This is a genomic window from Bradyrhizobium sp. WBOS08, assembly GCF_024585125.1.
Classification (GTDB): domain Bacteria; phylum Pseudomonadota; class Alphaproteobacteria; order Rhizobiales; family Xanthobacteraceae; genus Bradyrhizobium; species Bradyrhizobium japonicum_B.
On record NZ_CP028988.1, the window covers coordinates 1,247,809 to 1,301,841 of the forward strand.

Here is a 54,033-nt window from a genome sequence, read left to right on the forward strand (position 1 = left end):
AAGACCGTCATCCCGGGATTGATCGATACCCACACTCACTTCAAGGCCGCCGGGCTCGCCGACTATGTCGTCATCATGGGCCGAGCCAAGACGGTCGACGAAGCGCTCGCAGCCATCAAGGCATTCGCGGCGAAGAAAAAGCCGGGCGAGTGGATCGTCGGTGGTGCCTGGCATCCGCCGTCACAACTGGCCGAGAAGCGCTATCTGACGAGGCAGGAGATCGACAGCGTCGCTCCCAACAATCCCGTCTATCTTCGCACCGTCGGGCATTTCTCGATGGCGAACACCATGGCTTTCCAGCGGGTTGGCGTCGACAAGACCACCGAGGACCCGAGTGGGGGCAAGTTTGAGCGCGACGCGGCCGGTGAATTGACCGGCCTGCTCGTGGAGACGGCGATCGACCGGGTCGAGAAGGCCGTCCCGCCCTGGACGGAAGACGACGAAATGCGGCAATTCACCATTGCCCAAGGCTTCCTCAACAGCTTCGGCATCACGAGCGTGATCGAAGGCGCGACAGAACCACGCGACATCCGTACGCTGCAGAAGCTTGTCGCAGCCGGGAAGGCCACGCTGCGCACCGGCGTGATGTTTCGGCCTGAGCCACCGGCCGAGCTGACCGCATGGGAAGCCATCATGTCAGGCAATGGCGCCTCTTCGGGTTTTGGCGACGATTGGCTGAAGTTCGCCGGCATCAAGATCTTCTACGACGGAGGCATGACGCTGAAGACGGCGCTCATGCGCGAGGTGTATCCCGATTCACACGACAACTATCACGGCGTGGCCCAGCAGACGCCCGAGCGGCTGAAGCAACTCGTCTCCATCTGCAACCGATATGATTGGCGGGTCGGCGTCCACGTTGTGGGTGACCTCGGTATCGACCAGGTCCTCGATGCGTTCGAGGCCGTGGACAAGGAAAAATCCATCCGCGACCGCCGCTTCGTTCTCATACACGCCAGCCTGATCCGGCCAGAACAGATGGAGCGTGCGCAAAAGCTGGGGGCCCGTGTCGATTTCCAGAATGCCTTCATGTGGGACAAGGCAGCAACCGTCGAACGGTTTCTCGGGAAAGCGACCGCTGACCGCGCCGTGCCGACCAGGACATTGATCGAAAAGATGGGGCTCGACAGTCTCGGCGCCGGCACGGATTTTCCGGTCAACCCGATCAACCCCTTCCTCAACATGTACGTCATGGTGACCCGGAAGGATCCCAGCGGAAACGTCTATGGCTCGGCAGAGGCGATTACGCGCGAGCAGGCCCTGCGGCTCTACACCAGCGCCGCGTCGCGCTATACGTTCGAGGAAACGCGCAAAGGCACCCTTGAGCCCGGAAAGCTTGCGGACATGGTGGTGCTCTCCGCCGACTACACGGCCGTGCCTGAGGAGCAGATCAAGGACATCAAGGCGGACATGACGCTCGTGGGCGGCAAGGTTGTGTTTCAACGTTGACATCATTCGACGCCGACCAGAACGAAGTGCCGTAGGGTGGGCAAAGGCGCACAGCGCCGTGCCCACCTTCTCTTGATGATCAGCGAAAGCTCGTGGGCACGCTTCGCTTTGCCCAGCCTGCGAGACCGGCGCGAAATCTAAGCATCCCGCTCCATCATCCCCTGCAGCCGCACCAGCTCTGTCTCCAGATCGCGCTCCACATCCACTGCCCGAACGTCGAGCACGCGATAATCCCGCGCCTCGAGCCACGTCCGTCGGCCCGCGCGGTCCGCCGCGATCGCCTCGCCCTCGCCCGGGTTGACCAGCTCGATCGCGATCCGGTGCGGGAACGAGACGAAGTCCGGGATGTGCCGCCCGACCGGGGTCTGGCGCTTGAACCCACCTGCGAAGCGGCGGTCGCGAGTCAGGGCCTGCCAGAGCAGGCGCTCGGCGTCGGTCGGATTGCGGCGGAGCAGGCGGGCGAGGCCGCGCACCGTCGAGCCGCTGTCGGGGACGCCGCCGCCCTGCCCGTGCTCGGCGAGAAGCGCGCGCAGGCGCGTCGCCTGCTCGCCGTCGAGCACGCCGCCCTTGGCCGGGCCTTTGCGCCCCTCGGCGATCGCCATCACCACGCCGTGCAGGGTATGCATGTCCTGCTTGGTCGGCTCCATCCGGGTGAAGATGTTGCGCAGGTTGACCAGCATGGTGTCGCGCTTCTCGGCCGGTCGCAAAAATTCCACCTTGTCGAGCTCGCGCACGAGGTTGTCGAAGAAGGCCTGCATCTGGTGCTGCGAGGCGCGCTCGGAGCGCTCTGGCATGGCGTGCGGCAGCTCGCCCGAGGTGATCCGCTTGAACCATTCATAGCCGACCAGCAGCACGGCCTGGGCGAGGTTGAGCGAGGCGAAGCCCGGATTGACCGGGAAGGTGATGATGCGGTTGGAGAGCCCGACCTCCTCGTTGGTCAGCCCCCAGCGCTCCCGGCCGAACAGGATACCGGCCTTGCCCCCCGTGGCGATGTGCCCGGATATTTCGGCGGCTGCCGCTTCCGGCCCGACCACGGGCTTGGCCTGGTCGTGCGGGCGCGCGGTGGTGGCGAACAGGAGGTCGAGGTCGGCGACCGCCTCTTCCACCGTGCCGAACAATTCGACCTTCTCCAGAATGTGGTCGGCGCCGGCGGCGGCGCGCTGGGCGGCAATGTTGGGCCAGCCGTCCCTGGGGTTGACGATGCGCAAGCGGCTCAGGGCGAAATTGCCCATGGCGCGCGCGGCCATGCCGATGTTCTCGCCGAGCTGCGGCTCGACCAGGATCACGATGGGACCGTCGAGGGAAAGTCCCGCCTTGCTCTTGTCAGTCCCCGACATCTCGCTTCGCTTTCACTCTCAAGGCCTTGGCAAGGCGCTCTCAGGAATTGATTCATGCCGGCCTTTCAGGCTCGCGTTGGGCCGGCCGGGGTGTCCGCCCGTCGTTTGCCTGTCCTGACGAAATTCTCAAGGGAAATAACGGGTTGGATTCGACTTTTGAATCTCGCCTGAAACCTTGTCCCTGCCGGTCCGGCGCGGCCCGACCTTGCTCCCCATCCGTGGGGGCTGGATCGGCTAAAAGTGCATAATCCCGCGGCTTTCGCCCGGTGCTATCAGGTGCTAAGAGGCGGCGGATATTCACGTTGGCGCCGATGGTGCCGTTCCCAAGAGGGCTTCCCCGATCATGGCAAAAATCAAGGTATCCAATCCCGTCGTCGAGCTCGATGGCGACGAGATGACCCGGATCATCTGGCAGTACATCAAGGACAAGCTGATCAACCCGTTCCTGGATGTCGAGCTGCTCTATTTCGACCTGGGCATGGAATACCGCGACCACACCAACGATCAGGTCACCATCGACGCGGCCGAGGCCATCAAAAAGGTCGGTGTCGGCGTCAAGTGCGCCACCATCACCCCCGATGAAGCCCGGGTGAAGGAGTTCAACCTCAAGCAGATGTGGAAGTCGCCCAACGGCACCATCCGCAACATCCTCGGCGGCGTGATCTTCCGCGAGCCGATCATCTGCAAGAACGTGCCGCGCCTGGTTCCCGGCTGGACCAAGCCGATCATCATCGGCCGCCACGCCTATGGCGACCAGTACCGCGCCACCGACATCAAGTTCCCGGGCAAGGGCACCCTCTCGATGAAGTTCGTCGGCGAGGACGGCACCGTGATCGAGAAGGAAGTGTTCAAGGCCCCCGGCGCCGGCGTCGCCATGGAGATGTACAATCTCGACGATTCCATCGTCGATTTCGCCCGCGCCTCCTTCAACTACGGCCTGCTGCGCGGCTACCCGGTCTACCTGTCGACCAAGAACACGATTCTGAAGGTCTATGACGGCCGCTTCAAGGACATCTTCCAGGATATCTTCGACCGGGAGTTCAAGAAGGAGTTCGACGCCAAGGGCCTGACCTACGAGCACCGCCTGATCGACGACATGGTGGCCTCGGCGCTGAAATGGTCCGGCGGCTATGTCTGGGCCTGCAAGAACTACGACGGCGACGTGCAGTCCGACACGGTCGCGCAGGGCTACGGCTCGCTCGGCTTGATGACCTCGGTGCTGCTCACCCCCGATGGCAAGACGGTGGAAGCGGAAGCCGCCCACGGCACGGTGACCCGCCACTATCGCGAGCACCAGAAGGGCAAGGAGACCTCGACCAACTCCATCGCCTCGATCTTCGCCTGGACGCGAGGCCTCGCCCACCGCGCCAAGCTCGACAACAATGCCGAGCTGGCGAAGTTCGCCAACACGCTGGAGAAGGTCTGCGTCGACACCGTCGAGGCCGGCTACATGACCAAGGACCTCGCGCTGCTGGTCGGCGCCGACCAGCGCTGGCTCTCGACCACCGGCTTCCTCGACAAGGTCGCCGAGAACCTCGGCAAAGAATTGGCTTAAGCCGCCGGCAATTCCGCCCCTAAGGGCCGGACATCATCGCGGGCCGCGCCAAAGCGCGGCCCGTTTGCTTTTCAGGCCGCTCAGTCAGCGGCCCGTGCCTTCCTCCTCCGCCTGCGCCAGCTCCGCCAGCGCGAGGTCGCCGGTGTCGGCGAGCCTCGCCTTGGCGGTGGTGTGGACGTGGTCGGCGAGCGTCGGCATACGCGCGATCAGGGCGTGGAAATCCTGGGCGTCGAGCACGAGGAGACGCGTCTTGCGGGTCGCCGTCACCGTGCCGCTGCGCTTGGTCTTGTGCAATAGCGCGATCTCGCCGAAGAAAGTGCCGTCGCTCAGGCGCACATGCTGGCTCGGCAGCGCGATCTCGACCTCGCCGGCGGCGATGAAATACATCGACGAGGCCGCATCGCCCCGCCGCACCAGGACCTCGCCCTGCTCAATGGTGCGTGCGCGGAGCAGCCGCATGATGTCGGCGATCTCCGCCGCCGACAGATGCGAGAACAGCGGCACCCGCGCCAGCATGCCCCAGGTGACGACGAAGTCGCGCCGCTTCACCTCTTCGGCGAATGCGGTGGAGATGATCGCGACCGGCAGCGCGATCATGGCAAAGCCGCTGACGATGGCGAACGTGGAGATCAGCTTGCCGAGTGGCGTCACCGGCACGACGTCGCCATAGCCGACGGTGCCGAGCGTCACGATCGCCCACCACATCGCCTGCGGGATGGTGCCGAGTTTGTCCGGCTGCACGTCGCGTTCGATGGCGTAGAGTAGCGAGGCGAAGGTCAGGACTGCGCCGATCAGGATGACGATGCAGCCGATCAGCGCCCGCCGCTCGGCATGCACGGCGGCGAGCAGCGAGCGCATCGCCGGGGAATAGCGGATCAGCTTGAAGAAGGGCAGCACGCCGAGCGCCGCCAGCGTCGGGTGCTCGCCGGTGGCCAGCACGATGGCCGCAGGCAGGAACGCCATGAGGTCGATGAGGCCGAGCGCCGAGAAGGCATAGCCGAGCCGGTCGGACAGCGCCGAGGCCTTGCGCTGGGTGTGGCCGGCCACCGTCCACAGCCGCGCGGCATATTCCAGCGCGAACACGATCACCGAGAGGATGGTGATGCCCGCGAACAGCGCGCCGAACTGCGCGTCGAGCTCTGGCACCGAGGCCAGGATCATCGCAGCCACATTGAGCACGATGAGGCCGATGATGAGCTGGATGAAGCGCGACCCGGCCGAATAAGCCAGCGGGTCGTGCTCCAGCAATTCGTAGAGGCGATCCCTCACGTTGGGATCGCGAAGCCCACGTCCTCGCGGAACGGAGGACATCGCGACTTAAGCGCCTGCCATCGCTTTTTCGATCGCAGCCAATGCCTCGGTCGCCTTGGCGCCGTCGGGGCCGCCGGCCTGCGCCATGTCGGGCCGGCCGCCGCCGCCCTTGCCGCCGAGCGCCTCGGAGGCAATGCGGACGAGGTTCACGGCGTTGAAGCGCGCAGTGAGGTCTTGCGTGACGCCAACCACGATTCCGGCCTTGCCGTCCTCGGTGACGCCGACGATGGCGACGACGCCGGAGCCGATCTGCTTCTTGCCGTCGTCGGCGAGGCTCTTGAGATCCTTCATCTCGATGCCCTCGACCGCGCGCGCCATCAGCTTGACGTCGCCGACCTCGCGCACGGCCGAAGCCGCGCCATTGCTGCCGGCGGAGGCGCCGCCGCCCATCGCCAGCTTCTTGCGCGCGTCGGAGAGCTCGCGCTCGAGCTTCTTGCGCTCCTCCATCAGCGCAGCGATGCGCGCCGGAACGTCGTCGAGCGAGGTCCGCAGCTCGTTCGCCGCGGTCTTCGCCAGCGCCATGGTGTCGTTGGCATGCCTGCGCGCGTAATTGCCGGTCAGCGCCTCGATGCGGCGCACGCCGGACGCCACCGCGCTCTCGCTCGTCACCGTGATCAGGCCGATGTCGCCGGTGCGCCTGACATGCGTGCCGCCGCACAGCTCGACCGACCATCCGAGCGCGTTGGCGCCGCGCTCGCGCGCCGTCCTGCCCATCGAGACGACGCGGACCTCGTCGCCATATTTCTCGCCGAACAGCGCGCGGGCCCCCGCTTCGCGGGCCTCGTCGACGCCCATCACGCGCGTGGTGACCTCGTCGTTCTCCAGCACCACCTCGTTGGCGATGTCCTCGACACGGGCGAGCTCCTCCGCCGTGATCGGCTTCGGATGCACGAAGTCGAAGCGCAGGCGGTCGGGCGCGACCATCGAGCCGCGCTGGGCGATGTGATCGCCGAGCACCTGGCGCAGCGCCTCGTGGATGAGATGCGTCGCCGAATGATGCGCGCGGATCGAGGAGCGCCTGCTATGATCGACCTCGAGCTGCAGCGCGGTGCCGAGCTTCACTTCGCCACTCTCCACCGTGCCGATGTGGACGAAGAAATCGCCGAGCTTCTTCTGCGTGTCGGTGACGCGGAACTTGATGCCGCCCTCGCCCGTCAGCACGCCGGTGTCGCCGACCTGGCCGCCTGACTCCGCGTAGAACGGCGTCTGGTTCAGCACGATCGCCCCTAGGTCGCCGGCCTTCAGGCTGGTGACCTCAGTGCCGTCCTTGACCAGCGCCGACACCACGCCCTCGGCGCGCTCGGTCTCGTAGCCCAGGAATTCGGTGGCGCCGAGCTTCTCGCGCAGCGGGAACCAGATCGCCTCTGATGCCGCTTCGCCCGAGCCCTTCCAGGACTCGCGCGCCTTGGCCTTCTGACGCTCCATCGCATCGGTGAACGCGGCCTGGTCGACGCCGATGCCGCGCGACTTCAGCGCGTCCTGCGTCAGGTCGAGCGGGAAGCCGTAGGTGTCGTACAGCGTGAAGGCGACGTCGCCGTCGAACATGTCGCCCTTTTTCAGGGACGCGCTCTTCTCGTCCAGAATCGCCAAACCGCGCGACAGCGTCTTGCGGAAGCGGGTTTCTTCCAGCCGCAGCGTCTCCTCGATCAGATTCTCCGCGCGCATCAGATCGGGATAGGCCTGGCCCATCTCACGCACCAGCGCCCAGACCAGGCGATGCATCAGCGGCTCCTTGGCGCCCAGCAGCTGCGCATGGCGCATCGCACGGCGCATGATCCGGCGCAGCACATAGCCGCGGCCCTCGTTCGAGGGCAGCACGCCGTCCGAGACCAGGAAGGCGGAGGAGCGCAAGTGGTCGGCGATGACGCGGAACGAGGCGACATTCTGCTCGTTCGGCCCGCTGCCGAGCGCGGACGCGGTCGCGTCGATCAGGTGGCGGAACAGGTCGGTCTCGAACACGCTCTCGACGCCCTGGAGGATGCAGGCCATGCGCTCCAGGCCCATGCCGGTGTCGATCGAGGGACGCGGCAAGCCCACGCGCTCCTCCTTCGTCACCTGCTCATATTGCATGAACACGAGATTCCAGAATTCGAGGAAGCGGTCGCCGTCCTCTTCCGGCGAGCCCGGAGGCCCGCCCCAGATGTGCTCGCCGCGGTCGATGAAGATCTCCGAGCATGGGCCGCACGGGCCGGTGTCGCCCATCGCCCAGAAATTGTCCGAGGTCGGGATGCGGATGATGCGGTCGTCGGAGAATCCGGCGATCTTCTTCCACAGGCCCGCTGCCTCGTCATCGGTGTGGTAGACGGTGACGAGCAGCTTGTCCTTGTTGAGCCCGAACTCCCCGGTGATCAGCTTCCAGGCGAGCTCGATCGCCCGCTCCTTGAAGTAGTCGCCGAAGGAGAAGTTGCCGAGCATCTCGAAGAAGGTGAGATGGCGCGCGGTGTAGCCGACATTGTCGAGGTCGTTGTGCTTGCCGCCGGCGCGCACGCATTTCTGCGAGGTGGTGGCGCGCTGGTACGGCCGCTTCTCGACGCCGGTGAAAACGTTCTTGAACTGCACCATGCCGGCATTGGTGAACATCAACGTCGGGTCGTTGCGCGGCACGAGGGGCGAGGACGCCACGATCTCGTGGCCGTTCTCGGCAAAGAAGTTCAGAAAGGTCGACCTGATCTCGTTGACGCCGCTCATGTTCATCCAATCGGGTGTGCTAGAGCATGATCCGGAAAAGTGCGAAGCGGTTTTCCGAAAAGATCATGCTCAAACAAAGAGCCAAAACGCGATGCTTTCATCGCGCTTTAGGACCCGCTTCTCGCCATCCAAACCGTAACGTTAAGGCTGATATCTGCGGGCCAAAGCGCTTTTAGACAAGGCCAGCTTTCCTGTCCAGAAACTGTGCAGGCAGATCAGAGGGTTGCCGCAGCCGCTCAATTCCGTTGCAATCCCGTTGATTGGGCGCGCGGACGCGTTGACAGGCTTGGCTGGCCTGTGGTCTGTACCCATCTGTATCGTACGGCCACGTCGGGAGAGACCGGCTTTAGGCAGCCGGCGCCGAAGGAGCAACCGCCCCGGAAACTCTCAGGCAAAAGGACCGCGTGGCTTTGACAGCATCTGGAAAGAGGCGCCGACGGGTCTAGACCCGGACTGCGTCCGCCGACGGGATAATACTCTCAGGCACAGCGACAGATGGGGCTTCGACTGGTGTCCTCAGGGGAATCGTCCCCGGGGAACCGCCGAGGGCCCCCATGATGCTAGCGCACGACCAAGACTCCCTGAAACGGACGCCCCTTCATGGGCTTCATGTCTCCCTGGGCGGCAAGATGGTGCCGTTCGCGGGCTATGACATGCCCGTGCAATATGCCGCGGGCGTGCTGAAAGAGCACCTCCATACCCGCAGCGCAGCCGGCCTGTTCGACGTCTCCCATATGGGCCAGATCGCGATCCGGCCGAAGTCGGGGAGGATCGAGGACGCCGCCCGCGCGCTGGAGCGGCTGGTGCCGCAGGACATCGTGGCGATCGCGCCGGGACGCCAGCGTTATGCCCAGTTCACCAATGCCGATGGCGGCATCCTCGACGATCTCATGGTCGCCAATTTCGGCGATCACCTGTTCCTGGTCGTCAACGCCGCCTGCAAGGCGGAGGACGAGGCGCATCTGCGCGCGCATCTCTCGGGCGACTGCGTCGTCGATCCCCTCGCCGACCGCGCGCTGCTCGCGCTGCAGGGCCCGAAGGCCGAAGCGGTGCTGGCGAAACTGTGTGCAGCTGCGCCGTCCATGAAGTTCATGGATTCCGGACCGCATGAGATCGCCGGCATCAAGTGCTTCGTCTCGCGCTCCGGCTACACCGGCGAGGACGGGTTCGAGATCTCGGTTCCATCAGGCGATGCCGAACGCCTTGCCAGGACGCTGCTGGACAATCCGGACGTGCTGCCGATCGGCCTCGGGGCCCGCGACAGCCTGCGGCTGGAGGCCGGCCTCTGCCTCTACGGCCACGACATCGACACCGCGACCACGCCGGTCGAGGCCGCCCTGGAATGGTCGGTGCAAAAGAGCCGTCGCAGCGGCGGCGCGCGCGCCGGCGGCTTTCCCGGCGCAGACAAGATCCTCGCGCATTTCGACAACGGCGCGCCCCGTCGCCGCGTCGGCCTGCGGGCCGAGGGCCGCGCGCCGGTGCGCGAGGGCGCGCTGCTGTTTGCCGACGCCAATGCCGGCGAGCCGATCGGACAAGTCACTTCGGGCGGCTTCGGCCCAAGCCTGAATGCGCCGGTCGCGATGGGCTACGTGCCGACCAAACTGAGCGCGCTCGGCACCAAGCTGTTCGCCGAGGTGCGCGGCCAGCGACTGCCGCTCGCCGTCGCCGCCATGCCCTTCGTCAAGAACACCTACAAGCGTTAGCGCATGATGAAATTGAGCTCAGGTAGTGGCCCCGACGTCACCTCTCCCCGCAGGGGAGAGGTCGGATTGCGTCTGGCGATGCGGAGCATCGTCCAGCGCAATCCGGGTGAGGGGCCGCGGCACTCAGTGGCACCAGACCCCCTCACCCGGATCGCATCTGGCGATGCGATCCGACCTCTCCCTCCGGGAGAGGTGAACCGAGCCCGCGGCTTTCAGCCGAACCCCACCGCTTCAGGAAATCAACAATGACCACGACGCTGTACACCTCCGACCACGAATGGCTGGCGATCGACGGCGATGTCGCCACCGTCGGCATCACCGACTATGCCCAGCAGCAACTTGGCGACGTTGTGTTCGTCGAATTGCCGAAGGTCGGCCGGAGCTTGAAGAAGGCCGAGGCCGCCGCCGTCGTCGAGTCCGTCAAGGCCGCCTCCGACGTCTACGCGCCTGTTACGGGTGAAGTGCTCGAGACCAATGCCGAGCTCGCCGCCGAGCCGACGCTGGTGAACTCGGACGCGCAGGGCAAGGCCTGGTTCTTCAAGATCAGGATCGCCGACAAGAGCGAGCTCGGCGGCCTCATGGATGAAGCCGCCTACAAGGCCCACACGGCGTGAGATTATGAGCCGAGCCATCTCAACATACTCACTGTCATGCCCCGCGAAGGCGGGGCATCCAGTAAACGCAGGCGGTTCGGCTGGAGCCGAGAAGCCGCGGCGTACTGGATCGCCCGCTTTCGCGGGCGATGACAACAACTCATAGCGAGGACCCATGATGACCGCGCACCGCAAGAGCAACGGCGACACAGCCGCCAGTTTCGTTCGCCGCCATATCGGCCCCTCGGCGCGCGACGTCACCGCCATGTTGGAGGCCGTCGGCGCTAGAAGCGTCGATGCGCTGATGGCGGAGACGCTGCCGGCGTCGATCCGGCAGGCCGCCCCGCTCGATCTCGGCAAGCCGCTGAGCGAGACCGAGGCGATCGCGCACATGACCGAGCTGGCGCGACAGAACCAGGTCTTCACCTCGCTGATCGGCCAAGGCTATTCCGGCACCATCCTGCCCGCGGTGATCCAGCGCAACATTCTGGAGAACCCGGCCTGGTACACGGCGTACACGCCCTACCAGCCGGAGATCAGCCAGGGCCGGCTGGAAGCGCTGCTCAACTTCCAGACCATGATCTGCGACCTTACCGGGCTCGATGTCGCCAACGCCTCGCTGCTCGACGAAGCGACCGCCGCCGCCGAAGCCATGGCGCTGGCGGAGCGGCACTCGCAGGTCAAGGCAAAGGCCTTCTTCGTCGACAAGGACGTGCATCCGCAGACGCTGGCGGTGATGCGCACCCGCGCCGAGCCGCTGGGCTGGAGCCTGATCGTCGGCGATCCCCTCACCGATCTCGACAAGGCGGACGTGGTCGGCGCGCTGCTGCAATATCCGGGCTCCTCGGGCGCATTGCGCGACCTCAGACCCGCGATATCGGCGCTGAAGGCCAAGGGCGCGCTCGCGATTCTCGCCGCCGACCTGCTGGCGCTGACGCTGATCGCCTCGCCCGGCGAGCTCGGGGCCGACATCGCGATCGGCTCGGCGCAGCGCTTTGGCGTGCCGATGGGCTATGGCGGACCGCACGCGGCCTATATGGCAGTGCGCGATGCGCTGAAGCGCTCGCTGCCCGGCCGCATCGTCGGCCTCTCCGTGGATTCGCGCGGGGCGCCGGCCTATCGCCTCGCGCTGCAGACCCGCGAGCAGCACATCCGCCGCGAGAAGGCGACCTCCAATATCTGCACCGCGCAGGTGCTGCTTGCCGTGATCGCCTCGATGTATGCGGTCTATCACGGCCCCGAGGGCCTCATCCAGATCGCGCGCAACGTGCATCGCCGCACCGCGGTGCTGGCGAGCGGCCTGCGCAAGCTCGGCTTTGCGCCGCGATCGGAGACCTTCTTCGATACGCTCAGCGTCGATGCCGGCGCCAGGCGTGCCGAGATCGTCGCGCGCGCGGCCGCCGAGAAGATCAATCTCGGCGTCGGCGAAACGGCTCTTCGCATTGCGCTCGACGAGACCACGACGCCGGCGACGGTCGAAGCGGTCTGGCGCGCCTTCGGCGGCACGCTTGCCTATACCGAGATCGATGCCGAGACGCGCGAGGCGCTGCCGGACGATTTGAAGCGCTCCACCGTGTTCCTCACCCATCCGGTGTTCCACGCGCATCGCTCCGAGACCGAGATGCTGCGCTACATGCGCAAGCTCTCAGATCGCGACCTCGCACTCGACCGCGCCATGATCCCGCTGGGATCCTGCACCATGAAGCTGAACGCGACCACCGAGATGATGCCGCTGACCTGGCCGGAATTCGCGACGCTGCACCCGTTCGTGCCGCGCGAGCAGGCGAGCGGCTATCACGCGCTGTTCGCGCGGCTGGAAAAATGGCTGTGCGACATCACCGGCTATGACGCGATCTCGTTGCAGCCGAACTCGGGCGCGCAAGGCGAATATGCCGGCCTGCTCGCGATCCGCGGCTATCATGCGTCACGCGGAGAGAGCCACCGCAAGATCTGCCTGATCCCCTCCTCCGCCCACGGCACCAATCCGGCGTCGGCCGCGATGGCCGGCATGGACGTGGTGGTGGTCGCCTGCGAGAAGAACGGCGACGTCGACGTCAACGATCTCCGCGCCAAGGCGGAGAAACATGCGAACGATCTCGCCGCGATCATGATCACTTATCCCTCGACCCATGGCGTGTTCGAGGAGCATATCCGCGAGATCTGCGAGATCGTCCACGGCCATGGCGGCCAGGTCTATCTGGACGGCGCCAACCTCAACGCCCAGGTCGGCCTTTCCAGACCCGGCGATTACGGCGCCGATGTCAGCCACCTCAACCTGCACAAGACCTTCTGCATCCCGCATGGCGGCGGCGGCCCCGGCATGGGCCCGATCGGCGTCAAGGCGCATCTCGCGCCGTTCCTGCCGGGCCATCCGGCAACGCAGGCGGATGCACCGGTCGGCCCGGTTTCGGCCGCGCCGTTCGGCTCGGCCTCGATCCTGACCATCTCCTACATCTACATCCTGATGATGGGCGGCGAAGGCCTGAAGCGCGCCACCGAGATTGCGATCCTCAACGCCAACTACATCGCAGCCCGCCTCGATCCGCACTTCCCGGTGCTCTACAAGAACGAGAAGGGCCGTGTCGCCCACGAGTGCATCGTCGATCCCCGTCCGCTGAAGGCGAGTTCTGGTGTTACGGTGGACGACATTGCCAAGCGCCTGATCGATTACGGCTTCCACGCGCCGACCATGAGCTTCCCGGTGCCGGGCACGCTGATGATCGAGCCGACCGAGTCGGAATCGAAGGCCGAGCTCGACCGCTTCTGCGACGCCATGATCGCGATTCGAAAAGAAATCGCAGATGTCGAGGCCGGCCGCTTCAAGATCGAAGCCTCGCCGTTGCGTCACGCCCCGCACACCGTGCACGACATCGCGGACGATGATTGGACGCGCGCCTATACCCGCAGCGAAGGCTGCTTCCCCGCGGGCACCTCGCGCACCGACAAGTACTGGAGCCCCGTGGGCCGCGTCGACAATGTCTATGGCGACCGCAACCTCGTGTGCTCCTGCCCGCCGGTGAGCGATTACGCGCAAGCCGCGGAGTAAGCCGCGACGGAGGTTTCGTAGGGTGGGCAAAGCGCAAGCGTGCCCACCACCTTTGTATGCAGTAAACAAGATCGTGGGCACGGCGCTTGCGCGCCTTTGCCCACCCTACGGCACCGAATGCGCCGCTGGTCTAAGGCCCAATCAACAACCGACTTTCCCGGTCCCAGCGCCACAACCGCTCATTGGTCAGCTCAGTCCCGCCCCACCAGCGATAAATCCGGTTGTGGCGCCACATGTCGTCTTCGCGGGCCAGAAGCGAACGCCCGAGTTCAGTGAGCGTGAGCTTCCACTCACTCCTGCAGAAGTAACGGTCCTCGTTGGTGAACGCCGGATCTCCCAACACGAGCGCCGGCGTCGGATGTCCCCCCAGTTCGAGCAAAGCGTCGCGCGCGTCGTTTTCGCCGAGTACGTCGCGAATCAATCTGCCATTGCAGACGATCCGCGGGTCGGTTTCCCCGTCATTCACATAATCCAACAAATCCATTTCAGTGGCACCGAGTCCCGTCACGCTGTCCGGAAGCTCTTCGAGCACTGCTATCAGCGCCGATCGAAGTCTCGGCAGGATCGTCAGATCCGTCATCAGCAGATCGAAGCAGGGCTCTGGCGTTTGAGCCCGATAGGCCCGCCAGGCACGGCTTGCCAACACCAATTGGTTCTCGGTCACCTTGAAGTTCGGCAGCTTCCATTTTGCGACAGACTCCGCAGCATAGTTCGCAATAATGTCGTCCGCATGCACAAGGCTCAGCTTGGTCACGATTTCCCTGTAGGGGCGAAGCAGGTTCAGCAGCCAGATCAGCACCAGCTGATCATTGGGCCGGGGATCAGCCCATATCTCGATCGAGTCGAACTTCGCACACAGCTCGAAGAAACCGATATCGCGCGTGCCGAAGCCGTCGAGCGAGCCGCAGCGAACGTGATCGAGCCAATGATCGCCGGGATTGCAATGCTTGGCCGATCGACGTTCCAGGCCCATCAAGAGGCGCTCGTCCGAAGGCAATTTCCTCCCGACAAAACGCGGATAGAATCCGAGCGCGACGTTCGCCCGGCACGACTGGCGAAGCACCTCTTCCGCAAGATCGTGGTCGTCAGGATCAGATGTGACAAGATTGCTCCTCTCGAAATTGATGCGCATTGCGGGAGCAACACGCGTCAGTCAGGCGCGATCAACATCCGGCTCTCGCGATCCCAGCGCCAGAGCCGCTCGTTGGTGAGAAGCGTGCCGCCCCACCAGCGGCGGATCGGGTTGTGACGGCGAAAATCCTCCGCCCTGGCCAGCACCGCCTGTCCCAAGTCCGTAAGGGACAATTGGGACTGCTTGTACCGTGCGTGACGGAGGACATCATCATGCATGTCCAGCGTGAATGGCCCCTCGTCCAGCCCGGCTACGGCCGGCATTGGACAGCGCGCGAGTCCATCGAGCAGCTCGCCGACCTCCCAATAGTCAAAGACGCGCCGCTCGTTGGGTTGCTTATGCCCCGGGAAGACGTCGAAGGACTGCACATTCCCTGGTGCGATCAACTCCAGCATTCGCGTCTCCGTCGCTCCAAGACCGGTGGTCACGCTCGGAAGCTCTGAGAGAACATCAACAGCGCAGCGCTCGAGCTGCGGAAGCAAACCCAGATCGATCTTGAGGAGCTCGAACCAGGCCTGCGGCGTGGGTTCGCAATAAGCGCACCACGCGCGACCGGCCAGTGCAAGGTGATGCTGCGTCAACTTGGCCATATGCGGGTTCAGCTTCGCAAGTTGCTTTGACTCGACACCACCGACGGCAAAGTCCAGGTGACGCATTGAGAGCTTGGAAGCTGCCCCATCCTTGCTGCTGAGGTGATCGAGCAGCCAGAGCAGAAGTAATTGTGCATTCGGCTCTGGTCCCATCCACAGCTCGGCCGTGTCGCATTCGGACAATAGGTCAATCAGTCCGCGTCCCTTCAACCCAGTTCCCTCCAGGCGCCAGGCCGGCGTGTCGTCCAGCCAGTGCAGGCCGTTCGGCTGAGTCGTACGTGGGGAGAAAAATACCTGGCGTTCCGCATCGGACGGCAGCGTTCCCCAGACGAGTCGACGCTCGATCGCAATGACGAGATCGCCAAGGCCGGCCCCTCGTATCGCGCCGGCGACGGCCGAATCTGTCGTCACGATGAGCCGCGCCATGCGGGATCCTCACGGCTTCGTCAGGACGGCGCCGTAGCGCCACAGTCGATCATTGGTCAGATGCGTGCCGCCCCACCAGCGATCGATCGGGTTGTGTCGGCTGAAGTCTTCCTGATGGGCCAGGACAGCCTTTCCGAACTCGGTCAGCGAGAGGCGGCTGCGCAGGTAGACCTGGTGCCGAGCTCGCAAATTTTGCAGGTCGATCGTACGAAGTTCTTCGCCCAGACCGGCCACTGCGGGCTTTGGGCCGAGTGCGAGGCCTTCGATCAAATATCCCAGTTCGATCTCGCCGAACACATCTGTGCGCCGTAGCGAGCGTAGATGGAACAACGGATTCGTGTTCGCATACCAGGCAAGCATCTCAAGGAATCGCATCTCGGTCGCACCGAGTCCCGTCAAAGGAGACGGGAGCTCTGCCAGCAGGTCGAGCAAGGCGGGCCGCAGCATCAGCAAGGCACTGAGATCACGGCGAAGGAGATCGATGCAAGCTTCAGGAGTCGGCGCGCAGTAGGCGGACCACGCCGATTTGCCGATCTCGAACTCCTCCGCGCCAACGTCCATGACATTAATATCAGGCTCGGCCTCAGCGAAATTATAGTCGGGACTGAACATCAGATCGGAGGCCAGCAATCGGACCGCGAACCTCTGCGCGAGCGCAGGATAGTTGCCGAGGTGATCGAGCAACCAGACCAGTTGCAGCTGGTCGCGGGGCGTGGCCGCGAACCAGAGTTCGATCTCGTCATACCGCTCGCAAAACTCGGCCAGCGATGATTTGCGGCCCTTGGTGCCCTTTGGCCAGCGGACCCAATCCGACCAGTGTTCGGCCGGGCCAAGATCGGCGGCGTAGGCAGCCAAATAAGCCGAGAGCTTTTCCGCCCGCGGGAGCGGCCCCCACTCAAATTGAAAATGGAACGGGATGACGATCTCGGCCAAGCCCGATCGAGCAAGCTCCCTGCCGCCGCCCCAGCCGGTCAAGATCAGCCGCTTCATCACACCACCTGATCAACGCACACATAAACGAAACGGGCGCTGACGACGTCGGCAACTCAACGTCCTCAGCGCCCGCTCCTCGCGAAAAACTTTCGCGTTAAGACTTACTCGTCCGCCGGCTCCTCGCCGTCGGCGTCGCGCTCGGGCGTGCCGGCCAGGATCTGCTCGGCGATCAGGCCGGAGTTCTGGCGGATCGCGGTCTCGATCTTGGCGGTGATGTCGGGGTTGGCCTTCAGGAACGCTTTCGAGTTCTCGCGGCCCTGACCGAGGCGCTGGCTGTCATAGGAGAACCAGGCGCCGGATTTCTCGACGATGCCGGCCTTGACGCCGAGATCGAGGATCTCGCCCATCTTGGAGACACCCTCGCCGTACATGATGTCGAACTCGACCTGCTTGAAGGGGGGCGCCAGCTTGTTCTTGACCACCTTGACGCGCGTGGTGTTGCCGACCACCTCGTCGCGCTCCTTGATCGCGCCGATGCGGCGGATGTCGAGGCGGACGGAGGCGTAGAATTTCAACGCGTTCCCGCCGGTGGTGGTCTCGGGCGAGCCGTACATCACACCGATCTTCATGCGGATCTGGTTGATGAAGATCACCATGGTGTTGGACTTGTTGATCGAGGCCGTGAGCTTGCGCAGCGCCTGGCTCATCAGGCGGGCCTGCAGGCCCGGCAGGGCATCGCCCATCTCGCCCTCGAGCTCGGCCTTCGGCACCAGCGCCGCGACCGAATCGATCACCATCACGTCCACCGCGCCGGAGCGCACCAGCGTGTCGCAGATCTCCAGCGCCTGCTCGCCGGTGTCGGGCTGCGAGATCAGCAGCTCGTCGATGTTGACGCCGAGCTTGCGGGCATAGACCGGGTCGAGCGCGTGCTCGGCATCGATGAAGGCGCAGATGCCGCCCTTCTTCTGTGCTTCCGCCACCGTATGCAGCGCCAGCGTGGTCTTGCCCGAGGATTCCGGCCCGTAGATCTCGACGATGCGCCCCTTGGGCAGGCCGCCGATGCCGAGCGCGATATCGAGCCCGAGCGAGCCCGACGACACCGCCTCGATGTCCATGGACCGGTCGTTCTTGCCGAGCTTCATCACCGAGCCCTTGCCGAACTGGCGCTCGATCTGCGAGAGCGCGGCGGCCAGAGCTTTACTCTTGTCCATGGAAGATCCTTCGACGATACGCAGGGCAGTGGCGGACATTGGGTCGTGCTCCTTATGGCGAGGATTCGCGTGAGGGACAAACAGTTGCGAGGCGGCGCGGCGATAAAAGCAATGTACCCTATTTGTTCTAGGTTCGCAATATGTTCTTTTGCGGATTTGGGCGCTGTCCGTTGGACAGTCCCGGATTGTTGGCAACCCTCCCCTCAATCCCGCCCTGTGCGCACAAGTGAACAGACGCCGCTCCATCGCTGCTCCCTAATGGGGCCATCACCGCTCGGATCGTGGCAATTATCGGTGACGAGAACGCCGATCGCGCTCCCGCCTTCCTCGCGCGGACAGGAGCGCGCCTTGTTCAAGCGACGACGTTTCAAGCAGCAGCTGACCCTGCAGGACCGGCTCACCGCCTGGGTCAAGCAGGTCAAGGACGACGCTGCGAAGCTGCCGCCTGGCCCTAAACGGGACGCCCTGCTCAAGAAGGCGCGCCAGGCCGAAATGGCAAATCATCTGCACGACTGGGTCAAATCCCCCGGGCTGCAACCGCCGAAATAGCCGAGCAACCCCGACGTCCTTGTCCGACCGAAGCTCGACGCGCTTGATCGCGGTCGCCGTCATCATTCCGCAATCGTATGGCACCGAACCTTTCGCGGTCCCAGGCCTTTTCCAGGACGAGACCGCAATTCTGGGGACCGTCATGACGGACAACGAGCACCACGAAACGAGCCGGCGCCATCCTCTGCTGGAGGCGGCGCGCGAGGAGCTGATCAAGTTCGAGCGCAAGGAAAACGAGTTCCGCAAGAAGGATCGCGAAGAGCGCGCCAGCGAGCTTCGGCTACCGCTCGGCGAGATCAAGATCCACTAAGCCCCGCCAGCGGCAGTTTAGGTATCTAGATACCTAAGTTAGGTCATTGAAAAACCATGGGAATTCTATGCAGCCTACTGTGCATGGGGTTGTTTTTCCATTTTTTGAGATGCCGCATGCCGCAACCTGCGATCATCGCAAGACGCGACTGCCGGCGGTGCCCGGCCTACAGCAGCGCGAGTAGCACGAGGCCGATCACCAGCACCACGAAGCCAGCCGCTGTCGCGGCGGCGAACGACCGCTCTACGTTATCCATGATGCCACCCCATCGTCGGCGTGCCACGTTTCCCCCATGGCCGCGCCGAACGGTCTGGAATCTTGCCGACCTGTGTGACCGCAGTTGTGCGAACGGATGTCGAAATTGGGACCGCTGCGGGGCCAGTCTGCGGCCTCGGCTCGGGCCGCCAACCTGGCGCCTGTCAGGCTGCCGTAAGCGGAGCCGGCTAGGATGATGCGGCTATGGTGTTGCAGCCCAGCACCTCAGCCTCCAACGACTCTCCGCCCCGCTTGGCTCTCCCCAGGCGGGGCTTTTTCATGCCTGGCTGCCGGCGCGCGGATCCCCCTCCTCCCGGGTCAGGCGCAGCGCGAAGGCGCGGATCGCGGGCGCGGCCAGGAGCACGATCGGCAGCATCGCGGCCCAGGCGATCAGCCACGACGCCATCCAGTGGCCGAGGAAGATCGTCGCGCTGCCGGCGGGCAAGCTGGCGATCCCCGCCGCGATCAGCGAGGTCAGTCCGGACTGGATGATCCCGAACACGAAATGACTGTAGCGGCGGGGAATGCCGAGCATGACGGACCCATGTTGTTGGCCGTCATCACGGCAAGCAAGGCACATGCCGCCGCGTGCATCGGAAGCCGTTGGCGGTCCGGTCTGCGTTGCGCCTCCCCCAGCGGCGCAAAGAACGCGACTGGATGCAGCCCAGGAACTCTGTTCTTGGTCGGAGAACCACGGGGTAACCTACCGTCAACCAACAGATTTTCCTTGTCGCGGGAATATGACCGCGATCAGCATGTCTGCGGTCGGCGGCATCATCCGTAGCCGCCCGGAATTGATCTGACGCTGGTTTGGGATTGGACTATCGCGCGCCCGTGGCCTTGGGGGCGAGGCCGTCACGCGCGATCGGTGCCAGCCATGCCGCTCTATTTCTTTCGTATCCGGAATGGCCGTTATTCCGGCTGCGCCGACCAGGCGACGGAATTTGCCGATCGCGATTCGGCCTGGAAAGAGATGACCAACGTCTGCGCCGACATGACCGCCGGCATTGCGCGCAAGCTCCAGGAAAATTCCGAATGGCACATGGAGCTGCTGGACGAGGCCAAGGAGCCCGTCTTCCGGATCCGCATCGTCGCCGAAACCCTCGACTAGGACGAGGCTCGATCAGGCCGGCTTTCAGTCCGCGCTGGGCAGCCGCCGCATGGTGAATTCGATGTCGCCGCCCGGCAGTTCGCGCCAAGTCTCGACCGCACTCATATAGCCGGCCTTGGGGTAGCGGGCGAAGAAGGCCTGGGCCCGTTCCCGCGCCGCCGCGCGCGGCAGCGTGAAGGTCTCGCGCAGATAGCCGTCGCCGAAAGTTGGGCCGGGCTTGCCGGCCGCCTTGCGCCGGCGCGCCATCCGCTCGGCGAGATCCCGCGGACGATCGGCCATGTCCTGCCCTCCTCTACGCGCTACGCTGAGAGGCAAATGTAGGGCGCGGGCCGGCCGAAGAGGAGTCCTGTCCGAAGGCCTGTGCCGCCCCCGGATGAAGCTTTGGTCAGTTGGCGGCCGTTCCGCTCTTGGTCTTCTTCGGCGCGCTGCTCGCGGCCGATGCCTTCGGTGCCGCCGGCTGCTTCGGCGGATCGGCGCGCATGCCGCCCCAGGGATCGTTGGACGCCTTGGATTCCGGGATCTTCTTCAGCGTTTCCTTGTAGGCCTTCTCGCGCTCGGCTTCCGCGGCCTTCTCCTCGGGGGACTTGCTCGGGCCATCCTGCATCAAATTGATATTGGGCATTTGCGCATAGGCAGGTCCCGCCAGCGCCGCCAGCAGCACCGCCGCCATACGGAAAAGCTTCATCGTCTACTCCTTGATCATCCATGAGGCACGGATCGCCCGCGCCGGGGGCCGTCAGCGGCCCGCTAGGACCGGTCCGACCGGCACGATTTGGGCCCATGCAGCCAATCGTCCCAGATCGGGCCGCATTTGGTGCACCCGCTCAGCGCGAAGCCGAGGGCGATCATACCAAAGACGAGGACACACCGACGCAACATCATCCACCCGTTCCCAAGCAAGGCATCATACCGGGCCAAGTCAGGCATTTTCAAGCCGACTGCACCGCCGCGAGAGCGGGTGACTTTGCCGCGCCGATGCGCGCACAATGGGACGAAACATCCGGCGATACAGGAGATCACGACAGCAATGCGAAGCCAGCCAGACGCCGAATTCGGCCTCCCCGACGCCAGACGCATCCTCGGCGAGGTTTTTGCACCCTGGGTCCAGGACCTCAACCTCGCGGTAGAGCGCATCGAGCACGTGCAGCCGGCGGACGCGCCGGACTGGCAGCCCGGCGCGCTGCTGCGCATGCCGTTCTCGGAGCGGTTGTGCCGCCATGGCGGCGTGGTCTGCGGCCAGGCCCTGATGGCGCTCGCCGATACCGCGATGGTGATCGCGATCCTTGCGGTCAATCGCGGCTATCGTCCGATGACGACGGTCGACCAGACCACGCATTTCATGCGCGCGGTGTCCTCGTCGGACGTGCTGGCGGACGCGCGTGTGGTGCGGCTCGGGCGCACCATGAGCTTCGGCCGCGTCACGCTGCTGTCGGCGACCGACAACAAGCCGGCCGCGATGGTATCCAGCGCGTTCGCGATGTTGCCGGGCTGATCAAAAAGCGAGAGCCGCGCGCGCAAAGCGCACCGCGGCTCTCCATCACGGTCGCATCGAGACCCCAGCCGCAACTGCGGCCGACGCTTCGGTCCGCACTTCCAGCTACTTGCCGAGCACCTCGTCAGCCGCCGTGACGATGCTGGCTGTCGGATTCTTTCCGCAATAGGCACCGAACTTCTTGGCGTTCTCGATGAACACGTCGGTGTCGATGATCGCGTTGTCCTCGTCGCCCTTGTACCAGCCATCCATCCAGGTCAACACGACCTGGATGTTGTCTTCGCCGCTCTCGAGAAACTGCTTGCAGCTCATGGTCGAAAGGTCCCATTTGACGGCGTGGGCGGGCATCGACGACAGCGAGAGCGCAGCGGCGAACAGAAGCGAAAACGTGGTCTTCATCGGAATCTCCATCGGCGCCGTGACGCCATAAAAGGAAGGCTTGCAGGAAAATCGGCGGAGATGCTCTCCGCTCGAACGTCGTAAACGAAGTCTGAAGCGCCATGCGGGCAGCGCCGATATTGAGTTTAGTTCAACGTAATTTCTATGCATTACTCCACAATCATCGTGATGGACCGACGCCGATGATCGAGAAGCGTACAGCGCAGCGCTACCGTGTTTTCAAGGGTGGAACGATCACCTTCGAAAACAACGGCATCGCCTGCACAGTGCGAAACATGTCGGTGGGCGGCGCGGCGATCGACCTCGACGCTCCCGTCACGTTACCGCAATCGTTCACGCTCTCGATCGCGCGCGACGAATTCGTACGGAATTGTCGCACAGTTTGGCGCCGTGACAAGCGCGTCGGCCTCGCCTTTGTGTGTTAGCGCCCGCTATGTGAACGAGCGTTCGCATCGCATCCACAATGCAATGATGATTGCGCGGCACGGCGACGGCAACGCCTGCGCAGGCTTGCGGTCACCCGCGCGCCAGGCGCGGCCGCCTCGTCGTCGATCCCGCAAGTGAGGCGGCGCGGCCGCCGGCCCTGCGCCGAGGCAGTGGTCAGCGCCGGCACGGCTAGCCGCGATGACCAAAACTCTCATCGGCGCAATCCCCTTCGTCTGGGGTACAAACTCGACCGCCATCGCGGAATAGCAAATGCCGCGGGTTCAAGGGCTTGTGGAGGCCTCAGCAAATCTTGATCGGCAAGGACTTCGCCCGACCGCATTCGTGCCTATCTGTCCGCCCGCAGGGGACTTTCACGGATGTTACGGATCATTGCTCATGCGGCGCTGCTCGCCAGCGCGCTCGCGCTCGGTGCCTGCGGCTTTGCCGACAGCCGCGCGCCGGTGCCCGAGTTCATGCGGATCAAGGAGGCCGAGCAACCCCCGCCCGAAGCGCCTCCCGACGTCAAGCGTGTGGTGCGCGAGCAGATCGATGTGGTTTTCCTCGCCACCTCCTATCCGCGCGAGGTGCACGTCGCCCCGCCCCGTCGCGAGCTGCGCGGACCGGGCTGGACGGCTTGCGTGCGCGCCCAGCTCACCTCCGCGACCGGCAGCTCGCTCGGCGCCCAGACCTACATCGTGACGATCAACGGCGGGAAGGTCGTGGACCGCCGGCGGGCGGAAGCCGACGATATCTGCGGCACCGAGACCTACGAGCCGGTCTAGGAACCGGCGCCGGCCGACGGTTCCGGGAAAAACGAGCATCGCGACGGGGAACGATCACCTCCTCGCCTTCTTGTTACCGCCGAGGGCAGTTTCGAGGAGGACATGATGAAGACATTTGCGATTGCGCTGTTGGCGGGCGTGGGCGCCCTGGCAGCCGTCTCGGGGGCGAGGGCTTCCGATATCTACACGACCAGCGAGTACACCGATCCGGATCTGGTTCAGCAGGTGCGGCTCGTCTGCGACGATTCCGGCCGTTGCTATCGCACGCGCAGCGGCTCGCGGGTGATCGTGCGCGATTCCTACAATTACATGCCGCGCGATCGCTACTACGAGCGCCGGACGTATCATCGTCACTACGATGACGGCCCGCGCGCCGGCGTCGGCATTCGCGCGCCCGGCGTCAGCGTCGGCGTGGGCGTGGGCGACCGCTGGTAATCCGTGAAGACGTGATGGCCGGGACCGGACGAGACGATTCGCCCGGTCCCGTTCGCATGCTCCTACGAGGTGACTGCCGTCATGCGGCGGTCGATTGCTGCTGGAACTGCTCGTACGCCGCGATCGCATCCGCGGCGTACATCAGCGAGGGGCCGCCGCCCATGTAGACGGCCATGCCCAGCGTCTCCTCGATCTCTTCGCGACTCGCGCCGAGCTTGACGAGCGCCTCGGCATGAAAGCCGATGCAGCCGTCGCAATGCGCGGCGACGCCGAGCGCCAGCGCCATCAGCTCCTTGGTCTTCTTGTCCAGCGCGCCGTCACGCGTGGCAGCCTGGGCGAGTGCGGAGAATCCCTTCATCGTATCCGGAATATCGCTGCGCAGCTTCTTCAGGTTGGCGGAGATGTTCCTGGTGATGTCGACGTAGTTCTTGTCCATCGGACCCTCGTTAGCTGGATTTGGCGGTGGTCGGAGCCGCCTCGCGCGGCGCGCGCAAGGCGATGTAGATCGCGGGAATCACCAGCACGGTGAGCAGCGTTGACGAGGCGAGCCCGAACAGCAGCGAGATCGCCAATCCCTGAAAGATCGGATCGAGCAGGATGGTCGCAGCTCCGATCATGGCCGCAAGCGCGGTGAGCAGGATCGGCTTGAAGCGGACCGCGCCGGCCTCCAGCACGACCTCGCGCAGCGACTTGCCGTCCCCGCCGCTGTGCCTGATGAAGTCGACCAGCAGGATCGAGTTGCGCACGATGATGCCGGCGAGTGCGATGAAGCCGATCATCGAGGTCGCGGTGAACGGCGCTCCCAGCAGCCAGTGCCCGATCAGGATGCCGATCAGCGTCAGCGGAATCGGCGTCAGGATGACGAGCGGCAAACGGAAGCTCCTGAACTGGGCGACGACCAGCACATAGATGCCGAGGATGGCCGCACCGAAGGCCGCCCCCATGTCGCGGAAGGTCACCCAGGTGATCTCCCATTCGCCGTCCCACAGCAGCGTGGGGCGCGACTCGTCCGATGGCTGGCCGTGCAGGCTGATGGCGGGCTTCGGCAGCTTGCCCCAATCATGCGCATCGACACGATCGGCAACCGCGAGCATGCCGTAGAGCGGCGCCTCGAAGCGCCCGGCGAGCTCGGCCATCACCATGTCGGCGAAGCGGCCGTCGCGACGGAAGATGGTCGGCGAGCCCTCTTCCATGGTCGCCTTCACGACCTGGCCGAGCTCGACCACGGTCTTGCTGCCGGGCACGGTGTTGGCCGGCACCGGCGTCGAAGCCAGCGCCTCGTCCCAGACCAGATCGCGCTTTCCGAGATGCACCGCGATCTCGATCGGGTTGCGGTCCTCGCCACGGTGCGAATAGCCGATCGAGGTGCCACCGAACAGGGTCTGGATCGTGTCGTAGACGTCGCGCTGCTCGACGCCGAAGAACTCGAGCCGGTCCTGGTCGATCGAGAGCCGCAGCCGCGGCCGCTTCTCGCCGATGGAATCGTCGATGTCGACGATGAACGGCACCTCCGCGAAGATCTTCTTGAGCTCGGCCGTCACCGCCCGGCGCGTGGTCGCATCCGGACCATAGACCTCGGCGAGCAGCGTCGACAGCACCGGCGGCCCGGGCGGTACCTCGACCACCTTGATGCTGGTGCCCGCGGGCGGATCGAGCGCCTTCAGCTTCTCGCGCAGATCGAGGGCGATCTCATGGCTCGCGCGCTTGCGCTCGCCGCGCGCAGCCAGGTTGACCTGCACCTCACCGAGCTCGGGCCTCTCCCGCAGGTAATAGTGCCGCACCAGGCCGTTGAAATTGAAGGGCGCCGCCGTGCCGGCATAGGATTGCACCGAGGTGACCTCCGGCAATTGCCGTGCGATCTCGGCCGCGCCGAACAGCGTACGCTCGGTCGCCTCCAGGCTCGCGCCTTCCGGCAGGTCGACGACCACGGCGATCTCGGACTTGTTGTCGAACGGCAGCAGCTTGACCGTCACCGACTTGGTCGCAAACAGCGTCATCGACAGCAACGTTGCGATGCCGACGCCGAGCAGGAACAACCAGGCCGACCGCTTGCTCCGCACGATCGGCGTGGCGAAGCGCCGGTAGAGCCGGCCGAGCCGACCTTCGTCGTGCTCCGCATGCGCCGAGGCAACCTCGCCCCTCGGTGCGAGCTTGAGCATCAGCCAGGGCGCCACCACCATCGCAACGAAGAACGAGAACAGCATGGCGGCCGACGCGTTGGCCGGGATCGGCGCCATATAGGGGCCCATCAGCCCCGACACGAACAGCATCGGCAACAGCGCGGCGACCACCGTCAGCGTCGCCACGATGGTGGGGTTGCCGACCTCCGCCACCGCCTCGATGGTGGCCTGCAGGCGCGGCCGGCCGTCGCGCATGGCCCAGTGCCGCGCGATGTTCTCGACCACGACGATGGCGTCGTCGACGAGAATGCCGATGGAGAAGATCAACGCGAACAGGCTGACGCGGTTGATCGTGTAGCCCATGAGGTTGGCGGCGAACATCGTGAGCAGGATCGTCGTGGGAATCACGACGAAGGTCACCAGCGCTTCGCGCCAGCCGATCGCGATCGCGATCAGGACGACGATCGAGACGGTCGCAAGGCCAAGGTGGAACAGCAGCTCGTTGGCCTTCTCGTTGGCGGTCTCGCCGTAATCGCGCGTCACCGTCACCTGGACATCTTCGGGGATCAGGCGCGACTTCAACCCTTCGAGGCGCTCCGCGATATGCTCGGACACGACGACCGCATTGGCGCCAGCCCGCTTGGCCAGCGCCAGGCTGACGGCGGGCGTGCGCGCCCACTGCCCGGCGGTCCCGCGCGAATCCGTCCAGACGCGATGCTCGACGGTGCTCGGGCCGACGATGACGGAGGCGACGTCCTTGACGTAGACCGGCCGGCCGTCGCGGCTCGTGATCAGCAAGAGTCCGATGTCGGGAATGCCGGACAGCGTCTGGCCCGCCGCGACGCTCCGCACGATGCCGGCATCGCGAACCTGTCCGGCCAGGAACGAGCGGTTGGCGTCCTTGACCTTGGCCACGAGCTGCTGAAGCGTGACGCCGAACAACGACAGCTTCTCCGGATCGGGCTCGACCCGGATCTGTTGCGCGGCGCCGCCGGATATGTAGGTCAGCCCGATGTCGTCGACCTTCATCAGCTCCGCGCGCAGCTTGTCGGCGAGCTCGTAGAGGTCCTTGTCGGTCCAGCGGCCGGCGACCTCGGGCTTCGGCGACAGCGTCAACACCGTCACCGCGACGTCATTGATGCCCCGCCCGACGATCAGCGGCTCGGGAATGCCGACGGGAATGCGGTCGAGGTTGGCCCGGATCTTCTCGTGCACCCGCAGGATGGCGTCCTCGAACTTGGTGCCGACCAGGAAGCGCGCGGTGACCATCACGCGGTCGTCCTCGGTCTGGCTGTAGACGTGCTCGACGCCGTCGATGCCTTTGACGATCGATTCCAGCGGCTTGCTCACCAGCTCCACCGCGTCTGGCGCGCGCAGGCCGTCGGCATTGACGCGGATATCCACCATGGGAACGCTGATCTGCGGCTCCTCCTCGCGCGGGATCGCCACGACGGCGATCAGCCCGACGACCAGCGCTCCGATCAGGAACAGCGGGGTGAGTGGCGATGCGATGGTCGACCTGGTCAACCGTCCTGACAGCCCGAGATTCACGGCCGCACCAATTGGTCGCCGGCCTGGATGCCCGACAGGATTTCGAGGCCGTCGGGAAGCGACGGCGTCGGCACGTCGCGGCCGCGCTGCACCGGCACGTCGATCGCCTCGTCGCCCTTCCGGATCCGGACATAGTCGATACCGAACCGCGTCGTTACATAACCTGCGGGAATGACGAAGGCTGTCCGCGTTCCGGCGGCGACCCAGACCCGCAAGCGGTCGCCGACGAAATATTCGCCGAGCCCATCGACCGTGGCATCCGCAATGACGCGTCCCTCCTCGATCTGGGGATAGACGAGGTCGACCACGCCCCATTTCGAGGCCTCTCCCGCCAGCTCCGCGCCATCGACGCGGACCTTGTCGCCGGCCTTGAGGAAGCGCGCGTGGCGCTCCGGCACGCGCAGCCGCAGCTTGAAATTCTGCTGGGCGACGGTGACGATGGGATCGCCCGCGAGCACGACGGATCCCACGGTGATCAGCCGTTTCAACACACGTCCGTCCGCCGGCGCGAGCACCTGTCCCTGGTTGAGCTGCTCGTTGATGACGGCACGTTCGGCAGTCTTGGCCCGCAGCCCATTCTCGGCGACGTTGAGCGCGGTGCGCTGCTCGTCCAGCTTGATCCGCGGCAGGATACCGCGCTCCACCAATCCCTCGGTTCGGGTGAAGTCGAGTTGCGCCTGGTTGGCCTGCGCCTGCAGTGCCTCGATCTGGGCGTCGAGTGATTTCATTTGCAGCACGAGCTTCTCGTCACCGATGGCCGCGATCGCCTGGCCGGCGGCAACGCGATCCCCTTCCCTGACATTGAGCTGGGCCACCGTGCCGCCGATGCGTCCGCGCGCTGGCACCACGCTGGTGCTTTCGACCGTGGCGAATACCGCCTTTTCGTCCGCGGTCGATTGCCGCGCGACCACGAGTGTCTCGGCAGCCGTCGCTGGTGTTGCAGACAAGCCTGTCGCCGCGAAAGCAGCCAGCAGGCCAAAATATTTCGCCATACATCGCATGGGACTTTTCCGTGTCACGATCGAACCATCACCACGCCGCGGCGCAGCTCATTTCATCTACATGGGAGAGAAGCGTGTTGATCCTGGTCAAGGCGCCCTTCCCCGAACTCTCGTAGGTCTGCTCCTGGCGGACTTCGGTGCGCAGAACGCCTGGTACAGCGTCTTCAACACCTCACGCGCCGGCTCGCTGGCGATCGAATAGAAGATCGTCTGCGCGTCGCGCCTGGATGCGACCAGGCCATCCTTGCGAAGGAGCGCAAGATGCTGGGAGACCGTGGAGTCGCGCAGGCTGAGGAACTCGGCCAGCTCGCCAACCGACCGCTCGCCGTCGATCAACTGACAGATGATGAGCAGACGGTGACGGTTCGAGAGCGCCTTGAGCAGCACGCTCGCCTGATCCGCCGCCCGCTCCATGACTTCGACATCTATTTTCATACTTGCGTATATACAAAAATACGAATATATAGTCAAGCGCTGCATGACGGCTGGAACTGAACCGGCGAAGCGGCTTGGTCCAACGGAGGTACCCATGGCGGAAGTTGTCGTAATCGGAGCCGGTCTGAGCGGAACGCTGATGGCCTATGAATTGCTGCCCCAGTTGCGAAAGGAGGATCGCGTCAGCGTCATCTCGCAAGGCGCGGTCTATCATTTCGTGCCCTCGAATCCCTGGGTGGCCGTCGGCTGGCGCAAGCGCGAGGAGATCGAGATCGATCTCGCTGATGTCATGAAGCGCAAGGGCGTGCGGCTGCTGACGCAGGGCGCAAAGCGCGTCCACCCCGGGGAGAATCGTGTCGAGCTCGGCGACGGCACGTCGATCGACTATGATTATCTGGTCGTCGCGACCGGCCCCGAGCTCGCGTTCGATGAGATTCCGGGTCTCGGGCCGCAGGGCCATACCCAGTCGATCTGCCACGTCGATCACGCCGCGCATGCCCGTGACGCCTTCGAGAAGCTCGCAGCCAACCCCGGCCCGGTCGTAATCGGCGCTGTTCAGGGCGCGTCCTGCTTCGGTCCCGCTTACGAGTTCCTCTTCATCCTGGAGACCGAGCTGCGCCGGCGCAAGCTGCGCGACCGGGTGCCGATGACCTTCGTCACCTCGGAGCCCTATATCGGCCATCTCGGTCTCGACGGCGTCGGCGACACCAAAGGTCTGCTTGAAAGCGAGATGCGGGAGAAGCACATCAAGTGGATCACCAATGCCCGCGTCGACAATGTCGCCCCCGGCTTGATGACGGTGGAAGAGTTTTCCGACAACGGCACGTCCCGCAAGGCTCACGAGCTGCCATTCGCCTATTCGATGATGTTGCCCGCCTTTCGCGGCGTCGAGGCGGTGCGCGGCATCGAGAAGCTGACCAATCCGCGCGGCTTCGTCATCGTCGACAAGCACCAGCAGAACCCGGCCTTCCCCAACATCTTTGCAGTCGGCGTCTGCGTGGCGATCGCGCCGCTCGGCGCGACACCGGTTCCGGTCGGCGTGCCCAAGACCGGCTTCATGATCGAATCCATGGTGACGGCGACCGCGATCAACATCGGTGCCTTGCTCCGTGGCAAGGCGCCGACGGCGCAGCCAACCTGGAACGCGATCTGCCTCGCCGATTTCGGCGATTCCGGCGTCGCCTTCCTCGCGCAGCCGCAGATTCCGCCGCGCAACGTCAATTGGTCCTCAAAGGGCGAATGGGTGCACTTCGCCAAGGTCGCTTTCGAGAAATACTTCCTGCGCAAGATGCGGCGCGGCGAGAGTGAGCCGTTCTACGAGCGCTTCCTGCTCGACCGGCTGAACATCGCCAAGATCAAGGAGGTCCGAACCGGCACATGAGCACGACACGCCAGATCGTCTGCGGACATTGCGGGCGTATCAACCGCCTGCCCGCCGGGCGCGCACCGGAAGGTGCGCGCTGCGGCGCCTGTCACCAGCCGATGTTCACGGGCCAACCGATCGAGGTGGACGAAGCCGCCTTCGGCCGTCATGTCGCCAGCAACGACATTCCCGTGCTCGTCGACGTCTGGGCACCATGGTGCGGACCCTGCCGCGCCATGGCCCCGATGTTCGCACGCGCGGCGCAACAGCTCGAGCCCGGCGTCCGGCTGTTGAAGCTGAATTCGGACAATGCACCAGCCCTGTCGTCGCAGCTCAACATCAGCGGCATTCCGACGCTGCTGCTGATGCGCGGCGGCCGGGAGATCGCCCGCCATTCCGGCGCGATGGATGCGCGCAGCATCGTCGCCTGGACCGAAGCCAACTTGACCCGTTCGTAACGTCGCAAGATCAAAAAAGGAGCCTGCCATGAATGTCGATAAAGCCGTCCTCGCGTTTGCGGGGTTCGTCGTCCTGCTCGGTCTCGCGCTGGGCACCTATGTGAATGCCTACTGGTACCTGCTGACGGCCTTCGCCGGGCTCAACATGCTGCAGGCCTCGTTCACGGGCTTCTGCCCCGCCGCCATCGTGTTCAAGAAGCTGGGCCTGAGCAGCGGCTGCGCGTTCTCCTGAACGTGCGGACGCAGCCTGTCATGCGGGGGAATTTGCCATGACCGACGACACCTTCATCGAGGGGCCTCTCTACGAGAAGCGAAGAAAGGTCTATCCGCAGTCGGTCCATGGGCCGTTCCGCCGCATCAAATGGGCGATCCTCTGCGTCACGCTCGGGGTCTACTATCTCCTGCCGTTCGTGCGCTGGAATAGAGGCCCCGGGCTGCCCGATCAGGCCGTGCTGATCGATCTGCCGCATCGCCGCTTCTATTTCTTCTTCATCGAGCTGTGGCCGCAGGAGGTGTATTATTTCACCGGCCTGCTCATCCTCGCCGCAATGATGCTTTTCCTGATGAACGCGGTCGCGGGACGGCTGTGGTGCGGCTATCTCTGCCCACAGACGGTGTGGACCGACCTGTTCTACGCCGTCGAGCGCTGGGTCGAGGGCGACCGCCGCGAGCGCATGCAGGGCGACAAGCACTACTGGACGTTCGACCACATCCGAAAGGTCGCGCTGAAGCATTTCCTCTGGATCATGATCGCCTGGTGGACCGGCGGCGCCTGGGTGCTCTATTTCGACGATGCGCCGACGCTGGTGAAGGAGCTCGCGACCTTCCAGGCCCCGTTCATCGCCTATCTCTGGATCGGCATCCTGACTGCGACGACCTACGTCTTCGCTGGCCATGCCCGTGAGCAGATGTGCATCTACATGTGCCCGTGGCCGCGCATCCAGGCGGCCTTGACCGACGAATGGGCACTCAACGTCACCTATCGACGCGACCGCGGCGAGCCGCGCATGTCGGTGAAGAAGGCGGAAGCTGCCCGTGCGCAGGGTGGCCCCGCCGGCGACTGCGTCGACTGCCACCAGTGCATCAATGTCTGCCCGACCGGCGTCGACATCCGACACGGCATCCAGCTCGGCTGCATCCAGTGCGGCCTGTGCATCGACGCCTGCGACAACGTCATGCGCGAGATCGGACGTCCGCAAGGGCTGATCGGCTACGACACCGACATCAACATGCAGCGCCGGCGCGAGGGCAAGCCGCCGATCTATCGCATCGTCCGTCCGCGCACGGTAATCTACACCGCAGCGATCGCCATTGTCGGCAGCATCATGCTGTACACGCTCGCCACGCGCGCGACCATGGACGTCAACGTGCTGCACGAGCGCAATCCGCTGTTCGTCCAGCTGTCGGATGGCGGGGTCCGCAACGACTACACTGTGCGCATTCTCAACAAGGGCGCACAGCGATCGTTTGCAATCGAGGTCTCCGGGCTGCCCGGCGCGACCATTCGCGTTGCCGGCATCGAGGCCGCTCCCGGCGCCAAGCCCGTCGTCGAGGTCGGGCAGGACCAGACCCGCGAGGTCCGGCTGTCGGTGCAGGTCGGGCCCGCCGACCTGCCGAAGACCTCGCGCGACCTCGAGGTCACCATCACCGATACCGCCGGCGGCGGCCGGGCAAGCGCCCGCGACCATTTCTTGCCGGGCGACAAGTAGGGTCTTCATTGAGCATCCGGCAACGGATGCTCAATGAGACGTTAACATTACCGTTCGAATTGAAACGGCGCGCCAACGGTATTTTCCAATCTTTGCGCTAAGCATGGCCCCGTGACGCGGCACTTGCCCGCGTGAACGGGACGAGGGGACGTGGTCGACATCGCGCAGCAGGCGGCGATTCATCCGGCATCCGCAAAGGATGCCATGGCGGCGCGCGTCCCGCTCGTTGCGATCGACGCCGGTCAATGGCGCGCACTGGCGCAGCGAACGGTCGAGCCGAACGGATATTACCTGCCCGCCTGGGAGCTCGCCGTCAGCGCCACCGCGCGGAGCCGCACCAACGCCTCGGCATTGCCTGCATTCGACGGCTCTTCGACGCGGCTGATCGGCCTGATGCCCGTGATCTCGTTGTGGCGAGCCTGGAGAATCCCCCTACCCGCGCTGGTGAGCGCGCATCCCTACGGCACGTTGTGCAGCCCGCTGATCGATCGCGACGCTCCGATCGCGGCAGCCACGCAGCTGTTGCAGCAGGCGCGCAAGGCCGGTGCGCACGCGCTCGTGCTGAACGACGTCGCGCTCGATGGCGCCGCGATGCAGGCGCTCGAGCAAGCTTCGAGCCGCGACGGCCTGAAGCCGCGCATCCTGTCCTCCTATCTCCGCGCCAGCCTCGATGCGACGCAGGACGACGAAACACTGTTGCGCGACGCGCTCGGAGCGAAGAAGCTCAAGGAGCTGCGCCGCCTGCGCCATCGCCTCGAAGAGCACGGCCCCGTTACGTTCGAGGTCGCACGCCGGCCCGACGAGATCGCGCCGGCGCTCGAGACGTTCCTGCAGCTCGAAGCCAGCGGCTGGAAAGGCAAGCGCGGCACCGCGCTGGTCCAGCATGCCGGCGATGCGGCCTTCATTCGCCGCGCCGTGCCGGCGCTGGCGGAGACCGCGCAATGCGAGATCATCACGCTTCGCGCCGGCACGATGCCGGTCGCGGCCGGCATCGTGCTGCGCCACCAGGATCGCGCCTTCTTCTTCAAGCTCGGCATCGACGAGCGCTTTGCCAGATATTCGCCGGGCGTGCAGCTCACGCTCGAGCTCACCCGTCATCTCTGCGCCGATCCCGCCATCGCCAGCGCCGATTCCACCGCGAGCGCCGACCATCCCATGATCAACCCAATCTGGCGGGGACGTTTCGCGGTCGGCGACGTGCTGATCCCGCTGCGGCGGTATGATCCGGTCGTCGCGCTCATTCACGGAGCACTGGTGGCGCATGGCTTCATGCACGAAGCCGCCCGGCGTGTCGTTCACTTGATCCGGAAGCGGCGAGCTACAGATCTGCGTCCGAAAGATCCGCCATCTTCATGAGATGACGCAGCAGCCCGGTCTTTAACGGCTTGCTGCCGTGGATCGGTATGGAAAGACGCACGATACTATCCGCCTTGCCATAGATGTGGTGGCTTCCGCTGACTCGAAGTAAACTCCAGCCATGGCGCTCAACAATTCGCGCGAGCTCCCGGCCGGAGACAGACTTCATACAGGCAATTCAAAAATCCGCTCGATGCCGCCTGGCTCCGGCGCTGCGACCTCGACGGAGAGGCACCCCTCGATCGCATCGCGAAGATTGGCCATGAGCTCATCCATGGTGTCGCCTTCAGTGGCACACCCAGGAATCGCCGGGACCTCGGCCCAAAAGCCCCCCTCTTCAGCTTCGTGCACAACGATCTTGATCTTCATGACGACCTCGTATTCCGGATAGTCGCCCAAGCTGCCGACATATTCAACCTCGGAACACTATTCCGCCGCCTGCGCGTTGATCTCCGCCGAGACCTGGCGGATGGCGCGGGCGAGCAGGTTCGGATCCTGCGCGCCGGAGACCGCGTATTTCTGCGCGAAGACGTAGGTCGGCACGCCGGAGATGCCCTTCTCGGCGGCCTCCTGGGCGTCCGCCGAGACGCGCGCGACGTCCTCGTCGGTGGCGAGGCGCCTGCGCACGTCCTCGGCATCGAGGCCGATATCGGCGGCCGCCTGCACCAGCACGTTCACGTCGGTGAGATCGCCGCCGTCGCGGAAATACAGCTCCATCAGGCGCTGCTTCATCTCGGGCGCCTTGCCGATCGCCTCTGCCCACAGGATGAGACGATGGCAGTCGGTGGTGTTGGGTTGACGCGCGACCAGCTCGGGCTTGTAGACGAGGCCCTCCTCGCTTGCGGCCGCAACGACGCGCCCGGCAATGCCCTTGTAGGCTTCGACCGAGCCGAACTTCTGGGTGAGATAGGCCTCGCGGCTGATGCCCTCGCGCGGCACCCAGGGATTGAGGAAGAAGGGGCGGAAATTGAGCTTGACCGGGACGTCGGGCACCAGCGCCAGCGCGCTCTCGATCCGGTGCTTGCCGATATAGCACCAGGGGCACACCACGTCGGAAACGACGTCGATCTGGAGCGGTTTCAGCGTGCTCATGTCAGGCGCCTCCTTCGGGCGGGTCACGGGTTCGCCGGAAGATAAGCCGAACTGGAGGAGGCGCAAGGCACCGATCCCGCATGGCTCGGGACTGCACCTCTGCGGGATGGCTCCGGCCCGCCGGGATACTCGCGGCCAGGGGCGGCTACCGTCTGTAAACGCCGCTATGACAGCCCGGCCGCCATCTGCTTCAGCCGTTCGGCGGTGCGCTCGTCCGCCGGGAAGAAGGTTTCCAGCGCCAGCTCCGACAGCGTGATGTCGACCGGCGTGCCGAACACCATGGTGGTGGAGAAGAAGCTCAGGATCTCGCCCTGGTGGCGCAGCTTGAAGGGGATCGCGACATTGTCGCTCGACAGCGGCCCCGCGCGCGCCGGGATCGGATAGCTCTTGAGGTCGCTATAGAGCTTTATCAGCTCGGGGTCCGCGGTCGCCTCGCATTGCCGGTGCAGCCGCTCCAGGAGGTGCCCGCACCATTCCGCGAGGTTGACCGTGCGCGGTGCCAGCGCCTCGGGATGGAAGGCGAGCCGCAGCACGTTCAAGGGCTGGCCGAGTAGCCGCTGGGGAATGCCGTCGAGCAGCGGCGCCACCATGCAGTTGGCCGACACCAGGTTCCAGTGCCGGTCCACGGCCAGCGCCGGATTGGGCTCATGGGCTTTGAGCACGAGATCGATCGCCTGGCGGGCTGATTTCAAGGCAGGATCCTCCAGGGGCCGCTGCTGGAAGGCCGGCGCATAGCCGGCCGCGACCAGCAGCACGTTGCGTTCGCGCAAGGGCACGTCGAGGCGTTCGGCGAGCCTCAGCACCATGTCGCGCGAGGGCGCCGCGCGGCCGGTCTCGACGAAGCTCAGGTGACGCGCCGAGATTTCGGCCTCGCCCGCGAGATCGAGCTGGCTCATGCGGCGGCGCTGCCGCCATTCGCGCAAATGGTCGCCGATATGGACTGGTTGGCTGCGCTCGGTACGTGCCGTGGATGCATGTGCGTTCATGACCGAAAATCTAGCATGCAGGTGCCGGCCCTTCCATTACCTGCGAGGTCATGATTCCGTCCCCTTGTAACTCGGACGCGCCCATCCCCTATGCAGTAACTCAGGTGCCCGGCGCCGGCGAGCCCGCCGCGGGTCGGGCTTGCGGCATGCCGGCGCGGTCGACGATCAAATCCGTGAGCCCCGCCCCCAGCCACATGCCGCCGAGCACGAGCCAGGCGGTGAGCGCGAAGACCGAGGCGCCGGTCACGCCGGCGCCGACCGCGCAGCCGCCGGCGAGCATGGCGCCGAATCCCATCAGCACCGCGCCGAGCAGGTAACGGCGCATGCCGAGCCCGTCCGAGAATCCTTCCAGCTTCAGCTCACCCGTATACGCTGCCGCGGCGAACGAGCCGAGGAACACGCCTGGAATGATGCCGAGGTCGAAGCCGAGCCGCAGCTGCGAGCTGTTCAGGACCAGCATCAGCAGTTCGGCCGACGGTCCGCTGAAGGTGAGGCTCTTCAACGTCACCGGCGCGAACGAGGCCTGCGACAGCTGGTAGGTGAAGAGCCAGCCGGCGACGACGGCCGCTCCGGCTGCGAGCGCGGCAAGGATCAGCCGGCGCGACAGCCGGCTGCGAAAGGCGAAGGACAGGCCCGCAATCAGCCACACGCTGCCGAAGGCGAGCTTCTCGGGCGTGCCTGCGCCGAACATCGCCATGATGTCGCGCGACGGGCCGCCGTCGACCAGCCACAGATTGGTCACCCACTCGCGCGCGGGCGACAGCAAGCCGCGATAGGACGCCTGAGCGGTGACCGCGAACACCAGGCCCGACAGCAGCGCCCTGAGATTGCCGTTGGCCGAGAGCACGAGCAGCCGGCTGGCGCAGCCGCGAGCCAGGATCATGCCGCAGCCGAACATCACCCCGCCGGCCAACGCACCGGAGATGCTGCCCTGCTGCGCGAGCTGGCGCGCCTCGGAGACGTCGAGCCAGCCCAGCGCGACCAAGCCTTGCGTGCCCAGCAGCGCGGCGGCAAAGGTCAACAGCCACACCGCAAGGCGCGGCCCACCCTCGCCACGGGAGAATTCGACGGCGGCCGCGCGCAGGCAGAAGCGGCTGCGCTGGGCGAAGAATCCAAAGAGACCGCCGACCAGGAGGCCGCCCAGCCATGACAGCCGGTCCTCTCCCATGAGATCGATGAGTGTCGTCAGCACGGCCGCCTCGGAATGCCCTGAACATGCCAATCTATCGCGAGGTGCGGCCGCTCTGTATGAGCGAGATCAAGCCCAGGGCGCAGCCCACGCCCGCTCAGGGACGCAGATAGGCAAATCCCTGCTGTTGCAGCTCCGCAAGCCGCACCACGCCGCCCTTCTCGGCGACGACGAAGCCGGGCGTGAGGTCGTCCAGCTTGACGCCCTGCGCCTTCATCGTGTTGGCGCAAGCGTCGAAGCCGACGCCGGCAGCGACGAGCTTCGTCATCATCGCAACGGTGTGATCCTGGGCCGCAAGCGCGTGGAAGGCCCGCAGCGCCGGCCCATGTACGACCAGCCTGATGTCGGCCTTGCCGGGCCCACCGACGCCGTCGACATGGTTCTGGAGATTGCCCAGAACGAAGACGACACGATCGGCATCGGCGAGATGATAGACCACGCGCTGCCGCGCGGGCGTTTCCGTCGCCGCGGACGCCTGGCGCACCGCGAAGATGCCGAATAGTCCGGCAAGGCCGGCGCGAAGCATGGATCGACGCTGCATAGCCTCCCTCCTATCGTGTCTGCTTGATGAACTCGGCGATGCGATCGGCGACGTCTTCCGCGAACAGGTCGCGGAAGAAATGATCGGCATCCTCGATTGTGTCGAGCTGAACCCTGCCGCCGCTCGAAGCGGCCAGTGGGGCGAAGGACGCGGCCACATCAGGCACGACCGTGTCCTTGGTCGCGGCGAGCACCAGCACCGGCAGCTTCGCGCGGGTCACGAGGGCGGCCGTGTCCTGGCCGGCATCGGCGGCATAGAAAGACGCGAAGGCCCGCGCGCTGACCACGGCGTTGCGGCAATAGATGAACCCGGGCACATCCAGCCACTCCCCGCCGCGCCCGGCCGCGACCGCCTTCGTCGCCCCCTCCAGCAACGGCGCGAGCGGCTTGCCGTAGGTCTTCGCGTAGGCGGCGCGCAAATCGGCCTCCGCCTTTGCGGTCACGGGCGCCAGCAGCACCGCACCCGCCACTGGCGTCTCGCTTGCCGCGAGATAGCGCGCGACCTGGTTGCCGCCGCGCGAATGCCCGAACGCGAAGGCGAGCCGGGACACGCCTCTTGCCCGCGCAACCCAGGCGCCGATCTCGGCGATCGCATCCTCGGCGACATAATCATGTCGCACCGCGCAATCATACATGCCCTTGCGGCGATCGGCTCCCAGCGACAGCGTATGCGCGAGCGAGGCGATGCCGCGCTGCTCCAGCGCCTTGGCAATACCTTGAACGACCTCCATGTCCTTGTGCGCAAGCGTGCCGTGGGTCATCACGACGAGCGGTGTATCCGGCCCCATCGAGGCTGGTGTGCGCAGCGTTGCGAGCGTCGTGCGACCTGCGACCGACAGTTCGAGTTCCTGCTCGGCAGCGCTCGCCGGGCCAGCGAGCGCGAGCAAGACCGTCAGTCCCATCAACCATCGCATCGTCGGCTCTCCTCACGGCCGGACAATCGTCCAGTTCTTTTCGGCAAGATCCATCAGCGCGGCAACCCCGACCTGGGCGACGCTGACGCCTTCGAGCAGCGGAGGCCGCCTGCCCTCCTTCGCCGCCAGCGTCTCCAGCGTGTTGCCGCAGGCGATGAAGCTCACATTGGGCATCGATTTCAGGAAGTTCAACAGGCGCTCCCTCACCGGCGAACGATCCTCGAGCAGCATGTCGAGGCCGCCATTGAAGGCGACCACTGCGATCTCGACGTCCTCGCCCTGTCCGGAATAATGCCGCGAGACGTTGGCGGCGACATCGAGGACGGCGCGCATCTTGGCCGGGTCGTCGTCGCTGATCTGCAGCGCGAGCCTGTGAGGCTCAGCGGCCTCGGCCGCGGCCGGAAAGATTGCGATGAGCGAGCCGGCAGCGAGAGCCGCATGCAGCAGCGTGCGGCGGCTCGCCCGGCCGTGTCTCACTCCTCGCCCCGCGACTTCTTCTCCTTGCCGTCCTCGGGCGTCACGTCGATGGCGGCAGCGCGCCCGGTGATCTTCACCGGGGCGATGCAGTTCTTCATGCAGGGGTCCTTCTGCCAGAACGACTTCTCGCTGCTGGCGCGATCGTCCATCACGAAGCCCTGCTCGTTCGGCATCTTGATCGTGGCAAGGGTCTTCTTGTTCAGCTCGAGATTCTGATCGGTGACCACGTCGTTCAGATAGAGGACGTAGGCGACCAGCGCATAATATTCGTCGACGGACAGCGACCCCGTGTTGCCATAGGGCATGGCGTGCCTGACGTAGTCGAACACGGTGGATGCGTAGGGCCAGTAGGAGCCCACCGTCTTGACCGGATTGTCGCTCGTGAGCGAGCCCTTCCCGCCGGCCAGCACAGGCCAGCGGCCGCTGCCCTCGCCGAACTCGCCGTGGCAGCTCGCGCAATTGTCCATGAACAGCTTCTCGCCCTGGGCGGCGGTGCCCTTGCCTTCCGGCAGGCCCTGGCCGTCGGGCCGCACGTCGATGTCCCAGCCGCGGATCTCGTCTGCGGTCGGCGCGCGGCCGATGTGATAGCGCGGCCCGCCCTTGGCATCCGCCTTTTGCTGCGCGAGCGCCGGCGTGCTCAGCGCGCAGGCGAGCAGCGCGGCCGTGATGAGCTTAAGCGACTTCGACATTCTCGACCTCACCATTGGCCTGCACATGCCAGGTCTGGATGCCATTGTTGTGATAGATGGAGTTGACGCCGCGGATCTTGCGCAGCTCGGCCTTGCTCGGCTGCACGTATCCGGTTTCGTCCTGCACGCGCGATTGCAGCAGCAACGGCTCGCCGTTCCAGTCGAATTCGTAGTAGAAGCGCGTCAATGCCTTGTCGAGCACGGGCCCGTCGAGCCGCGCCGGCCACCAATTGCGGCCGCCGTCGAGCGACACGTCCACGCGCTTGACCTTGCCGTTGCCGCTCCAGGCAAGCCCCGAGACGATGGTAAAGCCCTTGCCGTGCCTGATCGGCGCCTGCGGGCTCGGGCTCGTGATCACGGACTTCGCATCCATCGACCAGGTGAAACGGCGCGCCTTGCCGTTCGGCATCAGGTCCGTGTATTTCGACGTCTCCTCGCGGGTATGCCAGGGCTGGTCACCGACCTTGATGCGGCGCAGCCACTTGACCCAGAGATTGCCCTGCCAACCCGGCACCACGAGGCGCATCGGATAGCCCTGCTCGGGATAGAGCGCCTCGCCGTTCATCTTGTAGGCGATGATGCAGTCGTCGAGGGCCTTCTCGATCGGCAGGCTGCGGTCCATCGCGGCGGCATCGGCGCCCTCGACCAGCAGCCACTTTCCGTTGGTCTTGACGCCGGCTTCCTCCAGCAGCGTACGCAGCGACACGCCGGTGTACTGCACGCAGTGGATCATGCCGTGGGTGAACTGGCAGCCATTGAGCTGGGCGCCGCGCCATTCCATGCCGGAATTCGCCGCGCATTCCATGAAGTGGATGCGATTGACGCGCGGATAGCGCTTCAGCTCCTCCAGCGTGAGGATCAATGGACGCTCCACGAGTCCGTGGATCATCAGGCGATGATCAGCCGGATCGACCTCGGCAATACCGCCGTGGTGCCGCTCGAAGCAGAGCCCGTTCGGGGTGATGATGCCTTCGAGCTCGTGCAGCGGCGTGAAGCTCACCGAGGACTCGCGCGAGGCGGTCAGCCATTCGACGTCGCGCCGCACCACGTCCTTCTCGAATTTCGACGGCTTGCCATACGGACGCACGGCGACGCCCTCGCCCAGCGATCTGGTCCATTCCGGCACGTTGGGCGGCTGATTGGCGGGATTGCCGCCGCCCGCAAGAGCGGGCTTGGCGAGCACCGATGCGGCAACACCGGCCCCAGCGGCCAGGAAGTTGCGTCGGGATTGCCGGGAACTGTCCATCTTCGACATCGCTTCTCACGCTCCGGTAACTTTGACGGCCCGGTTGGGTTCGAGCCGAACGGTTTTCTGTCGCGTCAGGTAGTTCGCGACGACGTCCCAGATCCGCGGCCCTTCGGTTCCTTCGTTAACGCTGGCCCAGCCCGCGACCTGGTATTCCCTGGCGGGATCGATCGGTGCGCCGGTCTTGACCATCTGCATGTCCGAGATGCGCTGCCCCTGCGGCTTGGCGACGTCTATGGCATAGGACAGTCCGCCGATCCGCACCATGTCGCCGCCCTGCTGGTAGTAGGGATCGACGTTGAAGAGATTGTCGGCGACATCCTCGATGATCTCCTTCAGCCGCGCGCCGGTCATGCCCATGCGGTAGACCGCGGGATAGGTGATCGCGGTTGCGTTGGTGACGTCCTCGAAGGTGATGTCCTGCCCCGGCAGCACGCTGGTCCCCCAGCGGAAGCCGGGCGACAGCGCGATCTCGGCGTCGCGCTCCTGCAGCAGCGCCTGGCAGATCAGATCGTCGAACGTGCCGTTGAAATTGCCGCGCCGGTAGAGCAGCGAGTCGGTCCTGCCGAGCACCTTGGCGAGATCGGACGCGAACGGCTTACGCACCTCGGCGATCCTGGCCGCCATCTCGGCGTCCGCCGCGATCACGTCGGAGAACAGCGGAATGAGCTTGTACCTGTAAGCTTTCACCTCGCCGTCGCGGACGTCGAGATCGAGCCGCGAGACGAACTTTCCGGACGAGCCCGACGCGATCAGCAGGGTCTTGCCGACCTTGACGGCCTCGGGCAGCGCGTCATGGGTATGTCCGGTCAGGATGACGTCGATGCCCTTGACACGGCTCGCGAGCTTGCGGTCGACGTCGAAGCCGTTGTGGGAGAGCAGCACGACGAGTTGTGCGCCGCCCTTGCGCGCCTTGTCGACCTGCGCCTGCACGTCCTCCTCGCGCACGCCGAACGACCAGGTCGGAATCATCCAGCGCGGATTGGCGACCGGCGTATAAGGGAAGGCCTGGCCCAGCACCGCGATCTTGACGCCGCCGCGCTCGATCATGGTCGAGGCCTCGAACGCGGCCTCGTTCCATTCGGTGTCGCGGATATTGAGGCCGAGGAACGGGAAGCCGAGGCCGTCGATGGCCTGCTTGACCCGCTCGGTGCCGTAGGTGAACTCCCAATGGCCGGTCATGGCATCTGGTTTCAGCAGCGCCATGCAGTCAATCATGTCCTGGCCGCGCGTCTTCAGCGACGACCACGAGCCCTGCCAGGTGTCGCCGCCGTCGAGCAGCGCGACCTTGTCGCCGCGCTCGGCGCGGATCGACTTGATCACGGTCGCGGCGCGATCGAGGCCGCCGATCCGGCCATAGCTCTTGGCCAGTGCCTCGAAATCCTCTGACGTCAGGGCGTAGGCCGCCGACGAGCCGGGCGCGATCCCGAAGCGCGTCAAGAACTCCTTGCCCGTGACGTGTGGCGGAAGGCCCTTGGCCTCGCCCACTCCGAGATTGGTCGAGGGCTCGCGGAAATAGAGCGGCATCAGCTGGCCGTGGATATCGGTCACGTGCACCAGCGTGACATTGCCGAGCGGCTCGAATGCCAGCAATTCCTTCTCGGTCAGGCGCTGCTGCGCGACCGCCCGGGTCAGACCGGAGCCGACACCGCTCGAGAGGGCCGCCGTTGCCGCGGCGACCTGAATGAACTCGCGGCGAGAGATCATGCGCAAGACTCCTGCAAGTTCATCGTTTCAGTTGCGCACCGACGGCGTCTCGACCGGCAACCCGATGCCGCGCCAGGCCACATAGAGCTCGAGCGCGAGGAACTCGTCCGAGAGCGGCTTGAACGGCTCGGCGCGGACGTCGAACATGCAGCCTTCGAAACGCTCATGCAGCGGCACCAGACGCTGGTCGCGCAGCCGATAGGTCGGAAAGCCGTTGGTCTGGCCCTGGCTCAGGAAATCGGCGCGCATGAACTTGCCGTTGTTGCGCTCGTGGCAGGACTCGCAGGCCAGATCGAGCTGGCCGTAGCGCGTGTAATAGATCTGCTTGCCGCGCTCGAACCAGGGCGACATCGGCCCGTCGGTCTTCACCGCGACCTTCATGCCGTGCGACTGGTAGCGCACGAAGGCGGTCATGTCGGTCAGCTCCCGGGATTTGAATTTCCAGGGCTCCGCCTTCATCTGCTCGCTGCGGCAGATGTTGATGCGCTGCTCGAGATTGACCGGCTTCTTCAGCTTGTCGTCCCATTTCGGCATGGCGGCGCCGACGCCCTTCATGCTGGTCGCGGCCTCGCCGTGGCAGCTCATGCACGACTTGCCCTCGCTGCCCTCGACCTTCTTCCAGGCCTCCGCCGCGCGCTCCACAGCGAGGAACCCCGGATTTTCCAGATCGTCGTCCTGCAGCGCACGGGTCTCCTTGCTGCGGAACTCGTAGCCGGAAATGATGGTCTTGAAGACGTGGCCGGGCGGCGCCGCGATGCCCTTGCGCTCGGCCTCCTCCGCGGAAGCGAGCGTTGCAACCGATGCAGCGGCCACGATCGCAGCGGCCAACCCTGTGTATCGTGGCGCCATTCGAGCCTCCCTCAATGCGCGATGCGCATCATGCCTTGAGCGCGATCTTCTCTTCGGCCGTGATCACCGTGCCGTCGTCGTCCGTCCAGGAAAACTTGAACGTGCCGGCCTCGTCGATCCTGGCGTCGAACTGGATGTAGGGGTTGGCCGAGATCGCCGGCTCCAGCGCACAGCCGAACACCGGCTTGCCGTTGAACTCGCAGGCGAACCTGTTGATGATCCTGCGCGGAATGGGCTTGCCCTGCGCATCCTTGCGCTGGCCCGATTCCATCACGTGCGAAACCAGGGTCTTGATCTGGATGATCTCACCCTTGGCGGCTTCCTTCGGAAGCTTGATGCGCGGTTTTTCTGCCATCTGTCTTCTCCTGAGCCCTTAGCCGCCGCAGCCGCCGATGGTGACCTTGACGGTCTTCTGCTCCGTGAACAGCGAACCGTCGCTCATCTTCGCGATCGCAACCACGTTCTGCGTGGACGCGAGCCGGATCCGGATCGAGGCTTCCGCCTTGCCCGACAGCGGCGTGAACGACAGCGTCGCCACGCCCGCATTCGGGTTGCCGTCCGCGATGATCAGAACGTCCTTGACGTGGGAGTCCGCGGTCATCGGGCTCTCGATGTTGATCGACAGCGGCACAGTGTTGCCGTTCTCCGCGATTTCCGGCAGATCGAGCGAAATCTTGCCCTTGGCCGGCTGCTTGCCGCCGGTGAACTTCTCGATCCACTTCGCCGCGTCGTTCGAGACCTCGGCATCGGCTGCCATGGGCATCAGGGTCAGCATGACGAAGCCGCCCCCCAGCGCAAATGCCTGCCGTCGATTGATGGCTTTCATTCCTGATCCTCCTCGCCGTCAGTTCAGCGTCTTGAGAAAAGCGATGACGTCCTCGACCTGCGCGGCCGTCAGAATGGACTTGCCGACGAACTCCGGCCGCACCCGGCTGAGCCCATCGTTCTTGAAGAACGCGGGCATAACCGTGCCGGTGAAAATGCGCTTGGGGTCGGCGATGATGAGGCGCAATTGCGCCTCGCTGTAGCGGCCGGCGACACCGTCGAGCGACGGGCCGAACTCGCCATGGAATTCCTGGGATTTCAGGCTGGTGACCTGATGGCAGGCCAGGCAATTGCCGAGCGTGCGCGTCAGGAAAACCTTCTTGCCGGCGGCGGCGTCGCCGGGCGCGCCGGTCAGTGATTTCGGCAGAGAATCATCGACGACGTCGAGTTTGATCGGCTCCTGCGCACAGGCGCTTCCGATCGTGAGACACCAAGCAAACGCAGCCGCAAGCAAGCGCCGCATGTTTCCTACCCCAGGGATGGCGAGGTGACGCCCGCCTCGTTCATGACGAATCCAACGATCCATCACATTCATTTATTATGATATGATCATGTCTTTGACGGCGTCAAGACATATTTGCGCGCGGCGTCGGACTAGCCGCTTGTGGCGAGGAAGTCTTTGAACGAGCCGCGCTCATAGGCGCGCTCCCGCACGAAACGAAACATCGCGAGGAAATGCGGCGGCTTCAGATAGCCGGGCGCCCGCGCGACTTCTCGCGCCATCGGCTCCCGCTTCTCGATGCCGCTGGATGTTGGCGGAAAGAACTGGAACGTCGGGGTGAACCTGATCGCGTATTTCTGGGCAAGGTCCTTCTCGGACAGCTCCTGACGGTCGAAATCCGTCACCTTGCGGGATCCGATCAGATTGAGCTGGAGAACCTCGAAATTGTCGCGGATGTAATTCGCAATGCCGGCATCGGCGAAATTCACCAGATGCGTTTCGCGGCAATAGGGACAACCGCGCAGCTCCCACATGATGGCGAGGCGCTTGCCGCTGGCGGCTGAACTATCGAGATCCTCGCGCAGATCGAGAAAGCTCTGCAGAAACCAGGGCTCGTGATAGAGCCCGTCATCTCCCAGCGCGGGTTCGGCCACGGCCACGCGGCAGCTTGCGGCAATCGCCGCCCCCGGAGCCAGTGCCAGAAGATCTCGCCGCGTCGGCCTGAGGAGATGCATCGGGAATTTCAACCTTGGACAACATTGCGGGTCGAAGCAGGTCTATTATAGTATTCGAATACTCGAATGTAACAAGGGTTTCCCATCTTGCGCTGCATCATCGTGCTGTTGACGTGGCTGGCCTCCGGAGCGCTCGCGCTTGGCGCCGAGGGCGACCGCGCGAAAGACTTCGCAGCGGCCATGCAGCCGATCGGGGCCAATCTGCGCAGCGCCGCGAGCTATGCGCGGACCGGAAACATTGCGCTGGCTCAGATGGAGATCGAAGAGGCCACAGCGACCTGGAAGCAGCTCGCGACAAATGCGCCCTCTCCCAGCCCCGCTTACACGCCTGCCGCGCTGACGGAATTTCTCGGCCGCGGCGGCGAACGGCTTGGCGCGGTCGCGCGCGCGCTCGATGGCGGAGACGTTGTCGCCGCCGGACGAGAGCTGCTCCTGCTCCGCCGGTCGTTCCACGACCTCAGGCGTCGATCCGGCCTCTACGATCTTGCCGATTGCGTCTTCGAGATCGCACCCGCGATGGACAGACTGCGGGTTGCGGCCACGCACTATACCGAGCACCCTGCCCCGGCACAGGCCGAGGATACCATCGCCAGCGCAAGCGCGTTGCGCGACCGTCTGCAACGCTGCAACGATTGGGCCCGGGCGGACGTTGCTGAAACAAGCGAGTTCCGTCGGCTGATCGACGGTGCGATCGCCAGCAGCACCGAGATCTCCCGTGCGGCGATGGCCGGCGACGGGCCGCTGGTCCATCGCTACCTGATCGAGCTGCAATCTTACGCGCAGCTGCTCGATTTCCGCTTCGGCTGAAACCGTGCTGGTCAACCGATGCTGGTCAATGCAGGGAAATGCTGCAGCAGCCATTCCGAGACGGCGGGCATCAAGCCGGTCAGGAACATCAATCCGGTCGCCACCAGAAAGGCGCCCATCGTCTTCTCCACCAGGGCCAGGTGCCGGCGGGCACGGCCGAGCGCGGCGACGAAGCGACCGGTGAAAGCGGCAGCGATCAGGAAGGGAATGCCGGTCCCTGCCGAATAGGACAGCAGCAGCAGAGCCCCCCTCGCCGTGGTGTCCTCGGACCCCGCCATGAACAGGACGGCCGCGAGGATGGGACCTGCACAAGGTGTCCAGCCGAACGCGAACGCCAGACCCATGACGAAGGCGCCCGCAACACCGGCAGGCCGGTTCTCGACCTGCAGCGTCGCGCTGCGATACAGCAGCGGGATCCTGAGCACGCCGAGAAAGTGCAAACCCATCAAGACGATCAGGGCGCCCGCGACGATGCCGAGCGTCGAGATATGGGCGGAGATGAAGCGCCCCACAATCGAGGCGGTCGAGCCCAGCGCCACGAAGACCAGCGAGAAGCCGGCCACGAAGGCCAATGCAGAAACGAGGATGCGCGGCCGCAATGCGGGCTGCCCATCGGACAGATCGGAGACCGAAACACCGGCCATGTAGCACAGGAACGGCGGGACCAGCGGCAGGATGCAGGGTGACAGAAACGACAACAGGCCAGCGACAAAGGCCGCCCCAAGCGTGACATCCAAGGTCATTGCCTCCCACCTATTACATATGCGAATTTAATGATATAAAGAGCCAAGGAAGTCCAGAGGGCCGAAGTCCGGAGGTCATGGCGCGGGATGAGCCGACACGTCGCATTTCTCCTGGCATTGCTCCTGGCCGCGATCACGCTCGCCCTGCCGGCGACGGGGTCCCGCGCGGCCGAGCTGGTCATGTTCGAGCGGGCCGGTTGCGTCTGGTGTGCGCGCTTTGATTCCGAGATCGCGCCGATCTAAGGCAAGACCGAGGAAAGCCAGGCCGCGCCGCTGCGCCGCGTCGATCTCGGCCGTCCCCTGCCGGCCGATCTCTCCGGAATCGATCCGGGTGCCTTCACGCCGACCTTCGTCGTGGTAAAAGAGGGCCGGGAGATCGGCCGCATTCGCGGCTATCCGGGGGATACCTTCTTCTTCGGCCTGCTGAACCGCATCCTGACGGTTTCGGGATCGATGCCGGGCAGGTCGTGACCAGAGATGCCATGAGGAACTTGACGCGATGCCGTTGCCAAAGCTGAAGGAGATCGAGGGATCCGCCGAACTCGAGCAGATGATCGAGAAGGCGCGCGAGGCGAGCGACATGCTCAAGGCGCTGTCGCATGAATCCCGCTTGCTGCTGCTCTGCATCCTCGCCGAGGGCGAGAAGTCGGTGACCGAGCTCGAGCAATTCCTCGGCGAGCGGCAATCGACGGTATCCCAGCAGCTCGCGCGGCTGCGGCTCGACCGTCTGGTCACCACCCGCCGCGACGGCAAGACCATCTATTACAGCCTCGCCAGCGAGGACGTCCGCAAGATACTGACCGCCGTCTACGACGTGTTCTGCGAGCCGGTGCGCCGGCGGCGCCGGTAATTATCCGCGCTGGCTTTCCGCAACCTTCCGGCGCAAGCTGCCTGGAAGGACAACAAACATCTCCGGGAGGAATGCTGAACCCGTCGACCATAGCGTTTGCATGCGGGCTTGCAGCCGGCGCCATGCTCGGTGTCGCGGGTCGCGCGGGACGATTTTGCACCCTGGCGATGCTCGAGGATGCGTTCTTCGGGTCGGATCTGCGCCGGCTGAAATCCTTCGCGTTGGCTGCGGCGGTGGCGCTGCTGGCGACCCAGGCGCTGGCCGAGCTCGGCATCGTCGATCTGTCGAGGTCGATCTACCTGACGCCGTCGATCGGGCTTGGCGGTGCGATTCTGGGCGGGCTGATGTTCGGCATCGGCATGGCGCTGGTCGGCACCTGCGGCTTCGGCACGTTGGTCCGCGTCGGCGGCGGAGATCTGCGCGCCATCGTGGTCTTTCTCGTGCTCGGCCTCTCGGCGCTCGCAACCATGCGCGGCATCACGGGCATGCTGCGCGTGATGCTGATCGAGCCGTTGTCGCTGCGGCTCTCCGGGGGCGGCGACCAGACGCTGACCTCGCTTCTCGGCGCGGGCGGCGCGATGCGCGCGCTGCTCGTCGTGTCGATCGCCACGGCGCTCGCCGTCTGGGCCCTCGCCGACGGCAGGCTGCTGCGATCGCCCCGACTGCTGGCCTCCGGCCTTGCCGTCGGCGCCGCGATCGCATTCGGCTGGTTCGCGACCGGCTGGCTTGCCGATGACGAATTCGATCCCGTCCGAGTCTCCTCGCTCAGCTTCGTCGCGCCGCTCGGCGACACCATCCTCTACATCGCGACCTTCTCCGGGGCGCGGCTGAATTTTGGCATCGGATCCGTTGTCGGCGTCGTGGCAGGCTCATTCGCCGCGGCGATGCTCGCGCGCGGCTTCCGTTGGGAGGCCTGCGACGACGCGCGCGAATTGAAGCGTCACATGACCGGCGCGCTCCTGATGGGCATCGGGGGCGTCATGTCGATGGGATGCACGATCGGGCAAGGGTTGACCGCGTTCTCGACCCTCGCCGTCTCGGCGCCGATCACCCTGCTGGCGATCGCCTGCGGAGCCCGACTCGGGCTCGAGTTCACGATGACCGGCGAGTGGCTGCCGGCACTGCGCCGGCTGTTCGGCGCCTCGACATAGCCAGGACCACCGGGATTTCTCGCCAATTGCGAGCTGCGTCGAACGTCCCAAAGTGCCCTGAATAGCGCCCTGCCTTACCCCTGAGGTAATCGAATTGGCCCGCGGGCCGGCGCATCTTCTGTTGCAACAGGAGATGACCATGATCGCGCTGCTGCTCTACCGGACCATCGCAGACCACCTCGTTCCCTGGGCCATGGCACTCGCGACCCGCATGCTGGCGCGCAGCCTCAACGTGCCCGAGCCGCTGGTGCATTCGACCGGCGATTACGTGGTCGCACAGGTCATCGCCTTCGAGCACGGCGTCGGCAGAAGCCTCTGCCCTTACCGTCTCGCCCGCCTGCTCCGCGCCTGGTGGCGCGGACGGCAGTGAACTCCACCCCACCCCAAGCAAGGAGACCTACCATGATCGTTGCATCCACCTTCCTCCGCCGCGCCCTGCTCGCCGATGCCGTCTTCAGCGGCGTCGCCGCCCTCGGCTTCACCTTCGGCGCGAGCACGTTTGCTGCGCTTTTCAATCTGCCCGAGGCGCTGCTGCGCGAGACCGGCCTGTTCCTGATCGCCTACGCCGCGCTGGTCGGCTGGCTCGCTTCGCGCGCCGCGGTAGCGAAGGCGCTGGTGCTGCTGGTCGTGGTCGGCAACGCGGCCTGGACCGTCGGCAGCATCGCCCTGCTGCTGTCCGGCGCAGTGTCGCCGAACCTCGCCGGCGAGCTCATGGTCGTGGCGCAGGCGATCGCGACCGGCGTGTTCGCCGAGCTGCAATATGTGGGATTGCGGAAGAGCGAGAGCGTGGCGGCGGCGTGAGGGCCGCTCTTGTCCCGGACGCGCTGCAACGCTTCGGCGTCGCGGCGCAGAGCAGGGACCCAGATTGTAATGAACCCCGGCTCTGCGTCGCACCGCACCGGACGATGCTTCGCATCGCCGGGGGCGCTGCGCCGCGTCCGCGGCACGAGTGGGGCTAGGCCCGCGCGCGGGCCTTGCCGACGGCGTGACCGTTGAGCTTCTTGGCCGCCTTGCTCTTGAGGCCCTTCGCGCCCGCCTTCTCGGCCTTGCGCGCGCTGCGCGCCTTCCCCCTGGCACGTTCGGCCCGCGCTTCGGCGCGCAGCTTCTTGCGCTTTCTCTCGCAGGACTCGCACTTGCAGCCGATCGGCTTCAGATAGGCTTTGAAATAGTCGGTGCCATAATCGTAGTTGATCTCGTCGCCGGGCTCGATGTTCTTGATGGCGCGGATGAACACCTTGCGCTCGCGCGGCCGGACGTCGGATTCGGCGTTGGGCCGGCAGGAATGGTTGATGTAGCGGGCGAGATTCTTGCGCACGGACCCGTCGATGGTCCAGCGCCCGTTGAGCTCGAACAGGTACTTGTTCTCGATCTCGTCGTGCGCTGGAATCCGCGAATCCAGGATCGGTCCGAAATAGCGGATGATCCTGGTGCCCTTCTTGATCGGCTTGGTGGCGAAGAGGCCGAGTCCGGTCTTGGAGCGGCCGACACGATAAGGTTTGTTCGAGATGGCTGGCATGATCGAGAAAATGAGGACGCGAACGAGGCGGGAGAAGCCCAAGCGAAGCCGCTCTTCTAGAACGATTCCGCGGCGCTGTCAGGTATATCCCGCCCCGGTTTGAACCTTGCCCACAATCAAGACGTCTGATGGGACCAAGTTCCCAACGCCGCGGAGCCTCATGATGAACCGCACCAGCATAGGTCTTGCCGTTCTGATGACCTGCATCGGCCTGACCTGCGCCGACGCCCAATCCTTGGGCAGCACCTACACCTCGACGGCGCCAAAAGATTGCCGCCAGATCGGCAAAGCCAGCGAGCTCGACGGCAGCACCACGAGGGCATGTCCGGGCAGGAACGGCCTCGTGGTGCTGATTGCCGAGGACGATCTCCGCGAAATCGTCTCGGTCGGCCGCAATCGCAAGCAAGCGGCCGAGGAACCGGCGGCCAAGGCCTGGTTCGCACCGTTCAATTCGTCGGAGACCACGATCGAATGGCGCGCGGTGGGCGCAAAGCCGTTCGCGATCATCCAGCGCTGGCACATCGCCGACAATAGCGATCCCGACAAGCAGGGACGGCCGAATACCAAAGCCATGCTGGTCGTGACCCGGCTGCCGCCCGGCCCGGTCTGCCACGTCGCCTATGTCGATGCGATCGCCAATCCCACCGCCAACGAGCTCGCGCGCAAGGCGGCGGACGATTTCGCCCGCGGCTTCGCTTGCGGCAAGGACCAGGTGAAGATCATCGGCACGCGCGGCCGCGCCGTCGAACTGGCAACGATGCGCTAGTCTCCCGACTTGGCTCGCCGATAGCGCGCCAGCAGCCGCTCTCCTTTCGCAGCGATGCGCCGCGCCGCCGCGACCGTTTTCGGAACCGGCTCGCCCCAGGCATGCGCCGACAGCGCATGGCGGGTCGGCCGCCCCTTTGCATCGACCAGCGGCGGCAGCTTGGCGCGACCATAGAAGCGTACGGCCCAGCTTCCTTTCCGCCGCATCTCCTGCGGCGTCATCTCCGACTCTTTCTTGGTAACGCCGGGCCGCAAATCGGCGCCCTGCTTGCGCGCGAACGCCTTGCGACCCGCCGCGGTCAGGCCGCCGCGCGGATCCTTCTCGCGCGCGGATGCGCTGCGCTTGCGAGACTTGGCCTTCTTCGCGGTGCGTTTGCGGCTCTTCCTCGCGGACGTCTTCTTTGCTTTCGAGGATTTCGATTTCGAAGCTTTCTTCGAGGCCTTCTTCCTGGAGGTCTTCTTTGCTGCCAAGCGCATGTTGTCCACGAGGTTGGGATAGCGGCGGCCGGCGCGGCGGGCGCGCGCTTTCGCCGCCGATTTCTGCGCGGGGCTGAGATGCTTGGAAGCCTTCCCTGTCCGCTTGCGGGGATTGGCGCGTTTCCAGGGAGCGCGTGCTGTTCTTGCCATGCGGCGTCAACGCCTGATCACGGCAAGGGTTGCGTTGATCCTTGATGGATCAGTGTCCGGGCGGTTTGCTCGTGACGGGCGCGGTCAGCATCGCCTCGAGCAGCCGTTCGGCCGTGGTCCCCTCGGGGAGCCGCTCGAGGATATCCTCGAGCCGGCCGTCGAGCAGCAGCATGGTGAAGCCGTGCACCATCGACCAGGCGCGTGCGATGGCGGCGCCCTGATTCAGCGTCAGCGCGTCGCCGCTGATCTGCTCCTGCCGCATCATGCCGATCGCATTCGCAAGTCCTGCGAAGGAAGCTTCGGCCGCCTCGTGCAGAGAGGGCCTGGAATAATCGAGACGTTCGCTGCGGAACATGATGCCGTACATGCCGGGATGAGCCTGCGCATAGGCGACATAGGCCTTCGGCCGCGCCAGCGCGGCTTCGAGGGGCGTGGTGGCGGCATCGCACGAGGCGGTCATCGCCGCGTTGAACTGGCGGAAGCCCACGGCCGCAAGCTCGCTGAGGAGGCCGGTGAGATCGCCGAAATGATGGGTAGGCGCGGCATGCGAAACGCCCGCCTCGCGCGCGACCGCCCGCAAGGTCAGGCCGCCGAGCCCGTCACGCTCCAGCACACGTTCGGCAGCCTGGAGTAGCGCTTCACGCAAGGCGCCGTGATGGTATGGCGTCTCGGTCTTCGCGCTCGCCGTGCGGCGCGTTGGTCGCGATGCAGCAATCGGCGTCGCGCTTCGGCGGGGGCGCGAGCCTCGCGCGGTTTCGCTCTTGGTGTCGGTCTTGGCCATTTGCAAGCTATATGACGCAATATTGACAGTGTAAAGATTTCGCTTGACCGACCTGGCGATCGGCGCTATCTGATCTTTACGATGTAAAGATAGGGAGGGATATGCCGTGCAAAACGACGCCACCGCCGAGCGCCGCAACAATATCGCGCCGATCCCGTTCGAGGCCGATGCGCCCTTCCTCAAGATCCTCGGCGAATTGCCGCGCGATCTGAACGGCACGCTCTATCGCAACGGCCCCAATCCACAATTCGAATCGCCCGGCGCGCACTGGTTCGTCGGCGACGGCATGCTGCACGCCTTCCACCTCGAGAACGGACGCGCCAGCTATCGCAACCGCTGGGTCCGCACGCCGAAATGGCTTGCCGAGCACGACGCCGGCCGCGCTTTGTTCGGCGGCTTCGGCCGCAAGCTGCCGGATGCCCCGGCTGATCTCACCGACGGCGGCGTCGCCAACACCAACATCATCTTCCACGCCGGCAAGCTGCTCGCGCTGGAAGAGGCGCATCTGCCGACCGAGATCGAGCCGGGCACGCTGGCGACGCGCGGCTATCATAACTATCAGGGCCGCGTCGCCGGCAGCTTTACGGCGCACCCGAAGATCGATCCCATCACCGGCGAGCTGGTGTTCTTCGGCTACAACGCCGCCGGTCCGTTGACCCCTGCCCTCTCCTACGGCTCGGTCGATGCTTCCGGCAAGGCGACGCGCTTCGAACGGTTCGAGGCGCCCTATGCCAGCATGGTGCACGACTTCATCGTCACCGCGAACCATGTGCTGTTTCCGATTCTTCCCGTTACCGGCAGCATGGAGCGCGCCATGAGCGGGCGGCCGCCCTACGCCTGGGAGCCGGACAAGGGCGCCTATGTCGGCGTGATGAAGCGCAGCGGCACGGCAAAGGACATCGTCTGGTTCCGTGCCGAAGCCTGCTACGTCTTCCACGTCATGAACGCGTGGGAGGACGACAATCGCATCGTCGCGGACGTCATGCAGTTCGAGCAAGCGCCGTTGTTTCCGCATCCCGACGGCCGGCCGACCGATCCGGAGAAGTCGCGCGCACGCCTCTGCCGCTGGACGTTCGACCTCTCGGGCAATACCGACCGCTTCCAGCAGACCTATCTGGACGACCTCACCGGCGAATTCCCGCGCATCGACGACCGCCGGGCCGGACTGAAGAGCCGTCACGGCTGGTACGCCTGCGCCAATCCGAAACTGCCGATGTTCGGCGCACTCTCTGGCATCGTCCACGTCGACGGCAACGGCAGACGGCTCGGCCAATATCTGCTGCCGGCCGGCGACACCATCTCCGAGCCCGTGTTCGTCGAGCGCGCGAAGGATGCGGCCGAGGCCGATGGCTGGCTGCTCGCGGTGGTCTGGCGGGCGCG

The 54,033-nt window shown here is 65.2% G+C and carries 59 protein-coding genes, 1 pseudogene and 1 riboswitch (2 of these 61 cut by a window edge); of the genes and pseudogenes, 25 read left to right on the forward strand and 35 right to left on the reverse strand.

The genetic code is table 11. The annotated features are described in order from the left end of the window. A protein-coding gene (locus DCM80_RS06105) for an amidohydrolase (RefSeq protein ID WP_257197876.1) crosses the window boundary here: on the forward strand, positions 1 to 1,446 show its 3' portion. It extends 258 nt beyond the left edge of the window; the window shows 1,446 of its 1,704 coding nt (coding positions 259–1,704); its start codon lies off the left edge, out of view; its stop codon occupies positions 1,444 to 1,446. 137 nt (positions 1,447 to 1,583) lie between these two features. On the opposite strand, the gene DCM80_RS06110 is transcribed toward DCM80_RS06105, so the two are convergent. Continuing rightward, positions 1,584 to 2,783 carry a TrmJ/YjtD family RNA methyltransferase gene (locus DCM80_RS06110; protein ID WP_257196179.1) on the reverse strand — a complete coding sequence of 400 codons (1,200 nt, stop codon included), beginning with the start codon at positions 2,781 to 2,783 and terminating at the stop codon, positions 1,584 to 1,586. Positions 2,784 to 3,126: 343 nt separating this feature from the next. Between DCM80_RS06110 and DCM80_RS06115 the strand changes: the two genes are divergently transcribed. Continuing rightward, positions 3,127 to 4,338, forward strand: coding sequence for an NADP-dependent isocitrate dehydrogenase (locus tag DCM80_RS06115; RefSeq protein WP_028137384.1), 1,212 nt, complete (start codon positions 3,127 to 3,129; stop codon positions 4,336 to 4,338). An 84-nt stretch (positions 4,339 to 4,422) separates the two neighbouring features. Here DCM80_RS06115 and DCM80_RS06120 read toward each other — a convergent pair whose 3' ends face one another. Then, positions 4,423 to 5,649: a cyclic nucleotide-gated ion channel gene (locus DCM80_RS06120; RefSeq protein ID WP_257196180.1), complete on the reverse strand. Its 1,227-nt coding sequence runs from the start codon at positions 5,647 to 5,649 to the stop codon at positions 4,423 to 4,425. A 6-nt stretch (positions 5,650 to 5,655) separates the two neighbouring features. Continuing rightward, a complete protein-coding gene (gene alaS, locus DCM80_RS06125) occupies positions 5,656 to 8,337 on the reverse strand; it encodes an alanine--tRNA ligase (RefSeq protein WP_257196181.1) in 2,682 nt (893 codons plus the stop codon). Positions 8,338 to 8,658: 321 nt separating this feature from the next. Beyond that, positions 8,659 to 8,749, forward strand: a riboswitch (glycine riboswitch). A gap of 142 nt (positions 8,750 to 8,891) precedes the next feature. On the opposite strand from alaS, the gene gcvT reads away from it, so the two are divergent. The 3 genes from gcvT to gcvP all read left to right on the forward strand — a co-directional run bounded on the left by gcvT (position 8,892) and on the right by gcvP (position 13,679). Beyond that, on the forward strand, positions 8,892 to 10,040 hold the full coding sequence (gene gcvT, locus DCM80_RS06130; protein ID WP_257196182.1) for a glycine cleavage system aminomethyltransferase GcvT: 1,149 nt from the start codon (positions 8,892 to 8,894) through the stop codon (positions 10,038 to 10,040). 245 nt (positions 10,041 to 10,285) lie between these two features. Beyond that, positions 10,286 to 10,654 (forward strand): glycine cleavage system protein GcvH, encoded by a 369-nt coding sequence (gene gcvH / locus DCM80_RS06135; RefSeq protein ID WP_257196183.1) that lies wholly within the window; start codon positions 10,286 to 10,288, stop codon positions 10,652 to 10,654. Positions 10,655 to 10,811: 157 nt separating this feature from the next. After that, the gene (gene gcvP, locus DCM80_RS06140; protein WP_257197877.1) at positions 10,812 to 13,679 is read left to right on the forward strand and encodes an aminomethyl-transferring glycine dehydrogenase; all 2,868 of its coding nucleotides are present in this window, start codon (positions 10,812 to 10,814) and stop codon (positions 13,677 to 13,679) included. A gap of 130 nt (positions 13,680 to 13,809) precedes the next feature. Here gcvP and DCM80_RS06145 read toward each other — a convergent pair whose 3' ends face one another. From DCM80_RS06145 to recA, 4 genes are all read right to left on the reverse strand, one after another. Further along, complete coding sequence (locus tag DCM80_RS06145; protein ID WP_257196184.1) at positions 13,810 to 14,811, reverse strand: hypothetical protein; 1,002 nt, start codon at positions 14,809 to 14,811, stop codon at positions 13,810 to 13,812. A gap of 17 nt (positions 14,812 to 14,828) precedes the next feature. Further along, complete coding sequence (locus DCM80_RS06150; protein WP_257196185.1) at positions 14,829 to 15,827, reverse strand: hypothetical protein; 999 nt, start codon at positions 15,825 to 15,827, stop codon at positions 14,829 to 14,831. A gap of 9 nt (positions 15,828 to 15,836) precedes the next feature. Then, complete coding sequence (locus tag DCM80_RS06155) at positions 15,837 to 16,817, reverse strand: hypothetical protein (protein ID WP_257196186.1); 981 nt, start codon at positions 16,815 to 16,817, stop codon at positions 15,837 to 15,839. 104 nt (positions 16,818 to 16,921) lie between these two features. Beyond that, entirely contained in the window at positions 16,922 to 18,010 is a 1,089-nt protein-coding gene (gene recA, locus DCM80_RS06160; protein WP_061882979.1) for a recombinase RecA, read from the reverse strand. A 309-nt stretch (positions 18,011 to 18,319) separates the two neighbouring features. Between recA and DCM80_RS06165 the strand changes: the two genes are divergently transcribed. After that, the gene (locus tag DCM80_RS06165) at positions 18,320 to 18,520 is read left to right on the forward strand and encodes a hypothetical protein (RefSeq protein ID WP_257196187.1); all 201 of its coding nucleotides are present in this window, start codon (positions 18,320 to 18,322) and stop codon (positions 18,518 to 18,520) included. A 142-nt stretch (positions 18,521 to 18,662) separates the two neighbouring features. Further along, positions 18,663 to 18,830, forward strand: coding sequence for a hypothetical protein (locus DCM80_RS06170; RefSeq protein ID WP_257196188.1), 168 nt, complete (start codon positions 18,663 to 18,665; stop codon positions 18,828 to 18,830). 532 nt (positions 18,831 to 19,362) lie between these two features. Here DCM80_RS06170 and DCM80_RS06175 read toward each other — a convergent pair. After that, complete coding sequence (locus DCM80_RS06175) at positions 19,363 to 19,620, reverse strand: DUF2798 domain-containing protein (RefSeq protein WP_028137393.1); 258 nt, start codon at positions 19,618 to 19,620, stop codon at positions 19,363 to 19,365. Positions 19,621 to 19,962: 342 nt separating this feature from the next. On the opposite strand from DCM80_RS06175, the gene DCM80_RS06180 reads away from it, so the two are divergent. After that, entirely contained in the window at positions 19,963 to 20,196 is a 234-nt protein-coding gene (locus tag DCM80_RS06180; protein ID WP_018316629.1) for a hypothetical protein, read from the forward strand. A 24-nt stretch (positions 20,197 to 20,220) separates the two neighbouring features. Here DCM80_RS06180 and DCM80_RS06185 read toward each other — a convergent pair whose 3' ends face one another. Together DCM80_RS06185 and DCM80_RS06190 are read right to left on the reverse strand one after the other, a co-directional pair. Continuing rightward, positions 20,221 to 20,475: a hypothetical protein gene (locus tag DCM80_RS06185; protein ID WP_257196189.1), complete on the reverse strand. Its 255-nt coding sequence runs from the start codon at positions 20,473 to 20,475 to the stop codon at positions 20,221 to 20,223. Between the two features lie 106 nt (positions 20,476 to 20,581). Further along, positions 20,582 to 20,881: a hypothetical protein gene (locus DCM80_RS06190; protein ID WP_028137395.1), complete on the reverse strand. Its 300-nt coding sequence runs from the start codon at positions 20,879 to 20,881 to the stop codon at positions 20,582 to 20,584. Positions 20,882 to 21,223: 342 nt separating this feature from the next. Here DCM80_RS06190 and DCM80_RS06195 point away from each other — a divergent pair, with 342 nt between their 5' ends. Then, positions 21,224 to 21,688 carry a PaaI family thioesterase gene (locus DCM80_RS06195; RefSeq protein WP_257196190.1) on the forward strand — a complete coding sequence of 155 codons (465 nt, stop codon included), beginning with the start codon at positions 21,224 to 21,226 and terminating at the stop codon, positions 21,686 to 21,688. A gap of 105 nt (positions 21,689 to 21,793) precedes the next feature. On the opposite strand, the gene DCM80_RS06200 is transcribed toward DCM80_RS06195, so the two are convergent. After that, positions 21,794 to 22,087 (reverse strand): HdeA family protein, encoded by a 294-nt coding sequence (locus DCM80_RS06200; protein ID WP_257196191.1) that lies wholly within the window; start codon positions 22,085 to 22,087, stop codon positions 21,794 to 21,796. A gap of 182 nt (positions 22,088 to 22,269) precedes the next feature. Here DCM80_RS06200 and DCM80_RS06205 point away from each other — a divergent pair, with 182 nt between their 5' ends. The 3 genes from DCM80_RS06205 to DCM80_RS06215 all read left to right on the forward strand — a co-directional run bounded on the left by DCM80_RS06205 (position 22,270) and on the right by DCM80_RS06215 (position 23,730). Continuing rightward, a complete protein-coding gene (locus tag DCM80_RS06205) occupies positions 22,270 to 22,512 on the forward strand; it encodes a PilZ domain-containing protein (RefSeq protein WP_257196192.1) in 243 nt (80 codons plus the stop codon). A gap of 378 nt (positions 22,513 to 22,890) precedes the next feature. Further along, positions 22,891 to 23,295 (forward strand): hypothetical protein, encoded by a 405-nt coding sequence (locus tag DCM80_RS06210; protein ID WP_257196193.1) that lies wholly within the window; start codon positions 22,891 to 22,893, stop codon positions 23,293 to 23,295. Between the two features lie 102 nt (positions 23,296 to 23,397). After that, a complete protein-coding gene (locus DCM80_RS06215; RefSeq protein ID WP_257196194.1) occupies positions 23,398 to 23,730 on the forward strand; it encodes a hypothetical protein in 333 nt (110 codons plus the stop codon). Between the two features lie 79 nt (positions 23,731 to 23,809). Here DCM80_RS06215 and DCM80_RS06220 read toward each other — a convergent pair whose 3' ends face one another. From DCM80_RS06220 to DCM80_RS06235, 4 genes are all read right to left on the reverse strand, one after another. Further along, positions 23,810 to 24,166 (reverse strand): carboxymuconolactone decarboxylase family protein, encoded by a 357-nt coding sequence (locus DCM80_RS06220; RefSeq protein ID WP_028137402.1) that lies wholly within the window; start codon positions 24,164 to 24,166, stop codon positions 23,810 to 23,812. A gap of 10 nt (positions 24,167 to 24,176) precedes the next feature. Next, positions 24,177 to 27,401, reverse strand: coding sequence for an efflux RND transporter permease subunit (locus tag DCM80_RS06225; protein WP_257196196.1), 3,225 nt, complete (start codon positions 27,399 to 27,401; stop codon positions 24,177 to 24,179). Beyond that, positions 27,398 to 28,393, reverse strand: a complete 996-nt coding sequence (locus DCM80_RS06230) for an efflux RND transporter periplasmic adaptor subunit (protein WP_257197878.1) — start codon at positions 28,391 to 28,393, stop codon at positions 27,398 to 27,400. Before DCM80_RS06230 ends, DCM80_RS06225 begins: the two co-directional genes overlap by 4 nt. Before the next feature lie 96 nt (positions 28,394 to 28,489). Next, on the reverse strand, positions 28,490 to 28,816 hold the full coding sequence (locus tag DCM80_RS06235) for an ArsR/SmtB family transcription factor (protein WP_373569387.1): 327 nt from the start codon (positions 28,814 to 28,816) through the stop codon (positions 28,490 to 28,492). 115 nt (positions 28,817 to 28,931) lie between these two features. Between DCM80_RS06235 and DCM80_RS06240 the strand changes: the two genes are divergently transcribed. From DCM80_RS06240 to DCM80_RS06260, 5 genes are all read left to right on the forward strand, one after another. Continuing rightward, positions 28,932 to 30,218: an NAD(P)/FAD-dependent oxidoreductase gene (locus DCM80_RS06240; RefSeq protein WP_257196197.1), complete on the forward strand. Its 1,287-nt coding sequence runs from the start codon at positions 28,932 to 28,934 to the stop codon at positions 30,216 to 30,218. Next, positions 30,215 to 30,658, forward strand: coding sequence for a thioredoxin TrxC (gene trxC / locus DCM80_RS06245; protein ID WP_257196198.1), 444 nt, complete (start codon positions 30,215 to 30,217; stop codon positions 30,656 to 30,658). Before DCM80_RS06240 ends, trxC begins: the two co-directional genes overlap by 4 nt. Before the next feature lie 28 nt (positions 30,659 to 30,686). Then, positions 30,687 to 30,890, forward strand: a complete 204-nt coding sequence (locus DCM80_RS06250) for a DUF2892 domain-containing protein (RefSeq protein WP_011088520.1) — start codon at positions 30,687 to 30,689, stop codon at positions 30,888 to 30,890. 37 nt (positions 30,891 to 30,927) lie between these two features. Next, positions 30,928 to 32,367, forward strand: a complete 1,440-nt coding sequence (gene ccoG, locus DCM80_RS06255; protein WP_257196199.1) for a cytochrome c oxidase accessory protein CcoG — start codon at positions 30,928 to 30,930, stop codon at positions 32,365 to 32,367. Positions 32,368 to 32,517: 150 nt separating this feature from the next. Next, positions 32,518 to 33,723 (forward strand): GNAT family N-acetyltransferase, encoded by a 1,206-nt coding sequence (locus DCM80_RS06260; protein ID WP_257196200.1) that lies wholly within the window; start codon positions 32,518 to 32,520, stop codon positions 33,721 to 33,723. On the opposite strand, the gene DCM80_RS06265 is transcribed toward DCM80_RS06260, so the two are convergent. The 16 genes from DCM80_RS06265 to DCM80_RS06340 form a co-directional block, all read right to left on the reverse strand. Beyond that, entirely contained in the window at positions 33,686 to 33,892 is a 207-nt protein-coding gene (locus DCM80_RS06265) for a type II toxin-antitoxin system HicA family toxin (protein WP_257196201.1), read from the reverse strand. The two genes, DCM80_RS06260 and DCM80_RS06265, sit on opposite strands and share 38 nt — an antisense overlap. Next, positions 33,889 to 34,092 carry a type II toxin-antitoxin system HicB family antitoxin gene (locus tag DCM80_RS06270; RefSeq protein ID WP_257196202.1) on the reverse strand — a complete coding sequence of 68 codons (204 nt, stop codon included), beginning with the start codon at positions 34,090 to 34,092 and terminating at the stop codon, positions 33,889 to 33,891. The genes DCM80_RS06265 and DCM80_RS06270 overlap by 4 nt, the downstream gene beginning before the upstream one ends. A gap of 57 nt (positions 34,093 to 34,149) precedes the next feature. Next, on the reverse strand, positions 34,150 to 34,815 hold the full coding sequence (locus DCM80_RS06275) for a DsbA family oxidoreductase (protein ID WP_257196203.1): 666 nt from the start codon (positions 34,813 to 34,815) through the stop codon (positions 34,150 to 34,152). Positions 34,816 to 34,979: 164 nt separating this feature from the next. Beyond that, positions 34,980 to 35,801: a helix-turn-helix domain-containing protein gene (locus tag DCM80_RS06280; RefSeq protein WP_257196204.1), complete on the reverse strand. Its 822-nt coding sequence runs from the start codon at positions 35,799 to 35,801 to the stop codon at positions 34,980 to 34,982. A gap of 100 nt (positions 35,802 to 35,901) precedes the next feature. Then, positions 35,902 to 36,993, reverse strand: coding sequence for a YeeE/YedE family protein (locus DCM80_RS06285; protein WP_257196205.1), 1,092 nt, complete (start codon positions 36,991 to 36,993; stop codon positions 35,902 to 35,904). A 94-nt stretch (positions 36,994 to 37,087) separates the two neighbouring features. Beyond that, complete coding sequence (locus DCM80_RS06290) at positions 37,088 to 37,531, reverse strand: DsrE family protein (protein WP_257196206.1); 444 nt, start codon at positions 37,529 to 37,531, stop codon at positions 37,088 to 37,090. A 10-nt stretch (positions 37,532 to 37,541) separates the two neighbouring features. Beyond that, on the reverse strand, positions 37,542 to 38,444 hold the full coding sequence (locus DCM80_RS06295) for an alpha/beta hydrolase (protein WP_257196207.1): 903 nt from the start codon (positions 38,442 to 38,444) through the stop codon (positions 37,542 to 37,544). 12 nt (positions 38,445 to 38,456) lie between these two features. Then, positions 38,457 to 38,891: a hypothetical protein gene (locus DCM80_RS06300; protein ID WP_373569408.1), complete on the reverse strand. Its 435-nt coding sequence runs from the start codon at positions 38,889 to 38,891 to the stop codon at positions 38,457 to 38,459. 26 nt (positions 38,892 to 38,917) lie between these two features. Then, complete coding sequence (locus DCM80_RS06305) at positions 38,918 to 39,610, reverse strand: c-type cytochrome (protein WP_257196208.1); 693 nt, start codon at positions 39,608 to 39,610, stop codon at positions 38,918 to 38,920. Then, positions 39,594 to 40,865: a sulfite dehydrogenase gene (gene soxC, locus DCM80_RS06310; RefSeq protein ID WP_257196209.1), complete on the reverse strand. Its 1,272-nt coding sequence runs from the start codon at positions 40,863 to 40,865 to the stop codon at positions 39,594 to 39,596. The genes DCM80_RS06305 and soxC overlap by 17 nt, the downstream gene beginning before the upstream one ends. A gap of 6 nt (positions 40,866 to 40,871) precedes the next feature. Next, complete coding sequence (gene soxB / locus DCM80_RS06315; protein ID WP_257196210.1) at positions 40,872 to 42,563, reverse strand: thiosulfohydrolase SoxB; 1,692 nt, start codon at positions 42,561 to 42,563, stop codon at positions 40,872 to 40,874. A gap of 27 nt (positions 42,564 to 42,590) precedes the next feature. Further along, on the reverse strand, positions 42,591 to 43,412 hold the full coding sequence (gene soxA / locus DCM80_RS06320) for a sulfur oxidation c-type cytochrome SoxA (RefSeq protein ID WP_257196211.1): 822 nt from the start codon (positions 43,410 to 43,412) through the stop codon (positions 42,591 to 42,593). Between the two features lie 28 nt (positions 43,413 to 43,440). After that, on the reverse strand, positions 43,441 to 43,767 hold the full coding sequence (soxZ, locus tag DCM80_RS06325; RefSeq protein ID WP_257196212.1) for a thiosulfate oxidation carrier complex protein SoxZ: 327 nt from the start codon (positions 43,765 to 43,767) through the stop codon (positions 43,441 to 43,443). Positions 43,768 to 43,785: 18 nt separating this feature from the next. Then, entirely contained in the window at positions 43,786 to 44,238 is a 453-nt protein-coding gene (gene soxY / locus DCM80_RS06330; protein WP_257196213.1) for a thiosulfate oxidation carrier protein SoxY, read from the reverse strand. 18 nt (positions 44,239 to 44,256) lie between these two features. After that, the gene (soxX, locus tag DCM80_RS06335) at positions 44,257 to 44,700 is read right to left on the reverse strand and encodes a sulfur oxidation c-type cytochrome SoxX (protein ID WP_257197881.1); all 444 of its coding nucleotides are present in this window, start codon (positions 44,698 to 44,700) and stop codon (positions 44,257 to 44,259) included. A 131-nt stretch (positions 44,701 to 44,831) separates the two neighbouring features. Further along, complete coding sequence (locus DCM80_RS06340; RefSeq protein WP_257196214.1) at positions 44,832 to 45,413, reverse strand: thioredoxin family protein; 582 nt, start codon at positions 45,411 to 45,413, stop codon at positions 44,832 to 44,834. Positions 45,414 to 45,500: 87 nt separating this feature from the next. Here DCM80_RS06340 and DCM80_RS06345 point away from each other — a divergent pair, with 87 nt between their 5' ends. Beyond that, positions 45,501 to 46,220, forward strand: coding sequence for a hypothetical protein (locus tag DCM80_RS06345; protein WP_257196215.1), 720 nt, complete (start codon positions 45,501 to 45,503; stop codon positions 46,218 to 46,220). Between the two features lie 11 nt (positions 46,221 to 46,231). On the opposite strand, the gene DCM80_RS06350 is transcribed toward DCM80_RS06345, so the two are convergent. Next, a complete protein-coding gene (locus DCM80_RS06350) occupies positions 46,232 to 46,963 on the reverse strand; it encodes a cytochrome c biogenesis CcdA family protein (protein WP_257196216.1) in 732 nt (243 codons plus the stop codon). Between the two features lie 87 nt (positions 46,964 to 47,050). On the opposite strand from DCM80_RS06350, the pseudogene DCM80_RS06355 reads away from it, so the two are divergent. The 5 genes and pseudogenes from DCM80_RS06355 to DCM80_RS06375 all read left to right on the forward strand — a co-directional run bounded on the left by DCM80_RS06355 (position 47,051) and on the right by DCM80_RS06375 (position 49,765). After that, a pseudogene (locus DCM80_RS06355) lies at positions 47,051 to 47,434 on the forward strand (thioredoxin). Between the two features lie 28 nt (positions 47,435 to 47,462). Further along, positions 47,463 to 47,813: a metalloregulator ArsR/SmtB family transcription factor gene (locus DCM80_RS06360; RefSeq protein ID WP_028137430.1), complete on the forward strand. Its 351-nt coding sequence runs from the start codon at positions 47,463 to 47,465 to the stop codon at positions 47,811 to 47,813. A gap of 71 nt (positions 47,814 to 47,884) precedes the next feature. Then, positions 47,885 to 48,964, forward strand: coding sequence for a YeeE/YedE family protein (locus DCM80_RS06365; RefSeq protein WP_257196217.1), 1,080 nt, complete (start codon positions 47,885 to 47,887; stop codon positions 48,962 to 48,964). Between the two features lie 139 nt (positions 48,965 to 49,103). Next, on the forward strand, positions 49,104 to 49,334 hold the full coding sequence (locus DCM80_RS06370) for a hypothetical protein (RefSeq protein WP_080672242.1): 231 nt from the start codon (positions 49,104 to 49,106) through the stop codon (positions 49,332 to 49,334). A gap of 32 nt (positions 49,335 to 49,366) precedes the next feature. Further along, positions 49,367 to 49,765, forward strand: coding sequence for a hypothetical protein (locus DCM80_RS06375; protein WP_257196218.1), 399 nt, complete (start codon positions 49,367 to 49,369; stop codon positions 49,763 to 49,765). A gap of 154 nt (positions 49,766 to 49,919) precedes the next feature. Here DCM80_RS06375 and DCM80_RS06380 read toward each other — a convergent pair whose 3' ends face one another. Further along, positions 49,920 to 50,480 carry an SET domain-containing protein gene (locus DCM80_RS06380; protein WP_257196219.1) on the reverse strand — a complete coding sequence of 187 codons (561 nt, stop codon included), beginning with the start codon at positions 50,478 to 50,480 and terminating at the stop codon, positions 49,920 to 49,922. 160 nt (positions 50,481 to 50,640) lie between these two features. On the opposite strand from DCM80_RS06380, the gene DCM80_RS06385 reads away from it, so the two are divergent. Then, on the forward strand, positions 50,641 to 51,246 hold the full coding sequence (locus tag DCM80_RS06385; RefSeq protein ID WP_257196220.1) for a hypothetical protein: 606 nt from the start codon (positions 50,641 to 50,643) through the stop codon (positions 51,244 to 51,246). Here the strand turns inward: DCM80_RS06385 and DCM80_RS06390 are convergent. Next, complete coding sequence (locus tag DCM80_RS06390) at positions 51,243 to 51,872, reverse strand: DUF6321 domain-containing protein (protein WP_257196221.1); 630 nt, start codon at positions 51,870 to 51,872, stop codon at positions 51,243 to 51,245. The genes DCM80_RS06385 and DCM80_RS06390 overlap by 4 nt on opposite strands. Before the next feature lie 49 nt (positions 51,873 to 51,921). Next, complete coding sequence (locus tag DCM80_RS06395) at positions 51,922 to 52,653, reverse strand: TetR/AcrR family transcriptional regulator (RefSeq protein WP_257196222.1); 732 nt, start codon at positions 52,651 to 52,653, stop codon at positions 51,922 to 51,924. Between the two features lie 106 nt (positions 52,654 to 52,759). On the opposite strand from DCM80_RS06395, the gene DCM80_RS06400 reads away from it, so the two are divergent. After that, positions 52,760 to 54,033: the 5' portion of a carotenoid oxygenase family protein gene (locus DCM80_RS06400; RefSeq protein WP_257196223.1), read on the forward strand. It continues 124 nt past the right edge of the window; only the first 1,274 of its 1,398 coding nucleotides appear in the window; its start codon is at positions 52,760 to 52,762; its stop codon lies off the right edge, out of view.

Excerpts from the sequence above, each read along its gene's own strand:
- soxA (WP_257196211.1), bottom strand. The coding sequence starts at position 43,412 with ATGGCGCCACGATACACAGGGTTGGCCGCTGCGATCGTGGCCGCTGCA.
- DCM80_RS06210 (WP_257196193.1), top strand. The coding sequence starts at position 22,891 with ATGTTACGGATCATTGCTCATGCGGCGCTGCTCGCCAGCGCGCTCGCG.
- DCM80_RS06240 (WP_257196197.1), top strand. The coding sequence starts at position 28,932 with ATGGCGGAAGTTGTCGTAATCGGAGCCGGTCTGAGCGGAACGCTGATG.
- DCM80_RS06115 (WP_028137384.1), top strand. The coding sequence starts at position 3,127 with ATGGCAAAAATCAAGGTATCCAATCCCGTCGTCGAGCTCGATGGCGAC.
- DCM80_RS06185 (WP_257196189.1), bottom strand. The coding sequence starts at position 20,475 with ATGGCCGATCGTCCGCGGGATCTCGCCGAGCGGATGGCGCGCCGGCGC.
- DCM80_RS06365 (WP_257196217.1), top strand. The coding sequence starts at position 47,885 with ATGCTGAACCCGTCGACCATAGCGTTTGCATGCGGGCTTGCAGCCGGC.
- DCM80_RS06220 (WP_028137402.1), bottom strand. The coding sequence starts at position 24,166 with ATGGACAAGAACTACGTCGACATCACCAGGAACATCTCCGCCAACCTG.
- DCM80_RS06270 (WP_257196202.1), bottom strand. The coding sequence starts at position 34,092 with ATGAAGATCAAGATCGTTGTGCACGAAGCTGAAGAGGGGGGCTTTTGG.
- DCM80_RS06275 (WP_257196203.1), bottom strand. The coding sequence starts at position 34,815 with ATGAGCACGCTGAAACCGCTCCAGATCGACGTCGTTTCCGACGTGGTG.
- DCM80_RS06170 (WP_257196188.1), top strand. The coding sequence starts at position 18,663 with ATGACGGACAACGAGCACCACGAAACGAGCCGGCGCCATCCTCTGCTG.
- DCM80_RS06390 (WP_257196221.1), bottom strand. The coding sequence starts at position 51,872 with ATGGCAAGAACAGCACGCGCTCCCTGGAAACGCGCCAATCCCCGCAAG.
- DCM80_RS06120 (WP_257196180.1), bottom strand. The coding sequence starts at position 5,649 with ATGTCCTCCGTTCCGCGAGGACGTGGGCTTCGCGATCCCAACGTGAGG.
- DCM80_RS06385 (WP_257196220.1), top strand. The coding sequence starts at position 50,641 with ATGATGAACCGCACCAGCATAGGTCTTGCCGTTCTGATGACCTGCATC.
- DCM80_RS06290 (WP_257196206.1), bottom strand. The coding sequence starts at position 37,531 with ATGCAGCGTCGATCCATGCTTCGCGCCGGCCTTGCCGGACTATTCGGC.
- trxC (WP_257196198.1), top strand. The coding sequence starts at position 30,215 with ATGAGCACGACACGCCAGATCGTCTGCGGACATTGCGGGCGTATCAAC.
- DCM80_RS06175 (WP_028137393.1), bottom strand. The coding sequence starts at position 19,620 with ATGCTCGGCATTCCCCGCCGCTACAGTCATTTCGTGTTCGGGATCATC.
- DCM80_RS06150 (WP_257196185.1), bottom strand. The coding sequence starts at position 15,827 with ATGGCGCGGCTCATCGTGACGACAGATTCGGCCGTCGCCGGCGCGATA.
- gcvP (WP_257197877.1), top strand. The coding sequence starts at position 10,812 with ATGACCGCGCACCGCAAGAGCAACGGCGACACAGCCGCCAGTTTCGTT.
- DCM80_RS06340 (WP_257196214.1), bottom strand. The coding sequence starts at position 45,413 with ATGCATCTCCTCAGGCCGACGCGGCGAGATCTTCTGGCACTGGCTCCG.
- soxC (WP_257196209.1), bottom strand. The coding sequence starts at position 40,865 with ATGTCGAAGATGGACAGTTCCCGGCAATCCCGACGCAACTTCCTGGCC.
- DCM80_RS06195 (WP_257196190.1), top strand. The coding sequence starts at position 21,224 with ATGCGAAGCCAGCCAGACGCCGAATTCGGCCTCCCCGACGCCAGACGC.
- recA (WP_061882979.1), bottom strand. The coding sequence starts at position 18,010 with ATGTCCGCCACTGCCCTGCGTATCGTCGAAGGATCTTCCATGGACAAG.
- soxB (WP_257196210.1), bottom strand. The coding sequence starts at position 42,563 with ATGATCTCTCGCCGCGAGTTCATTCAGGTCGCCGCGGCAACGGCGGCC.
- DCM80_RS06200 (WP_257196191.1), bottom strand. The coding sequence starts at position 22,087 with ATGAAGACCACGTTTTCGCTTCTGTTCGCCGCTGCGCTCTCGCTGTCG.
- DCM80_RS06380 (WP_257196219.1), bottom strand. The coding sequence starts at position 50,480 with ATGCCAGCCATCTCGAACAAACCTTATCGTGTCGGCCGCTCCAAGACC.
- DCM80_RS06305 (WP_257196208.1), bottom strand. The coding sequence starts at position 39,610 with ATGTCGAAGTCGCTTAAGCTCATCACGGCCGCGCTGCTCGCCTGCGCG.
- DCM80_RS06145 (WP_257196184.1), bottom strand. The coding sequence starts at position 14,811 with ATGCGCATCAATTTCGAGAGGAGCAATCTTGTCACATCTGATCCTGAC.
- gcvH (WP_257196183.1), top strand. The coding sequence starts at position 10,286 with ATGACCACGACGCTGTACACCTCCGACCACGAATGGCTGGCGATCGAC.
- DCM80_RS06190 (WP_028137395.1), bottom strand. The coding sequence starts at position 20,881 with ATGAAGCTTTTCCGTATGGCGGCGGTGCTGCTGGCGGCGCTGGCGGGA.
- DCM80_RS06295 (WP_257196207.1), bottom strand. The coding sequence starts at position 38,444 with ATGCGATGGTTGATGGGACTGACGGTCTTGCTCGCGCTCGCTGGCCCG.
- alaS (WP_257196181.1), bottom strand. The coding sequence starts at position 8,337 with ATGAGCGGCGTCAACGAGATCAGGTCGACCTTTCTGAACTTCTTTGCC.
- soxY (WP_257196213.1), bottom strand. The coding sequence starts at position 44,238 with ATGAAAGCCATCAATCGACGGCAGGCATTTGCGCTGGGGGGCGGCTTC.
- gcvT (WP_257196182.1), top strand. The coding sequence starts at position 8,892 with ATGATGCTAGCGCACGACCAAGACTCCCTGAAACGGACGCCCCTTCAT.
- DCM80_RS06205 (WP_257196192.1), top strand. The coding sequence starts at position 22,270 with ATGATCGAGAAGCGTACAGCGCAGCGCTACCGTGTTTTCAAGGGTGGA.
- DCM80_RS06265 (WP_257196201.1), bottom strand. The coding sequence starts at position 33,892 with ATGAAGTCTGTCTCCGGCCGGGAGCTCGCGCGAATTGTTGAGCGCCAT.
- DCM80_RS06370 (WP_080672242.1), top strand. The coding sequence starts at position 49,104 with ATGATCGCGCTGCTGCTCTACCGGACCATCGCAGACCACCTCGTTCCC.
- DCM80_RS06350 (WP_257196216.1), bottom strand. The coding sequence starts at position 46,963 with ATGACCTTGGATGTCACGCTTGGGGCGGCCTTTGTCGCTGGCCTGTTG.
- DCM80_RS06360 (WP_028137430.1), top strand. The coding sequence starts at position 47,463 with ATGCCGTTGCCAAAGCTGAAGGAGATCGAGGGATCCGCCGAACTCGAG.
- DCM80_RS06280 (WP_257196204.1), bottom strand. The coding sequence starts at position 35,801 with ATGAACGCACATGCATCCACGGCACGTACCGAGCGCAGCCAACCAGTC.
- DCM80_RS06375 (WP_257196218.1), top strand. The coding sequence starts at position 49,367 with ATGATCGTTGCATCCACCTTCCTCCGCCGCGCCCTGCTCGCCGATGCC.
- DCM80_RS06230 (WP_257197878.1), bottom strand. The coding sequence starts at position 28,393 with ATGGCGAAATATTTTGGCCTGCTGGCTGCTTTCGCGGCGACAGGCTTG.
- DCM80_RS06180 (WP_018316629.1), top strand. The coding sequence starts at position 19,963 with ATGCCGCTCTATTTCTTTCGTATCCGGAATGGCCGTTATTCCGGCTGC.
- DCM80_RS06215 (WP_257196194.1), top strand. The coding sequence starts at position 23,398 with ATGATGAAGACATTTGCGATTGCGCTGTTGGCGGGCGTGGGCGCCCTG.
- DCM80_RS06250 (WP_011088520.1), top strand. The coding sequence starts at position 30,687 with ATGAATGTCGATAAAGCCGTCCTCGCGTTTGCGGGGTTCGTCGTCCTG.
- DCM80_RS06155 (WP_257196186.1), bottom strand. The coding sequence starts at position 16,817 with ATGAAGCGGCTGATCTTGACCGGCTGGGGCGGCGGCAGGGAGCTTGCT.
- ccoG (WP_257196199.1), top strand. The coding sequence starts at position 30,928 with ATGACCGACGACACCTTCATCGAGGGGCCTCTCTACGAGAAGCGAAGA.
- DCM80_RS06395 (WP_257196222.1), bottom strand. The coding sequence starts at position 52,653 with ATGGCCAAGACCGACACCAAGAGCGAAACCGCGCGAGGCTCGCGCCCC.
- soxZ (WP_257196212.1), bottom strand. The coding sequence starts at position 43,767 with ATGGCAGAAAAACCGCGCATCAAGCTTCCGAAGGAAGCCGCCAAGGGT.
- soxX (WP_257197881.1), bottom strand. The coding sequence starts at position 44,700 with ATGCGGCGCTTGCTTGCGGCTGCGTTTGCTTGGTGTCTCACGATCGGA.
- DCM80_RS06110 (WP_257196179.1), bottom strand. The coding sequence starts at position 2,783 with ATGTCGGGGACTGACAAGAGCAAGGCGGGACTTTCCCTCGACGGTCCC.
- DCM80_RS06235 (WP_373569387.1), bottom strand. The coding sequence starts at position 28,816 with ATGGAGCGGGCGGCGGATCAGGCGAGCGTGCTGCTCAAGGCGCTCTCG.